Raw genomic sequence first — 57,671 nt, 5'->3', positions numbered from 1 at the left:
ATATTATCAAACGGGATAGAAATTGTGAATAGTGTAAGACACATGGATAATACTTTCTATAGGAAGAAAATAGTAAAATTTATTTCAAAATTAATACGGATAACATTACGCGTCCCGTTGATTCGTAGTTATAAGCAGATTTATCATACATTTATAGCGGGCTTGGATTCTAATGAAAGTGTTGCTCCGACTATTATTCCTAATTGGGATCATACGCCAAGGAGCGGTAGGGGCGGATATGTAATAACTGGCTCTACTCCGACATTATTTAGACTTCATTTGCGAGAAGTGTTTTCTGTCCTGAAAACAAAATCTAAAGATAGACAAATAGTATTTTTAAAATCGTGGAATGAATGGGGGGAAGGTAACTATATAGAACCCGACCTGAAATATGGAGATTGTTATCTTCGTGTATTAAAAGAAGAGATCGATAGCTATTAATAAGGATTCATTAAATGTTACCTTTTTATTTATTATGGCTTATTATCGCTCTCTTTAGTAATAATGAAATTTTTATTTCCCAAAATAAGTATCTGAATAAAAGTTTAAAATTATTAGCCTTTTATGTCATATTTTTTTATTTAATTATTTTTACGGTTTTTAAAGGAAATGTAGGTGCCGACTATAATAGTTATATGCTCTTTTTTAATTTGGGTAAGTTTAAAGACTATAAAGATACTTTATTTTCAATTGAACCGCTGTTCTGGTATTTATCCCGTCTTTTTTTCGTGCTTAATTTACCATTTGAGTGTTTCTGGTTTTTGCTGGCCACAATTACTTTAATCTTAAAGTTTAGATTCTATAAAAATATGTCTCCTTATCTAACTGTATCTTTATTAATTTATTTGTCAGGAATGTTTATTGAGAGAGATTTCGATGGTATTAGACAAGGTCTGAGTATAAGTTTTTGCTATATAGGAATATTGGCATTGTTGCGATCTAATAAAAAGGAGTTCCTCATTTATTGCTTGATCGGGATCTTGTTTCACTATTCATCAGTTGTTTTTCTTATTTCACCGTTCTTTTTGAAGATAAGAATGAGAAAATTCGTGTATTATGTTATTTTAATGCTCGGATTCATATTTGTTTTGATGAGGTTAAATTTTCTCGTATTTGTTGTGAACTTTATTCCTCTAAGTTATTTAAAAGCAAAGGTAAATGTATATATGTCAATCAATGAGTATTCTAAAGCAGTCGGTATTAACATAGGGATACTTGTCAGGATAATGATTTTTACCTTGTTTATTATCAAGGGGAATAGATTTGGAATAGATGATGAAAAATATAATTTATTATTAAATGGTTTATTTTTTTCCATTATTTGTTTTTTGTTCTTTAACAATATGGATATATTGGCTCATAGATTGGCGTATGGTTTTAGAGAATTTCAAATTATAATCATTCCTATGATTTTTAAAAAAATAAAGGCGAAGGAGAAACCTGTTGTATATTCTTTTATTATTGTTTATAGCTTTGTTATGTTTTATCGTATGATAAACACACCGCTTTTGAGAACATACTATCAATATACAAATTTATTGTTTAATTTCTAATAATAAAATCATAATTACCGGAGGAAAGATATAATGAAATTTTTGAAAAGAATATGTTACGGCGTGTACAAAATGCTGAATTCTATAATTATGTGGCTGCCTTTTTATTATATAAGATTGCTCTGGGGAAAAGCGATAATAAAGTGCTTCGGTAAGAATATATATTTATCTCGTAATATAGCTTTTCTTAATCCGCGTAATATTTCTATAGGTAATAATTGTGTGTTGAATAGCGGTATTATTTTAGACGGAAGGGGTGCTGCTTTGCGTATAGGCAATAATGTTGACATTGCTCAAGATGTCAACGTTTGGACACAGGAGCATGATACTATGAGTTGTGATCATCGTTTACATAGTGCGGCAGTGATAATAAATGCGAATGTCTGGATTGCAAGTAGGGCAATTATTTTACCTGGTGTTACGATAGGGGAAGGCGCAGTAATTGCCGCAGGTGCAGTTGTTACTAAAAATGTTGAGCCGTTTTCAATTGTTGCGGGTGTTCCGGCAAAAAAGATAGGCATGAGAAATGATAATCTGAATTATATACTTAATTACAAGCCGTTTTTTGAGTGAAGAAAATATGAAAGTATTGCTTGTAACACGGACATTGAATCAAAAGCAAAACGACGGAGGATCGATTGTTTCAAAACGTAATTATCGGATGTTATGTCAGTGTTGCGGGTATAATAATATAGATACTCTTGAAATAAAAAAGGTAAGCAATTTTATAAAGTTGAGGAATTTGCTTTTTCGTGAAGATTACGGGGTAACGAAACCAATAAAAAAAGCATTTGTTGATATGGTAGAAAATACAAAATATGATTTCGTGTTTTTTAATTCCTCTTTATACGGAGAACTTGTAAAGATTTGCGCAACGAAAAATATTCTTACTATAGTTTTCTATCATAATGTTGAATTTAAATATTACCGGGCGATGTTTCATAATTATAAAAATTTTTTATCATATGTTTTTTCAACGTATATAAAATCTATAGAAAAAAAGAGTACGATATATTCTGATTTTAGAATAGCACTAACCGATCGGGATGCGGCGGGTATTAATGATATTTATAAAAAACCTTGTGATTTAATACTGCCGATTTCTATGCCGATGCGAAACATTTCCGTTGTAAGAAGAAAATCCCTCAATAAAAATTGTGCGTTTATAGGATCTGATTTTTTTGCAAACTGTCAAGGAATTTATTGGTTTATAGAGAAGGTTTTACCTTTTATAGATTGTGAGCTTATTTTGGCAGGTTCGATCTGCAATGCGGTTAGCGCTCAATATCCGGACAGGCAGGGCATTCACTTTGTTGGGTATGTAGATAATTTGGATTCGTTCTATTACGATATTGATTTTATAGTGTCGCCTATTTTTGCAGGTTCGGGAATGAAAACAAAAACAGTTGAAGCTCTTTCCTATGGAAAGTCGGTTGTGGGAACAGAAGAAGCCTTTGTCGGTATTATTGCTGATTTTAATAAAATCGGAGGATTTTGCAATACGGCAGAAGATTTTATATCATGTATAAACGGTAAAAAATTTGAATTATTTAATAAGTATTCATATTCATATTTTAAGCAAAATTTATCGGATGACAACATTTTTGAAAAATTCAATATGTTTTGTAAAGCAAAGAATATATTTGGAAATTAAGGATATCGTATGCCTCAAGTATCAATCATAATGCCCTGTCATAACGGAGAGAAATATCTTTTAGAGTCCATTAATTCCGTACTCGCGCAGACATTTACGGATTGGGAATTGCTCATTATAGATGATAATTCCTCGGACAATTCCATAAAGATTATAGAATCGTTTTGTGCCGAAGATACTAGAATTCGTTTGTTTCATACAGATCGGTCTTCCGGCTTGCCTGCAACGCCGCGTAATGTCGGTATACGGAATGCATCCGGCAGATATATAGCTTTCCTTGATTGCGACGATATGTGGCTTCCGACAAAACTGGAACATCAGCTTCCGTTTTTTGAAAGTGACAACGTTGCTGTCGTCTTTTCCCACTATGAAAAGATAGATGTGAATGGACTGAGAGATAACCGTATTGTAACGGCACCTGGTGTTGTGAGCTATAAAACATTACTTAAAGGAGATTGTATTGGGAATTTGACCGCTGTGTATGATATTCAAAAGGTCGGTAAAATTTATCAAAAAGAAATCCACCATGAAGATTATCTTATGTGGCTTACAATTCTTTTAAATGACTTTAAAGCGATTAATACAAAGACTATGGAAGCCCTGTATCGAGTACAATTGCATTCCATTTCTGGAAATAAATTTATCGCATGTTTATGGCAATGGCATATTTTGCGAAAAGAGTTAAAACTGTCGTTGCCTAAGGCTATTTTTTATTTTATTACGTACATGTATTTCGGTATTAAAAAATATCTAAAATAGACTGAATTTTGAAAATATCAGCTAATGATGCTATGCTTTGGGTGAGAACTTTGTTAGCTGCGATAAAGCGTTACCCTTGGAGATTTTTATATGAAAGGCATTATTCTTGCCGGAGGGGCCGGCACCCGCTTATATCCGCTTACTAGGGCTGTCAGTAAGCAGATTTTACCTGTTTACGACAAGCCGATGATTTATTATCCGTTGAGCTGTATTATGCTTGCGGGCATTCGGGATGTCATGATCATTTCTACTCCTCGCGATATCGGCTGCTTTAAAGAACTTTTCGGCGACGGAAAATGGCTCGGTATGCATTTTGAATATGCGGTTCAGAATAAGCCCAGAGGCCTTGCGGACGCGTTTATTGTCGGCAAGAACTTTATCGGAAATGACGATGTCGCCCTGGCGCTTGGAGACAATATTTTCTACGGTCAGAGCTTTACTTCTACTTTAAAAAGCGCCGCTGAAAAAATCAGCAAGAACAAGGGGGCGGTGATTTTCGGTTATTATGTTGCCGACCCTACCTCCTATGGCGTCGTTGAATTTGACAAAGAAGGGAATGTTCTCGGTATTGAGGAAAAACCCGTCAACCCCAAATCTCACTATGCTGTTCCCGGTCTTTATTTTTATGATAATTCCGTTGTGGATATAGCCGCTAACGTTAAGCCCAGCGCCCGGGGAGAAATTGAGATCACTGCGGTAAATAACGAATATCTGGTGCGTAAGCAGCTCAAGGTTGAACTGCTTGGGCGCGGCATGGCCTGGCTTGATACCGGTACTTACGAGGGACTACAGGAAGCGGGTAACTTTGTCGCCACTATACAAAAACGACAGGGGTTTTATGTTGCTTGTCTTGAAGAAATTGCTTTTAACAATGGATGGATTTCTAAGGAACAGCTTTTGGATATGGCTAAGAGTTATAAAACCGAATACGGCCATTATTTGGAATTTATTGCCGGCATGAAGGAATAAAAAGTGTCATTTGAGTTTAAAAAATGCGGTATAGAAGGGTTATATGAAATTCAGCCTAAAATTTTCGGCGATAGTCGCGGATACTTTTTAGAAACTTATACTGAAAAAGATTTTTTTGAAGCGGGACTTACTATGCAGTTTGTTCAGGACAACCAGTCAAAATCATCCAAATATGTTTTACGCGGTCTTCATTTTCAGACAAAACATCCTCAAGGAAAACTTGTTAGAGCGTTAGAGGGAAGGGTTTATGACGTCGCTGTGGACTTACGTGTCGGGAACGCAACTTTCGGGAAATATTACGGTGTAATTCTTGATGCAGAAAAACAGAATATGTTTTACATCCCGAAAGGTTTTGCGCACGGTTTTTGTGTTCTTACAGATACTGCGACGTTTGCCTATAAGTGTACGGATTTCTATCATCCTGAGGACGAAGGCGGAATTATGTGGAACGATCCGGCAATCGGCATTGACTGGGAGTCAATACTTTCCGGAATTACGGAAAATGTAAATTTAAGCGAAAAAGACAAAAAATACGTTCCGTTCAGCCCGGAAAAGAAATATTTCGACCTTAACGCCGAATGGATTGGAGAATAAGATGTCTGACAGAAAACTTAAGAATATTTTGGTAACCGGCGGCGCCGGTTTTATCGGCTGCAATTTTATTCATTATTTGTTTGGGGTAAGCAATAGCGGCACCGACCTTTTTAACGACGCCGACTTTACAGGGAACATTGTAAATGTAGACTGTCTTACATACGCCGGCAATCTTGAATCATTAAAGGATGTTGAAGAACAGTTTGGCGGCAAGCGCTATTTCTTCGAAAAGATTGATATCTGTGACCGTGCGGAAATTGAGCGCATCTTTAAGCAGTATGACATAGATACTGTAATTCACTTTGCGGCCGAAAGCCATGTAGATCGTTCCATTCTCGGGCCTGAAGCTTTTATAAAAACAAACGTAATCGGAACTTTTACACTCTTGGATTGTGCCAGAAACTTTTGGAAAAAAACGGACGGTACTGTTCGTGACGATGTTCTTTTCCACCACATTTCTACGGATGAAGTTTACGGTTCTCTCGGTGAAACAGGTTACTTTCTGGAAACCACTCCTTATGATCCCCGCTCGCCTTATTCTTCTTCTAAGGCGAGTTCCGACCACATCGTAATGGCTTATTACCACACTTACGGTTTGCCGGTCACTTTGTCTAACTGCACAAACAACTACGGACCTTTCCAGTTTCCGGAAAAGTTTTTACCTTTGATGATTTCCAACATCAAAGACGGCAAGAACCTTCCCGTCTACGGTAAGGGTGACAATATCCGTGACTGGATTTATGTTGAAGACCACAACCGCGGCGTTTGGCAAATCGTGAAAGGAAGCCCTACCGGCGAAAAATGGAACCTCGGCGGTGAAAACGAATGGCAGAACATTAAGCTTTTGAACGAAGTTATCGATTTGACCGGTAAGGAAATCGGTAAAGACGCTGAAGTTGTTCGCAAAACCGTCACGTACGTAAAGGATCGTCCGGGGCATGACAAGCGTTATGCTATCGACTGTGCAAAGGCTAAGACTAAACTCGGCTGGGAACGCAGGATGACTTTTGAACAGGGCCTGCTTGCAACGATCCGCTGGTATTTGAACCACGGCGAATGGATCGATAACATTAAGTCCGGGGCTTATAAAGATTGGATTTTTAAGAATTATACACAACAGGGTAGATAGGTGATTTGGGTAATCGGTTGCAAAGGTATGCTCGGCAGCGAAATCTGCCGGCAGCTAAACGAGAAAAAACTTCAGTATGTTATGAGCGATATTGACGTAGATATCACCGATATCAACGCTTTAAAACAATTCGCAAAAGATTCGGACATCACATGGATTGTTAACTGTGCAGGATATACTGCGGTTGATAAAGCCGAAAGCGATGCGGAGTTAGCCCGTAAACTTAATGAAACGGCTCCTGCAAATATTGCAAAGGTAGCCGATTTATGCGGGGCCAAAGTAATTCACATATCAACCGATTATGTATTCGATGGAGCGGGCAACAGCCCGATAACGGAAGATGCTCCTGTGTCTCCTTTAGGAGTATATGGCATGACTAAGGCCGCAGGTGAAAAATCGATTTTTGATAATACAGATAAGTATTACATCCTTAGAACCGCATGGCTTTACGGTTGGGCAGGGAAGAACTTTGTCTATACGATGATCAAAGCCATGAATACTCATGAGTCCGTAAAAGTCGTTAATGATCAAAAAGGAACTCCAACCTTTGCCGCCGATTTAGCCGGCATAATATTGGAAATTATAAATAGAAAAGAAGTTCCTTATGGAACGTATCATGTTACCGATCTCGGAGAAATTACATGGTGGGACTTTGCGAATGAAATCAAAAAACAGGGAATCAAAACCGGACGAATTAATGAAACAGGTAAAAACTGCGTTGTAAATCCGTGTTCGACGTATGAATATCCGACGCCTGCAAAAAGGCCTGCCTATTCCGTTTTAAGTAAAGATAAGATTCAGAAGACTCTGGAAATTACTCTTCCGGACTGGAAGGAAAGCCTTTCAAACTTCTTAAAATCGGATTTGTTTGATAAAGAGAGAATCAAATAGATAATGTAAAATAACTTGTACTGCGGTTGCAAATTACAAATTTGTCAGATTGAAAATTAATGCTTTTTATGCTAATAATGACGAAAGATGAAAAAATGTTATGTTGACGGTGCTCAGACCCGCTTTAAATTTTCATAACATATTTTCAAGGTAAAATGTTGTTATACAAAAAAATAAAATCATTTACAGGCTTGAGATTCATAATGATTATGAATATTGTGATTGCTCATTTTGAATTTTTGGGAGAATGCAGCGGTTTTGGTGATTTTTATAAAATCTTTATTCATGATGCCACTTTTGCAGTTGATTTCTTCTTTATGATTTCAGGATTTGGAATGATGATTGGAAATCTAAATAAATTTCCAGAAATTTCAAAATGTCCTTTGATTATTGATGTAAAATTTGGAATAAATCACATTAAAAAAATATATCCAGTGTATTTAGCGACAATACTTTCAGGATTGTGTTGGAATATTGCAGTTATTTTTTATAAAAACGAAGCTATTGTAAAGAAAATTTGTTATCAAGTTGTAAAACTGATTGTAAATATTCCTGTTCTTCAATCAGCAACAGGTATGATGGCGTTTACATCCGCTTTTAATGGCGTAGCTTGGTTCTTATCTTGCTTGTTTTGTGTATATCTGGTTTCACCGTTTTTAATGTTTGTTTTAAGAAAAATTGGAAAATTAATTTTTTCAAATATACTTTATGTTATGTTAAATATCCTCATAATAGTTGTTCTTAAGTTTGTTTTTGAAAAAATTGAAAATCATTATTCGATTATTGATATTTTATCATACGCAAGTCCGTATTGGAGAGTTTTTTATGTTTTAATAGGAATGAATCTTGCTTTGATTTATGTAAAATTAAAGGAAAATAAATTTAAATATTTTTCTATTTTTGAAATTATAATTTCAGTGATTGTCGTTTCGTTTTTTTTCACAAGAAACTCAATTTTTATAACGATGAATAGTTATTTAAAAAATATAATCGATTGTTTTCTATGTGCATTATTTGTATTTATCTTTTCTTTTGACAAGGGTTGTGTTTCAAAGATTTTAAAAAAAGAAAAAATGCAGTTACTTGGAAATATTTCAATGTACATATTTTTGATTCATTATCCGATTCGAGTATATTTAGATTCGATTTTAGAACATTTGTTAGGCATGAATTTAATTATTGCGTTTTGTCTAATTTTTATGATTTTGATTTCAACTTTTGTAATTTCATTTCTAATTTATATAAAAAGAGATATGCAAAAAAACGCTTCAATCTGACAACATGGGAAGACCCGGTTGAAGGCTAAGCGACCGTGTGGGAAAATCCGACTTAAAGGCTGACGTATTATCGAATACGGCAAGTATTTAAAAAGTCAGCATATTTTTTCGGCCTTAAACAAAAACCGTGAAGGAGTTTGACAGAATGAAAAACAGAAAAGAAAAAAGGCGTTTTGCCATAAAAGTAAAATTACTTGTTATTTTTTGTTCGCTGGTTGCGGGAGCCATTTTTATGCTCGCTTTTTTGCAAATGACCACCGCAAAAAAAGTTATAACGGAAAACATCAGCACTAATATTGAAGATAGAGCTGTCGTTACCGCTCAATTAATTGAAAGCCGGTTTTCCGCTATGCTTCAGGTTCTTGGAAATCTTGCCATCCGATCTGTTTTGTATGACGAACAAGTTCCTGTGTTAACAAAGATGAAATTTCTTGAAAACGAGTTTTATACGCAGAAAAAGAACGCGGCTTGGCTTTTAGATTTATTTATTGTGGATACGAACGGTATCTCATATACGTTTGATGCAACTCCTATTCCTGTTCCCGACAGAGATTATTATCAAGCGGCAATGAAAGATACGCTGTTTATTTCCAACCCATACATCACCCGCTCTGATGATTCCGGAACGGCGGTCATAACACTTTCTATGCCTCTTAAAAATAACAACCGCATAACCGGTGTGCTTGTTATGGATATAGATGCCGCGGAGCTTTCCACAATGATAAAAGACATTGTTGTGGGGAAAACAGGCGAGGCGTCGATAGTCAGTAAGGACGGTGTTATTGTTGCCGATAGAGATATGGAACTTGTACGCGATCAAGTAAATATAATGGAAATAAGTAAAACAAATGAGTCTTTTAAATCATTGGCGGATTTTATACAGCTTGCTATGGAAGGCGGCGAAAACGGAACAGGTTTTTACCGATATGACAATTCCGATAAAATTGCGGCATTCGCAAAGATTAAAAGTACCGGCTGGATAATAATCATATCCGCACCGTTACACGAATTTATGGATCCTATAAAACATTTACGGATTACCATGTACAGTATAGGAACTGCAATCTTAGCTGTTACCCTTATCATCATATATATTACCGCGCAAAAAATTGTAACGCCTATACAAAATACCGTTAATGCACTAAAAGGAATTGCGCAAGGCGCCGGAGATTTAACAATTCGGCTTCCCGTTACCGGTAATGATGAAATTACCGATATGGCGGTGTATTTTAACGAGACAATGGAAAAAATCGGGACTTCAATTAAAGGCGTCAGCGAAACCAGTCATATTATGTCGGAAATCGGCAGCGAGCTTGCAAGCAACATGAACGAAACGGCGAGTGCAATACATGAAATCAGTGCGAACATTGACGGGATAAAGCAGCAGACAATGACGCAAGCGTCAAGCTTAACCGAAACAGCCGCCACGATGGAAGAGATTATCCGCACGATTAAAAACTTAAACGGCAGCATCGAAACACAGGCGGCGAGCGTTGAGCAGTCTTCGTCTTCAATTGAAGAAATGGTTTCGAACATCGCTTCCATTACGCAGACGCTCGATAAAACCGATGACGCAATTAAAGACCTCGCTTCCGCCACAGCGGACGGTAAAGACACTCTTGTAAGCTCAAATCGTGTAACACAGAAGATTGCAGAAGAATCTGGAAGCCTTATGGAAGCATCAAGCGTGATTCAGCATATTGCAAGTCAGACTAATTTGCTTGCGATGAACGCTGCAATCGAAGCTGCACATGCAGGAGAAGCGGGGAAAGGCTTTGCCGTTGTTGCAGACGAAATCCGTAAGCTTGCCGAAGAATCGAGCGTGCAGGGAAAGGCAATAACCGAAACCTTAAAAATGCTGGGCGCCGAAATCGAAAGCCTCGCCCAATCATCCAAAACGGTTGAAGAAAAATTTAATGCCATCTTTTCTCTTTCGGAACACGTAAAAACGATGAGTGCAAATCTTATGGAAGTTATAAAAGAGCAGGAGAACGGCAGTCGTGAAGTGCTTGCGGCAATTAAAAGCATCAACTCCGTAACAAGTGAAGTAAAAGACGGGTCAGCTGAAATGCTGAAAGGCGGGGAACAGGTTGCGGAGGAAATGCGTAAACTCGACGACTTAACAAGGGTTATTACCGACAGCATGAATGAGATGGCTTCAGGGACAGTACAGATCAGTAATGCTGTGCAGGACGTAAACGAGATAACGCAAAAGAATAAGGTAAGTATTGATAATTTGGCACGAGAAGTAAAAAAGTTTAAGGTATAAGGTGCCGGATTTTTACCGCCTTCTAAAATCCTCGGCTCGCCGCACGGCACGGATGCCGTGTCGGAATTTAGTCGCGTATTTTTGCCCAGCAAAAATACGGTAGTGAGCGGTACACGGATGTAACGCGAACGGCCACTGCTCGAAATCGTTCGTTTAGGTCTGGAGTTGAAAAATGCCTCACGGCATTTTTCTTTTATGCGAGGCGCCCGAAAATCTTCCGCTCGCTCAGATTTTCGGGCTCTTGACAAGCATGGTCAAGTTCATTATCATATTCACACTGTATTACATTCCCCGATTGTGTAATGGTAGCACCGCAGATTCTGGTTCTGCTTGTGGGGGTTCGAATCCTCCTTGGGGAATTTTAAAACTGGCCGGAAGGTCAGTTTTTTTTAGCATCTTAGATGAAAATCATAAGATCGCTTGGTCCCTTCGTCTATCGGTTTAGGACAAAAGATTCTCAATCTTTAAAGACGAGTTCGACTCTCGTAGGGACCGAAAACATACGGAGTTTTCGTTAATCAGCCGTAAAGCAATTCGTGTCGTTTCAATACGAGGATGATACAAAGCTTCATATCTTAAAAGAATATAATGGTCAAAAAGGTTATGCAGTTGGATTTGAAGGATTAATTCAATTCCTAAAAGCATTATTACCTTCGGAAGACGTAATCACAGAAAATGTAAGAAAAACTATATCCGATGATTGATTTGCGTGAAATGCGGCTGATGCCTTAATACATCATGGTTTTACTATTCCCGGCACTGCTCGAAATCGCTCTGATAAGTCGAGAGTTGAAAAACGCTAAATGCGTTTTTCTTTTATGCGAGGCGCCAGCGATTTCTGCGTTTCCCTCGAAATCGCTCTGATAAGTCGAGAGTCGAAAAACGGCCAATCCGTTTTTCTTTTATACTAGGCGCCCGAAAATCTTACGCCCGCTTAGATTTTCGGGCTCTTTACTTTATTAATGTGCGCACTTATACTGTGTTAATGAGGATAATTTATGAAAAATATAACTTTATCAATTGATGAAAATGTTTTACAGGCAGGCCGAGAATACGCTAGGAATCATAATATCTCATTTAATTCTCTTGTACGAAAACTCGTTGAGCAAGCGGTTGTTACAAACAAGGATTACTGGCTTCATGATACTTTCTCTCTTATGGATACATTAAATGTGACATCAGGTGATGAAAAATGGGCAAGGGAAGAATTATATCGTGTCTAAAATATTTATTGATACAAATATACTTGTGTACACACTTGACTTAAAAGATTCAGGTAAGCAGGCTAAAGCTCGGGAAATAATGAAGAAAGTTGTAGATTTACATCAGCCCGTAATATCAACACAGGTACTTAAAGAATTCTATGTAGTCGCAACAACAAAATTGAAGGCAGATCGAATAATTGTCAAAAATATCATACACAATTTTTGTAATATTGAAATTGTTCAAAATGATTTGGAGCTGATAGAACAAGCAATAGATATTAGTGTAATTTTACAATTATCATTTTGGGATTCATTAATAGTAGCTGCGGCCGAGAAAGCAAAATGCAAATTTATTATTTCCGAAGATTTAAATCCGGGGCAGACATATCGAGGAGTAATGGTGATAGATCCGTTTAAGGAAGATGCTTTCTAATCCCCGCTTTGCTCGCCGGCACATCCCCAAAAGAATGATACCTGTCTTGACAAGGCCTTTTAATAATACTAAATTTTTTTAGTAAAAATGAATGTTTTACAGTCAGGAGGTGTTTCGTGGATACAAAAAATATTGACTGGGGAAATCTTGCATTCGGTTATGTAAAGACCGATAAGCGTTTCGTTTCAAATTTTAAAAACGGGAAATGGGATTCGGGAGAACTCGTATCGGACGCTTCCATAGTTATGTCGGAATGCGCCGGAGTGCTTCAGTATGCTCAGACATGTTTTGAGGGTCTTAAAGCCTATACCACTGAAGACGGCAGAGTGGTTACTTTTCGTCCGAACCTTAATGCGGAACGTATGCATAACTCGTGTTTGCGAATGGAAATGCCCGTGTTCCCCGAGAAAGATTTTGTAAAAGCGGTTCTCTCCGTCGTCAAAGCCAATGTCAAATGGGTGCCTCCTTACGGCAGCGGCGCAACCTTGTACATAAGGCCGTTTATGTTCGGAAGCAATGCCGTGATCGGCGTAAAACCCGCCGATGAATATCAGTTTAGAATCTTCGTTACTCCTGTGGGGCCGTATTTTAAAGGCGGAATAAAACCCATATACGTGCGCATTTCCGACCGCGATCGCGCGGCGCCCCACGGCACGGGAGACATTAAGGCGGGTCTTAATTACGCTATGAGTCTTTACAATATCGTAGACGCACATAAAAAAGGATTTGCGGAAAATATCTATCTGGATCCGGCAACCCATACGTGTGTGGAAGAAACCGGCGGAGCAAACATTTTATTTGTGACTAAGGACGGAAAACTTGTTACTCCGAAATCCGACAGTATTCTTCCTTCCATAACAAGACGTTCGCTTATTACGGTCGCAAAAGATTATCTTAATATGGAAGTCGAAGAGCGGAGCGTAAGAAAAGATGAAATTTCAGATTTTGCAGAATGCGGACTGTGCGGTACCGCCGCGGTCATTTCTCCTATAGGAAAGATATTCGATCACGGAAAAGACATTTGCTTTTCCAGCGGCACTGAAAAAATGGGGCCGGTTCTTCAAAAGCTGTACGATACTTTGACAGGCATCCAAATGGGACGGATAAAAGCGCCCGACGGCTGGATATACGAAGTAAAGTAAAAGCGGTTTGCCGGCAATATTCCATTTAAAAACCGCATGCGATATTGAAAAAAGTCATAAGACAGCTATAATGCGTTTATGTCCAAGATAGTAAGCGATGATATACAGGATCTGGCCGTAGAGGCGGGCGCCCTAGTTCTAGAAAACGGGGGAGAAACTTATCGTGCGGAAGAGACTGTAGTCCGCGTAGCAAAATCGCTCGGAGCGAAAAATCCTTATTCGTTTGTAACGCCGACGGTAATATTGTTTTCATGGAAAAATGCTGCCGGAGAGCATTTTATGAACATGAAAAGGATCCGCCGCCGATGTACTAACCTAAAGAAACTCGCGCTTGTAAACGACTTGTCGCGCAGCATTGAATCTCACGGAAAAAATGAAACGCATGAATCGCTCCGCTTGAAATTCGACGGTATTGAAAACGCTTCAAGTTATCCCACGTTAATCCTTATATTGGCGGCTGCAATAAGTTCATCATTTTTTGCATTTATGTTCGGAGGAACTGCAAAAGACGCCGTAGCCGTGTTTTTTACGGGCTTTTTTTTGCGCCTGATGCTTATATTTTTTGAACGTCGGATACCGAACGATTTTCTTTTATCGGTCTTATCGGGAATTTTTATTGCGATCGTAGTAAGAATATTTGCGTATTTTATAAGCGACTTGAATGTAGGAATTTCCATGATTTCAGCCCTCATGATCGTCGTTCCCGGTATTACTCTTGTGACATCCATACGCGACATGATAGCAGGAGACCTTATGGCAGGTTCCGCGCGTTTGGTTGAGGCTATAATCATAGCTTCGGGACTCTCGATCGGCGCGGCGGGCGGTTTACTCATGGCAGGATTGGTATAAAGATGGATATCCGTTTATTGACAGAATTGGTAAAAGCCTTTGCGTTCAGTTTTGTCGCTGTGGCGGGATTTTCTATCGTCTTTAATACGGAAATAAAAGACGTGTGGTGGGGTTCCGTCTTCGGCTCCGTAGGCTGGGTATTATACACGGTTATCGCAAAATACATGGGCTCGGCGGCAGGAGGATATACCGCCGGCGCGTTTACCGTCGCCGTTTTTTCCGAAGTTGCCGCCATGGTTTTAAAAAGGCCTGCAACCATTTTTTTGGTTCCAAGCATTCTTCCGCTGGTGCCCGGCGGCGGAATTTATGACATGATGTTTGCAACCGTGAGCGGAGATCTGGTAAAGGCCGGAGAGGCAGGCTATAAAACTTTAATCGCCGCCGGGGCGATCGCACTGGGAATTGCGGTGGCTTCGTCTGCGGCGCGTATTTTCTCCAAGGCAATACGCTCGCATATTATACGCCGACAGTAGCAGGTGTAAATTTGTTTTCGGCGATGCCTTGAAAGCGCGCCGTGTTGTAGAAGTTGCAGCAGGGGGGCTGCTCCCGAAGCTTGATCATAAAGGCGGCGAATGTATTTCCACTTGGCGGCTACATATCTTCATGGACTTCGCGCCGATGACCTACTTCCACAACGACAATCACAAGTTCCTTGTCCTGTATGCGGCAAATCAACCTGTAATCACCTACTCGATATCGCCAGAATCCGAGCCGGTTTCCAACAAGCATTTTTCCTGTTTCCCGTGGATTTTTCAATTTTTCAAGTTTTTTCACAAATTTCTGTATTTGCGTTTGAATAGAATGATCAAATTTTAAAAATTGTTTTTTTGCTTTTGCTGGAAAAACAATTTTCATAACCCGGCCTCTTTGAACACCTCATCTGCCGGGTAAGACTTAAAACCGCTCTTTTCGTATTCATTCCAAGCTGTAACGGCAGCTTCATAATCCGCCTTATCTTCAAGACACTCTGCTAAAAACAACTCCGCCGCCTTGTTGATAAACCAACTGCGGGAACAACCCCGTTCGGCACAATAGGAATCAATTCGAGTAAACATATCCGGCTGAAAACTGATACTCATACTTTTAACCTTTGCTTTTGTTGTTTTCATAAAAAACCTCTTTATATTATAACAATCTTAATATTTTTGTTATCTGTTGTCAAATTTTAATCAATCCAAAATATATTGCGATGTAAAAATTAACGGTTTGTCAATTTTTATTCAAATAGATACTAAAACTGCGATGTCTTGAAAGCGCGCCGTTAATTCCTTAAAATACCGGTTATGAACATTATTTCATGGAACGTAAATGGTCTTAGAGCCGTAGAAAAAAAAGGCTTTATCCCGTGGCTTTTATCATCCGGCGCCGATGTTGTGTGCATACAGGAGACAAAGGCCGACATATCGCAGCTGTCCCCCGAACTTATCGCACCCGGAGGCGATCCATCGTCCCAAAGTTCCGCCGAAGCCGATTCAGGCCGAAATCCTTCGGAAGAAAATTTTTTAGCCGCCGGTATAGAACCTCGGAAAGAAATCTCATATTATTCTTATTTTTCTTCCGCAAAAAAAGCCGGATATTCTGGAACTGCCGTCTATTCTTTGAAAAAGCCTGACAGAGTCTGCACTCTGGGGATTCCTGAATTTGACGACGAAGGCAGGGTAACGGCCGCGTTTTTCGGCAGGACTGTGATAATAAGCGCTTATTTTCCGAACAGCCAGGCTGAAGGAGCTCGTCTTCCGTATAAACTGCGGTTTTGCGACGCTATTCTTGATTTCTGTGCCGACTTGGTGGCTTCCAAAAACAATGTGGTTTTGTGCGGCGATTATAATATCGCGCATAAACCTATAGATCTGGAAAATCCCAAGGCAAATGAAAACAATCCGGGTTACTTACCCGAAGAGCGCGCATGGATGGATAAATTCACTTCTTCGGGCTATGTAGACACTTTTAGGCGTTTTTGTGCGGAGCCCAAGCAGTATACGTGGTGGAGCTATCGCTTCCGTGCACGAGAAAAGGACATCGGTTGGCGTATCGATTATCAGTGCGTAAATGAAAAATTTTTATCGTCCGTCAAATCGTCATCCATACTGAAAAACGTGATGGGAAGCGATCACTGTCCGATAAACATAGAAATTTCAGAAACGCTCTAGTTACGATCTGTGAGTGCGGCCTGCGACGGGACGCTTTTTCTCCAAGGCTTCGTCTTAGGACGCGATCGATTTCGGCCGGCGTCCTGTCGTCCCGAGATCGATCGAATTGACCGCCCGTATCGTTTTAGATCTTTGCCGCCTTAATGGCTTTTACCGTATAGTTATAACTATGCTCATTTATCACAAAGGATATGTCTTCTCCTGCTTTGTGATCAAGCAAAGCATCGCCGAACGGCGACATATAAGAAATTATTCCGTTGTCGGGGTCGGATTCCCACGGACCTAAGATCGTGTAAGTTTCGTCCTTGCCAGTATCCTTATTTAAAAGAGTTACCTTTGTAGCAAAAGATATTACGGACGTGGTGATCGTAGTGGGATCAAAGATGACGGAACGATTTAGCTCTTCCTGCAATTTTGCCAAAGTTACGGTAAGGTAGTGCTGGTGTTCTTTGGCCGCCTTGTATTCCGCGTTTTCCTTTAAGTCTCCCTGAGAGCGCGCTTCGCTTAAATCTTTTGCGTTCGCGGGAATATCGACGTTTTGAATTTGGTCTACAAGCGCCTGCTTTTCTTCCAGTTTTTTAACGGTAACAAGCATTCCGCTCGGCGCGGAAGTTTTTTCTTCGGCCGTATGGAATTTATATTCCGGATATTTTTCAAGAATCTTATTGCGCAGCGTGGCCTTTATGGAAGACTCAAGGTCGGTTATGTCGTCTATAAGGGTGTACATGCGCGTGATCGTGTCTTCACCGTTTTCAATCATATACTTGAGTAAGGTGTCGTCTTTAAACAAAAGCTGCGTCGCCGTACGGTTTATCTTTTTATTTTCCGTTGTGTTTACGTGATTGTTTATTTCACGGAACGTTTGGGTGATTATGTTGAGCAGTCCTATGAGCTGCTTTTCATACGGTATTCCGGCTTCCTTAAACCACTTTTCATTCTGACATTCTTTAAACAAATATAAGGCCGCTTCCCTGTATTCGCGCGAATTTTCAAAACTCGCCTGAGCCAGTTTTTGTACTTTTTCAGTATGTCCCGAATTTATGAGTGTTTTCAGCATATCCGATGAAAGCACTGCCGGAAACAGTCTGATATACTGATCCGCCCAATCCGGGAGCATTTTTATGGCTGCAAGATAATTCGCCTGCAACGATGTATTTTTAGAATCTTTTAAAAGATCATACATTGCCCGAGGATTTTCAATGTCGTCGTAAATTTCTTTAAAAGTGTATTTTATAGGAAAGGCGAGCGACGGAATCTTAGCATTTATGTCGCGAACCACAAGGTATGAGGCAAGAATCTGCTCGTTCACCTTTGTTACCGTCTTTAAAAAACTTGTAAAATAGCTGAACATATCGGCGAACAGTTCGCTGCCCTTGTCCGTTTCATCGGCGTTAACGAATTTCATGAGAATTTCTATGCGTGCAAAGAATTGTTTTTGAGCCTTGAATTCGTTCGACAGTTTTTCTTCCAAACTGATTTCATGTTCGCGCACCGTGTACATATTTATGTCGTTTGGGTTTACGCCGAACGAAGAATTTGATTCCAAAATTTTTTTAGCGGCGGTATTCCAAGAAGTCCATTCGCCCGGAGTCAAAATGGAATCGACCAGTTCCGCCTTTATGCGCTTAAAGTCGCAGTTGTTGTCAAAACTTTTTATTATGGTCTTTAAAGCCCATTCTTTTTCATCTTTTATTTTTTTTGCCAATTCTTCGCGAGATTTTGTGGCCTTTAATACCCATATGTGGTTTTTGGCAAGCGGAGTAAGCGCGTTTACGGCCATCTTTAAAGACATTTCGTGTATGCCGGATCTTTTGCCGAAGTTGATTGTCAAAATGTCGTTATGTACCTTTCGTATGATACCTACGCCCCATGAACGGTGAAAGACGAAGTTTTTAGCGTCAAAGGCGATATGTTTTTCAAAATCGCTTATGGCCTCGAATACGTTTCTGAAATTCTGCGTAAGGTTGGAAGAACGTATGTAGTCGTCGAGGTGGCTGTGCCCCGCATATTTGCCTTTAAAGCATTCTATTATTTCTTTGCGCGCCCAATTATCTTTAGGATCTATGGAAAGGATGAGCTTGAGTATGTCTATAGCGGTATCCCATTTTTGAGTATCTTTATAATAAGTGTACAGCTCCTGCATCAAAAGAGCGCTTTTATCATCGCTTATGGTTTTGGCAACTTTTCGCTGAACGAGCAGAAAAAAATCAATCTCTTCCGGTATGAGTGAAATCAATTTTGTCCAAACTTCTTTTATTATATTCAGATTTTTTGCGCTTACGTACCGCAAAAGCGCTTTTTTATAATAGGCGATCGCATTTTCACTGTCCGAAAGCTCTTCGTAGTGTTCGGCAAGGGCTTTGGCAAGTTCGGCTTCTTCATAGTCAAGTTTTACAATCCGCTCATAAAGTTCCCAAACCTTTTCGTTGTTTTCCGCCCTGTAACGATCAGCAAGCGTGCGAAGCGCAAATTTATTGTTGGGATCGTCCGCAAGGATGGACTCGCACAAATATTCTACGACGGCTTCTTTGTGGTTTTTTTTGAAGATATCTACGAGAGAGACGAGAGCGGAATTATCCAGAGTACCTTTATCGAGCGCAAGAATCCCTGAAAAATATAAGGCTATGATGCTGTCTTTGGAATGCGTCAAATGTTCGTCGCAAAGGGTTTTTATTTCATCGGCGCAGTTTTCGTTGCGCGCTTTTTCTATGACGGCGGCAAGTTCAATGAGGTTGTTCTTCGTATAATTGCTTATGGCAGCGCGTGTCCATGTTTCTTCTTTAAGCATCTCTTGGACGTTTTTTATCAATTCTTCAGACATATGTTCTCCTTAATACCGTCATCCGGAATTATTTTACAAAAAGCGAATATATCACCGGATCTAATATCTTTATCTTTAACAATACCTGATTGATCTTAGGCTGTTCAGTGTTTGTAAGCACATAATGATCGATCAGCCAAAAATACAGGTTTATAAGCCGCGGCGTAAGCAAGGCTTGATCGCTTGAAGGATCTTTAGATTCATTCTCTTTGGCATAGATATCCTGTTTTAACCTTCCGACTTCCTGAGAACGCAGTTCCCGTTTTATATTGAAAATCCCAAACAAAACTCCGTAAACAGGAACCCATTCCTGCAGTGCGGCGCCCGTAAATCCCTTGTCCGTAACCTTGCGTATCAGGCAGCAAATCAATTCCGAATCTAAAAAACTGAAATCGATCTTTTGCGGATCCACAAAAAAAGCTTCTTTGAACAAAACTTTTGCCTTTTTTTCTTCTCCGCAAAGAGCAAAGCAGTCCGCCAGCTCCGCTATTATCGGCGAAGATCCCGGAAAAAGAGCGTTCGCTTCCAACAGACAATTTTTTGCCGTTTCGTATTCGCCAAATTTTTTATGACAGAGTCCTATCTTGCGGTAAATTTCAGCTTTTTGTCTGGGATCCGCCTCGTTTATCAGTTTATTATAATTTTCAAGCGCCAAAGTAAAAAAACCGCGCCTTGCGGCGTACAGTATGTCGTGCGGAGTTTTTTCTCCTGCAGTTCCGCCTTCGAACGCTTTCCATTCATGGATGATACTTTCGCCTCGTTCAAAAGGATCTTCGACGGATTCTATCTGTCTTAACGAATTTATCATAAAATGGCAGCAGTTGAGCGCAAAAAGGATGTCTTTGTTGTCCAAATCGGACTCTGCTGCGTCTTCAAGAATTTGCTTTGCGTCGTGCGGTTTACCGTTTTCGAGGAATCCGTATGCTTGTGTCAGGTTTTCACTCAATTGAATTCCCATAGGCGTATCTTTTATTATACTAAAAAGAGCTTTTTAGTCAATGAAAATACTAAAAGTGAGTGAATAAAGGGTTAAACTTATACTATGCTTTTGCCGACTGTGTCAAGATGTTTTTCACGATTTTATTTAAAAGGCGCAGGCTCTAAACATGCGCTTCCAACAGATTTACAACCGTTTATTCATCTGATAATATAAAAGTGCAATGAAAAAACCAATTCTAGCTCCTTCTCTGCTTTCCGCAGATCTTTCCGATCTAAAGGGGGCGTTTGAACAGATAGAAAAAAACAAAGCGGGAGCCGTTCACATAGACGTCATGGACGGAAGGTTCGTGCCTCAAATTACTTACGGGCAGCCCGTTATAAAATCGATCAGAGGGCTTTCAAAATTGCCTTTCGATATTCACCTTATGGTTGAACACCCTGAAGACCAAATTGAAAGTTTTGCTGAAGCCGGCGCGGATTGGATCACCTTTCATTATGAAAATAACGTGCATATCAATCGAATGATACAAAGCATCCGTTCTTTAGGAAAAAGAGCGGGAATCGCCATAGTTCCGTCCACGCCGGCAGCCTTGCTTTCGGAAATTCTTCCTGAAATCGACCTTGTACTTGTGATGACCGTAAATCCCGGATTCGGGGGGCAGAAATTTATAGAAGGATGTTTAGGCAAAATCGGACAACTAAAAAGAATACGGCAAGAAAACGGTTATTCTTTTGATATTTCCATCGACGGCGGCGTAAATGCAAAGACCTTGCCTGCCGTTATCGAAGCTGGGGCGGATATAATAGTTTCGGGCTCAGCCTTTTTTTCAGGAGGTCTTAAGTGGTAAATGTAAAAAAATATGTTTCGGCCGCATTGGGCGCCTTTGTTTTGTTTGCGGCGCTCCCGCTCTGCGCTCAAAAAGTTTCGACGGCCGCCGCAAGACAAGCCGTTTCACAGGGGCTTGAAGCCTACCGCGCAAAAGACTGGGAATCTGCGGTCTTCCTTTTGCGAAGGGCGGTTTCTTTGTATGAAAATTCCGATCCCGACACATTGTACATTCTTATTATGGCAGAGATGTACAGCAGAGATTATTCCGGGGCGCTTTCGGATATTGAAACATTTTTAGATGCTCATAAAAATTCTTTATATATTCCTTATGTGAATTATCAGAGGGGACGCGCCTTATATCACCTCGGCGAATATGAGGCTTCCGTCATGGTGCTAAGCGATTTTTGTCATGAAAATCCCGAAAACGAAATGTATTCCTCCGCCTTGTTTTGGCTTGCCGAATCCTTTTACGTTGCCTGCCGCTATGACACGGCGCGCGGCCTCTACGAGCGTATAATTACGGATTTTTCCGAAGATCCGCGGGCTGCCGAAGCGCAATACCGCATCGAAGTGATCGATCAACGCCTTAGAGAAGAAAAGCTCCTTTACCTTCTTAAAAAGACGGGGGAAGAATATCTTGCGGCAAAGGAAAGCTATGAAAAAAATATTAAGGAATATCAGGCTGAAGGGCTTGCGGGATTGCAGCGGCGTTTGAGATCCGAACAGGACAAAAATGCGGCGCTTCTGGCTGAAGTTGAAGACTTGAAGCGAAGAAATAATGAATTGCAAAACGATGTCGATGAGTTGAACACGCTTTCATCGTCATCCAAAGAAAATCCCGGCATTTTGATCTTAAAAGAAAAAGCCGTAGAAATTGAAAATTTAATCAATCCTAAAAACGGGCGGTAATGAAATGAGGATAAAAAAGACCTTTTTATTTTTAAGTTTTTTTGTTTTTCTTTCGTCGTTTGCGCTTGTAAAATCGGTTTCGGAGGATCAAGCATCTTCGACATTCGACGAAGACGCCGTGTCTCCCGAGTCTTCTGTAAAGCTTGAAAAAAAGAGCAAATTCGTTCGTAAGCGTTTTGCCGCCGCGAAGGGATCTGCGGGGGTAGCTCTTCAAAAAAATCTGGGAACGTTCGGGCTGTATGCGGTTTTTCCCGAAGGTTTTGTAAAACCCGTCATCGCTTCCCGTCCGGATTTTTCTTCCAGCGGTTTTTACCTTAAAAGCGGAAACTCGGTCTATCAGCTTAACCGTTTGGGAGGGATTCCTTACCGCCTTGCCGTATCAGGCGGCAGAGCTGAAATAGTTTACACTATTCGAAAAGACCGCGTACAAGCGGAAGTTTCGCTTTCGATGGAGATTGGGGCGAGTTCCAAAGACGCTGAAGCGGATGTTATAAAGTTCACGGTAGAAACGACCAACACGGGATCGGATAAAAGGAATTTTGCCGTACGCGGCGTATTTGATACCGTTTTGGGAGAAATGGCCTACACTAATTTTTCTACGGCAAAAATCCCGCGGATCGATGCCGAAAGGCAGTTTACGACAATGCTTACGGAAAAATGGATTGTCTCAAAAAACGAATCCACGGCCATGCAGATTGTCCTTTCGGGTACGGGCATTACGCCGCCTAAGACTGTTACGCTTGCAAACAGGGACATTGTTTCTTCCGGAGCGTGGGACGGCTCATATTACCGCGAAAACAGAATATTCAACTCGATCATGTCTTATAATAACTCCGCGGTCGACATAGTTTGGAATGATTTTTCGCTTTCTCCGGGACAAAAAAGCGCCGTAACGTTTTATGTGGTTATCGGAGTTGAAGGAAGGGAACCCGCAGGAGCCAAGCTCTTAAATTCTTTGGCGGCAGGTGAAACCGTTTTTTTTGCCGCACCTGCGATTTCTTCTGCGACGGCCGCCATATCTGCGGCGCACTCCGCGCCTGAAAGTCCCGCCGCATCTGCGCCGGCAGAGACTTTAGAAGCAGAAGGTTTGGATCCGGGGACCGGCGGTAAAATTTCAGATTCCGATGAGCCGCAAAAACTCAATACGGAGGCTGTCGATTCATCGCCGATAGAATCGGCGGAATTTAACGCTCTTTCGGATAAGTATCCCAATCTCGACCTTGATTACGTGCAGTCTTTGATCGACAGAATAAACGGTTTGGAAACTTCCGGAAATATTATCGACCCCGACGAGATTGTAAGGCTCAACGACGAGCTGGATGCAATTTTATCGGTTCTGAGGAATAAGTAAAAAATGCGCCGTTCAGCTCTTGATACAGCCTGTACGCTGATAAAGCAGCGACAATTTGCAAAGGCCATAACTCTGCTTGAAGGGCGTTCCGACATATATGAAGAAAATTTCGATTATTACATAACGCTGGGAACAGCCTGCCTCTATGTGGGCGATGCGGGAACCGCTTCAAAGTATTATCGCAGGGCGCGTTCGATAAAACTCACCGACACGCGTCTTTTGCTGGGGCAGGCTGCGATCTATCTGCGCCGCGGCGACACGGACAGAGCATTGAGATACTACCTTGACATTATCGACAGCGATCCCGGAAATAAGATCGCACTGCGCGCAATGGAATTTATACGCACAAAGGGAGATTACGATACGATTTGCCGCTGGGTGGACAGCGGACGCATAGAACAGTTTTATCCTGAAATAGGAGTCGATCCTTTCCGAGTTATGGGGTTTATTATTCCCGTTTTAGTATTTGCGCTCGGAGCCGTATTGGTGTTTAATCTGGCGTATAAGAAACCTGCCGTAAACGGACCTCGCGCAAATCTTAACGCCGTCGCCCTTACGAAGGATGAAGAAAAAAATGCGCAGGAAAGGGATTTGTCAGGGCAGGTTTATCGTTATATTTTGACTGACGCTGAAATTTCAGAATCTTATAAAAAAGCTATGGAGTTCTTTCAGAAAGAAAACGATAATGCGGCGCAGATCGAGCTTAACAAAATAGTCAATTCAAACGCCGCTTTTTCAATAAAACAAAAAGCAAATGTGTTTATGGGCTATCTTAAAGAAGCTACTTTTGATACAATACAGAAAACTCAAAATAACTATACATATAAACAGGTTTCGTCCGACGTGCCGCTCTACCTTGACTGCTGTATTTCGTGGACGGGGCGTATTTCAAACGCAAGGACGATGGGAGACGCTTTTGAGTGCGATCTTTTAGTCGGCTATGAAACCATGAAACGCGTTGATGGGATCGTCCCCGTTTTCTTTGAAAGAGCGCCCGAGCCTCCGATTGACGGAGAAAAACCCGTTAGGATTTTGGCTAAGGTTACGCTGAAAGACGGTTTTTTGAGCTTGGAAGGAAGATCCGTTTATCAAAGCGTAAACGATTCTCTTGAGCTAAGATAGAGGCTGTTTCAAAAGTCGGTTGCATTGATGTGCGATGACACATACGCTTTTTTGACAGCCCCGTTGCGGAAAATTCAATATCCGTGCAATTAATACAGTAAGTTCCTGTGGGAGGGAAGGCAGTAAAATGGCAGAAAACAAAGATATTCCGGCAGCCGGCGAACAGTCCGAAAAAATGAAGGCGCTTGAAGCGGCTAGGCTTCAAATCGAAAAACAATTCGGTCAGGGATCCCTGATGAAGCTGGGAACAAAGGCTAACACGGCCGGCATAGACGTAATACCGTCGGGCTCTATTTTGCTTGACGAAGCGCTTGGTATCGGCGGCTATCCGCGCGGCCGCATTATTGAAATGTTCGGCCCCGAATCTTCAGGTAAGACTACCTTGGCCCTGCATGCGATTGCCGAAGCTCAAAAGCTCGGTGGAATTGCGGCGTTTATCGATGCGGAACACGCTCTTGATCCTCAGTACGCAAAGGCTTTGGGTGTAAACATAGACGAACTGTGGGTTTCCCAACCCGACACGGGCGAACAGGCTCTTGAAATTGCGGAAAGCCTTGTGAGAAGCGGCGCTGTGGACATAATCGTTATCGACTCCGTAGCGGCGCTCACGCCTCAAGCCGAAATCGAAGGCGAAATGGGCGACAGTCACATGGGGCTTCAGGCCCGCCTTATGAGCCAGGCGCTGCGAAAGCTTACGGCCATAATAGGAAAATCCAATTCCATCCTTGTGTTTATAAATCAGATACGCATGAAGATCGGCGTAATGTTCGGAAATCCCGAAACTACTACGGGCGGAAACGCTCTTAAATTTTATTCTTCTGTGAGGCTTGAAATCCGCCGCATAGAATCCATAGAAAGCAAGAGTTCCGAAGAAGCGGTCGGTAATCACGTGCGCGTAAAGGTCGTAAAAAATAAGGTTGCTCCGCCTTTCCGCAAGGTTGAAATCGATATTTATTTCGGCAAGGGAATATCCGCCGTGGCAAGTCTGCTGGACTCCGCCGTAAAACACGGTCTTATAGACAAAAAAGGCGCTTGGTACACGGCAGGCGAAGAAAAAGTCGGACAGGGAAAGGAAAACGCGATTGCATTTTTAGAGCAGAACAAGGAATTTACTCAAAAGATTGAAACACAGCTTAGAGAATCGCTGTTTCCGTTTCAGGTTTTAAAAGCCAAGGAAATGCTCCCTTCGGGAAAGATCGCCGCCGCAAAAGCCTCTGCAAAGATGCGCTCCGCTGCTGATAGCCGTGTAGAACTTACGCCTAAAGGTTCCGCTATAGCAAAGGAGCAGGGAAAAAGCGAAGGAGAAACCCCTCCTTCCGAATTATTTTAATGATCCCGGTCGTATTGGGACTCGGTTCGAACGCGCCTTTTAAAGGTCTGTCTCCCGTAGAGCTTTTGGGGCGTTCCTGCATTTTTTTACGCGGCCTTTTTTTTTCTTTTTCGCAAAGGGACACTCTTTTTTCATCGGTATACCGCACAAAGGCGATGTATGTTACCGATCAAAGCGATTTTTTTAACATGGCGGCGATGGGCTTTTTAAACGATTCTTTTAAGCCCGGGGATCTTTTATCCGAAATTCATAAAATCGAATCCGCTCTCGGACGCGACAGACGGCATGAGGTAAGATTCGGCCCTCGTTCGATGGATATAGACATAGAATTGTTCGGCAAGTTGAATGTCGATGAACCGAATCTTAAAATACCGCATCCGCGCCTCTATGAGAGAGCATTTGTTTTAATTCCGATACTGGAGATTTTACCGAAATCTGCCGATTTTATAGACAGGGAAATTTTTGCCGAAAAACTCAGGCGCTTGCCTGAGCAGGGTGTGGAATTGTACATGCCTTTTGCAAAATTCCTTACAGAATATTTTCCGGAGGCGGCGGATGGATACAAACAGGAATTTAGACTCGGCTGACATAGGTTCTGCGGGCTTACCGAATGACACGGAGACTGCAACTAAGAGCAGGCGGAAATATACCGCGGGAGAATTTGAAGGTCCTCTCGACTTATTGTGGACTCTCATACGTGAAAGCAAGGTCAACATCTATGACATTCCCATCGCACAGATTACGGAACAATATCTTGAATACCTGGATTTTGCCGTTCAAACGGACTTAAGCGATCTGTCGGAATTTTACAGCTGGGCGGCAAAACTTATCTACATAAAAAGCCGCATGCTGCTTCCTATCGAAATAACCGGAGACGACGAGGATATCGAAGATCCCAGGCAGGAACTTGTCGCCAAACTCATCGAATACCAGAAATTTAAAAAACTTTCCGTATTGATGGAAGAAAAAGAAGAAGCCGGTGAGTGGAGCTTTGAAAGAAAGAAATTCCAGTGTGTTTTACCGTTTGAGGAAGAAGAATCCCAGTGGAAAAAGGTTGACACTTGGGATTTACTTCAGCAAATGCAGAAAATTTTTCATGACATGGTAGCAGTGTATTCCAACGAAAAAATAATCAACATGTATGAAGAAGTTTCGATCAATGAAAAGATAACGTTGATATCGGAACTGCTGGACAATAAAGGCGAATTCATGTTTACGGAATTGATCGTGCGCCGCGGAAACGAAATGGACATAATATGCGCTTTTATGGCGATCCTTGAAGCGGTTAAATTTAAAATGGCCAGCATCTATCAAAATAAATTATTCGGTGATATAAAGATATGCCGTTACAAGGTCGCATGACAAGGTTGTGCGTATAAATCATGTTTTTTAGAGGTACGAGTTGGAATTATTAAAGGAATCCGCCTTGGTCGAAGCGGTGTTGTTTTTGGAACATGAACCTCAGACCGAAAAGGCGCTTGCAGCTTCGGCACAGTTGTCGGAAGAAGTCGTTTCCCGTTGTCTTGAAATGCTTAAGGAAAAATATACGGCTGAAAATTCCGGCATAGATCTTGCAAAAATCACGGGCGGCTGGTCTCTTGTTCCCAAAAGATATATTTGGGACGTATTAAAAGAAAAGTACGGCAATAAAAACGAAGGAAAATTATCCAGACCCGCCATAGAAACTCTTTCAATTATCGCCTATTCTCAGCCTGTAACGCGTGCGGAAATAGAAGCTATCCGCGGAGTTTCCGCCGACACAATGATAAGACTCTTGATGGAAAGAAATTTAATAAAGGAAGTGGGAAAAAAAGACATCCCCGGAAAACCCATCCAATACGGCACTACAAAGGAATTTTTAAAATTCTTTCGCTTAAACAGCATTGCGGATTTGCCGCGGCTCGACGATGAGGAGAACGAACGCTTTGAGCTTGCCCGCTGAACATGCCGCTATGAGCGAAAAAAAAGATACTATACGTTTGCAGACTTTTATAGCCCGCTGCGGGGTAGCCAGCCGCAGAAGCGCCGAAAAACTTATAGCCGAAGGGCGCGTGAGCGTTAACGGAAAGGCGGTTAGCGAACTCGGCACAAAGGTTTCGCTTTCTGATTCCGTTTATGTTGACGGAAAGCAAATCGTCCTTGAAGATAAAAAACGTTACGTGCTTTTGAATAAACCCATAGGATACGTGTGTTCTCTTTCCGACGAAAAAGGGCGACCGGTCGCCGCGGATTTATTAAAAGAACATTTTAAAGAAAGGTTGTATAATGTAGGGCGGCTGGATATGTTCAGTTCCGGGTTGCTTATTTTTACGAACGACGGCGATTTTGCGGCAAAACTTTCTCATCCGTCTGCGGAAGTCGAAAAGGAATACGTCGTAGACACAAGCCTTGCCATTCCGAGGTCTTTTTCCGAAGAATTTAAAAAAGGCCTCCGCGTAGACGGAGTTTTTTATCGCTGCGTCGACGCGCGGCAAGTCAACGCCAGACGAATGCAAATAATTCTTACGGAAGGTAAAAACCGGGAAATCCGGCGGGTTTTTGAGTCGATGGAAATAGGAATAAAACAGTTGACCAGAGTAAGAATCGGAAATTTGCTTTTGGAAGGGTTAAAACCCGGAGAATTCAGAGAGTTGAAACCGTCTGAAATAAAAAACTTATTAAGTCTTTGCAGGCGGTAATAAATATTCACGGAGAATAATATGGTCATAGCGATCGACGGTCCTGCCGGAACAGGAAAAAGCACAATAGCAAATCTTATAGCGCAAAAACTCAAGCTTTTATATTTAAATAGCGGCAGTTTTTACCGTGCGCTGACGCTCGCACTGCTTGAAGCGGGTTTCGATCTTTCCGAGAACAAGGACGAAGACGCTATCGCTGATTTTTGTAAAAAGCAAAAAATAGAATATGTAAATTCTCATCTCATCCTAAACGGAGTCGACGTTGAGTCCCGCCTTCATGAAGACCTTGTGACGGCGCATACTTCGCAGGTTTCTTCCGTAATTGCCGTGCGGCACTTGGTGAACGATCTCATGCACAAGATCACCGATTCGCTCAGCATAGTATGCGAGGGTCGGGATATGACGACGGTAGTGTTTCCTGACGCCGAACATAAGTTTTATTTGGACGCCTCTATAGATGTTCAAGCCAAACGGCGCTTCGACCAGGGAGTGAGCAAATTATCTTTGGAAGAAATAAAAGAAGCGATTAAAAAACGCGATGAAAGCGATAAAAATAAGGCTGAAGGCGCTCTTAAGATAGCAAGTGACGCCGTTTACATAGATACCTCAGACTTGACCATAGAACAGGTTTGTGCAATAATCTTAAATAATATTCATAAAAAAGGGTTTGTAATGGAAGAAATGGAAGTGGAAAAAGATGCGGCTCAAACTCCTAAGAGCAGTATCCAGACACAATTTGAAGAATCTCTGAAAACTCTCGGTGTTTTGGAAGACGGACAGCTTGTTGACGGAAATGTTATTCAGGTAACTGCGGATTCGGTCTTTCTTGATATCGGATATAAGTCGGAGGCGAGACTCCCCGTTACGGAGTTTGCAGATGCTCTGCCGAAAGTGGGGGATGTGGTTACGGTCGTCCTTCTTAAAAAGAACGGCAGAAATGGTCCTGAAGTTTCCAAATCAAAGGCGGACGCAAAGCAGATATGGAAAGATATCCGAAAGGCTTTTGACGAAAAAGCGCCGGTTTCGGGAACCGTTTCAAAGGTTGTAAAAGGCGGTTACGAAGTCAGTCTCGGCGGAGATATTCACGCGTTCCTGCCGATAAGTCAGGCGGACAGCCAAAAAGTTGAAAAGCCTGAAAGCTTGATAGGACTTAAATCTCCGTTTTATATAGAGCGGCTTTATTCCGACAATAAGGCGAATGTTGTCGTAAATCGCAGAAAATATCTTGAAGAACAAATAGATAAAAACCGTGAAAAATTCTTTGAAACGGTAAAAATCGGGGACACCGTAAAGGGTGTTGTAAAGAGCTTTACCAGTTTCGGCGCCTTTATCGATCTTGGCGGATTTGACGGTCTTTTGCATATAAATGATATGAGTTGGGGACATGTTACCCGACCTAAGGATTTTGTAAAAAAAGGTCAGGAAGTGGAACTTAAAGTCATACGGCTTGAACCTGAAGAAAAACGCATAAATCTGTCTTTAAAGCATTTCCTTGAAGATCCGTGGGTGCATTTTGAAGAAAAATACCATGTAAATGACGTAGTAAAGGGAAAGGTTACGAAACTTACCGATTTCGGCGCTTTTATAGAGCTGGAAGAAGGTATCGAAGGGCTTGCGCATATAAGCGAATTTTCATGGACAAAAAAGGTCAATAAGCCTTCCGACATGGTTAAAGTCGGCGATGAAATAGAATGCATGATCTTAGGCTACGATATTCAGGCCGGTCGCGTTTCTTTAGGACTGAAACAGGTTACCGAAAACCCGTGGGATTCCATTGCTGAAAAATATCCTGTAGGAACCAAGATAGACGGAAAGGTTGTAAAATTGACAAATGCGGGAGCCTTTGTTTCAATCGAAGACGGAATAGACGGATTCCTTCATGTCGATGACCTTTCATGGACAAAGAAAGTTAAACATCCCGGCAGCGAAATTTCCGTAGGGCAGGATGTCAAGGTCGTAATCATAGAAAACGACCCTGAAAATCATCACATACGCGTAGGACTTAAGCAGCTAGAAAGCAATCCTTGGAAGCAGTTCGCGGCGGATTACAAACCCGGTTCGACTTTTGAAGGAGAGATAACTTCGATCACGGATTTCGGACTGTTTGTCAAAGCTCCGTCCGGTATTGAAGGGCTTGTAAACAAGTCGAATTTGAGCGACGACAAGGAAATTCCCTTTGAAGAGGCCGTTAAAAAATACAACGTAGGCGATAAGATTAACGTATACGTTGTTGACATAAACGTGGATAAGGAAAAAGCCGCTTTTTCCGTAAGGGAATACAAGAAAAAGCAGCAGCGTGACGAGATTTCGCGCTATATGTCTTCATCTTCCGACGATGACGACGGCGCCTATACTCTCGGCGATTTTATGAAAACAAAGAACAACGAATAGCTGAATTATCGCAAGTTTAATTGGTTTATTCGTGTACAAACGCATTGCCCGAATACAGGCAATGCGTTTTTGAATGAGGGACTGTAATATTGTTTGCCGGCGACTATCTTAAGGCATTTGAAGTATTTTGCTTGAATGAAGACACCGGGGAAGGAAAGGTCTCAAAACATACGGACGATACGGCGGTTGCAAACAAGGGCGGGTCGGAACGTTCGTTCGACGCTTTTACGGCTAAGAGCCGTGTAATTTTGGATCTTTACCGTGTAATGGAATCGGTCGCTCTTTCCGATGCGCCGGTATTGCTGACCGGTGAAAACGGAAGCGGAAAAAACTTTTTTGCGCGAAAGCTGCATTTGAAAAGCAAACGCAAAAACGCTCCTTTTGTCCGTGCGGATTGTATAGCTTTTTTGCAGGAAGGAGTTTTTGAGAATCGGATAAAAAATTACGAGCGGATGTTGGCAACGGCGGACGGCGGAACCTTGTTTTTTGACGGAATAGAAAAACTACCGCTCAATCTTCAGACTGTTTTGCTGGATCGCATGGCGCCTTATTCGAAATCTTCAGGGACAGTCTCGGATAAGACGGCCGCTTTTAATGTGAGGATAATTGCGTCTGCGGAATGTGATCTTGAGGCGTCTGTAAAAGACGGGCGGTTTTTGATCGATCTGTATCACCGTCTCAATACGTTTCCTATAAATATTCCGCCGCTCAGGGAACGGAAAGAGGATATAGAACCTTTAGCCGAGTTTTTTTTGAAAAAATTTGGCCGAAAGACGAAAAAGCAGTTTTCGGGATTTTCGTCGTCCGCCGCTAAAGCTCTGCACGACTACTATTGGCCGGGAAATGTCCGTGAGCTTAAAAATACGGTGGAATATGCCTGTATTTTAGGCGAAGAGCCGTTCATTCAAGACTGGGACTTGCAGTTTTCAAAAAGCTTTTCCGGAACGGCGTGCGAACAGACGGCTTCAGAAGAAAAAATTCCGTCTTTGACGGAGGACAGAACTCTTAAAACCGCATTGAACAGGTTTAAAAGAGCCTATATCTGTAAGATTCTTGACGAAACGTCTTGGAACCAGACTAAGGCGGGAAAGATATTGGGAATACAGCGGACTTATATTTCTCGCTTGCTGAACGAATTACACGTCCGTGAAGACAGAGACCGTAAGTAAGACGGATATTTGTCATTAAATTAGATTAATCGGATACGATAAAGAATTTTGTATCCTTTGCAGGAGTCTTGTATGACGCAAGAAAAAATTGAAAAAAAAACATTTTCCGAAGTATTGGGAAATTTTATTCTAAAAAATAGAAAAATCATTTTATGCGTTTTTGCCGTTTCTGTAGCGGCGATTTTAACATACGCCGTTATTGTAACCGTTTCCGGAAAAAATGTTGAAACGGGACTTGAAAAGATAGATAAAATCACTTATTCGTTGACCGATAAATCTTCGGATCTTTCAGAAACTGAGCTTGAGGCGCGCCGCGGCGATGCCCTCAAAGAACTTTCGGGATTCACGGCTAAAGGCGGTATTGTGGGTGCGCGCGCCTCGATGCTTTGCGGTGAAATATATTTTCAAAAAAAAGATTATACGAATGCCCGTACGCAATGGCTTTCTTGCGCTTCAAAAGCAAAAAAATCTTATATAGCGCCCCTTGCGTATTTTAACGCTGCCGTATGCAGTGAAGAGCTCGGCGATTCTGACGGCGCGATAAAATATTATGACGAAGCTTCTAAGTTCGAAGATTTTTTAGAACTTTCTCACGCATTGTTCAGTTTGGGCAGACTTCAGGAGGAAAAACAGGATTTTACTTCCGCCGAAGCGTCGTATAAAAAACTTGTGGATAAAAGCCCGTCGGAATCATGGGCGAAGCTTGCGAAAAACCGCATTATTGCGCTTCAAGCCCAAGGAAAATTACAATAGTGCATCTCGAGAAAACCGTAAAAGCGAGTTTTTCGATACCTATATGCGCCGCGGTTTTTTTATTTTTTCAAGCTTGCGGCTTACAAGAATATTTTGCGCTGGATCCTCCCGTAGCCTATCACACTCCCGCCCATAATACTACAAACTATCTGGAAAGATACTTCAGGTTCGGAACGGCGGCTAACAATAACTCCGGCGGATTTGTTGCCGAAGGAACAGCCGTATATTATAAGATCTACTCAAGTTATTCTGAAATGAATTCCCACATAAGTTCCGTAAACGCTTTGAATACCTTAAGCAACGGCTCTGCGGCTGCGCGCAGGGTTATAGAAACGTATTCGTATAAACCCGTAGGAACTTCCGCCGGTAGCAGAACGCCTTTAATCGCGAATAACGGAGCGCAAACGGTTTACATACGTCTTATGTCTTATGGAACGGATGCAAATTACAGCTCGAAAGTTATCATCGCCGGAGTTGAACAGAGCTGGAAACCCGTTCGATATGATAACAGGCGCACATTTGAGTTCGGCCGGGGAGGAAACGCATATCCGAATCATGAGAATAACGTTGTTCCTGTAATCGGGAACGACGACGTACACGGTTCTACGGCTCCTTCCGACAATGTTTGGTATGTAAACATGTATGCGATCTCCGTAGGCCGCGACGCTTCTTACACGCCGTACTACAGCCTTGTTACGTGGCTGGGCTCCGTAGCTATCGACGCCGGCTCTGAAAATAACTGAAAAATTCCGTATTCGGTTGGCTATAGGATAACGCGGAACGCGATGCCGCGGCGCCTTGCAGCACGCGGGCACGCGCAGATTTGCTACTTGAAGTAAAAAATGAAAAAGGGTATTATTATGCTATAAGAAGCTTTTAATATTATAGATTGAATAAGGAGTCATACAATTATGATCAAAGTAGGCATTAACGGTTTCGGCCGTATCGGACGCATGGTTTTTCGTGCAGCGATCGAAAATTTTAACAAGGATATCCAGATCGTAGGTATTAACGATCTTTTGGATGCCGATTATCTGGCTTATATGTTAAAATACGATTCCGTTCACGGACATTTCAAACACGACGTCAAAGTTAAAGACGGCAATATGATAATTGACGGCGGTTCTCCGATCCGTGTTACTGCGGAAAAAGTCGTAGAAAATCTTAACTGGAAGGCCGTAGGGGCGGAAGTTATCGTTGAGTCCACAGGATTGTGGCTTGACGACGAAACAGCGCGCGGTCACATCAAAGCCGGCGCCAAAAAAGTTGTTATGTCCGCTCCATCAAAGGATTCAACGCCGATGTTCGTTTACGGCGTAAACCACAAAACATATGCCGGACAGGATATTATTTCCAACGCTTCCTGCACGACAAACTGTTTGGCTCCGCTTTCCTACGTTATAAACAAGGAATTCGGAATTAAGAGAGGCCTTATGACGACGATTCATGCCGCCACCGCGACTCAGAAAACGGTCGACAGCCCTTCGAAAAAGGACTGGAGAGGCGGACGCGGAATCCTTGAAAACATGATTCCATCTTCGACAGGCGCTGCAAAAGCCGTAGGAAAGGTTTTACCCGAACTTAACGGCAAGCTCACCGGTATGTCCGTCCGTGTTCCTACTTCCGATGTGTCGTTTGTCGACCTCACCTGTGAGCTGAATAAAGAGACAACCTATGAAGAAATTTGCGCTGCGATGAAAAAATATGCCAAGGGCGAACTCAAGGGCGTTCTCGACTATACCGAAGATTCCGTAGTTTCAACCGACTTTCGCGGAGATTCTCATACGTCGATTTTCGATGCAAAAGCGGGAATCCAGCTGGATAAGACATTCGTAAAGCTCTGCGCATGGTATGACAACGAATGGGGATATTCAAACAAAGTTCTTGAAATGGTAAGAGTCGTCGCAAAAAAATAAAAGGTTTAAATTGAATGTCGCTAAATAAGCGCAAGTAAAAAAGGGCTGCCCGGAAGTTATTAAAAACCTCGCCGCGGCAGCCCTTTTTTATGCCGCATCGATTTTCCGATACGGTTTTATCTTATAAAGTTTAACAGCGTTTTATACGCTATGGCTATGCGGCGAAGTTTTTAAAACCCGTCCGCACAGTAAAACGGTTCCTTAAAATTGCACAGCGATTAAATCTTCAGATTTAGAAGATGGGCAATTTGTGCGCATATTGCGTACCTTCCTTAAAATTATAAGAATTCCGAAACGTGTTTTCCGCTTTCGGCGTCCAAGAACATATTTGCATCCGGATGCAGCCTTAAAATGGAAGCGGGACATTTTTCACTGCATGGGCCTAAGATTGTTGCTTTTACAGCCTTGGCTTTGGCCGACGCCGGAACGGTGCATACTATGTGTTCCGATTTAAAAAGAATAGGAATCGTTAAAGTTACCGCTTGTTTTGGAACGTCGGACAGCTGTTTAAAGCATCCGTCGTGTACTTGCTGATTTCTGCAAGTGTTGTCGAGCTCTACGATCTTTACCGTTTCGCCGTCGTGAAAGTCTGCGACGCCCGGATCGTTAAACGCTATATGTCCGTTTTCACCTATTCCCATAAGGCAAATATCGATCGGAGCCTTTTTAAGCTCCGCGGCATAGGCCTTTATGTTTTTTTCAGGGTTTCCCGACGGGCGTAAGTAGTGCACCTTTGCAAAGGGAACTTTTAGAAATATGTGCGCGTCCAAAAAATTTCCGAACCCCTGCGGTGCGTCCGCCGGAAGTCCTACGTATTCGTCCATATGGAACGCTTCTACCTTAGACCAGTCGATCTTTTTGCTTTTTGCAAGAAAGGCAAGAATTTCGTTTTGGCTTGGGGCCGCCGCAAAGATCGCCCTCACTATACCGCCTTTTTTTTGCTTTATCGCATTTACAAACATCCGCTCGGCGCATTTGCCGGCGGCCGTTCCCATCTCATCCCTTGAAGGGAAAATCGAAACATTAAAATTAGACTGCATGATTTAATCCTCCTTATTTTAAAGGAAATGCCTTTTCCGCCGAAGCGTTTTCAATAAAAAGATACCATTCCGGATGAGTTTTCATTATGGTGGCTGGCACATTGTTTGTGACCGGAGAGGTAAGCGTTTTTAAAATAGCGTCGGCTTTAACCGCATGCGGAACGGAAGACACGATCACCTTGCTTTTCATGATCTGATGTACGGTCATGGAAATAGCCTGATCAGGTACGTCGGCGACTGTCTTAAACCAACCTTCGTGTACTTGCTGGTTTTTGCATTTTTCATCAAGGTTTACTACTATGTAGCTTTCCTTGTTATTAAAATCCGCAGGCGGGTCGTTAAAGGCTATGTGCCCGTTTTCTCCGATTCCTATCACGCCGACGTCTATGGGCGCCTCCGTAAGTCTTTTGGTTATGTAAGCAATGTTTTCTTTTATATTGCCTTCTCCGTTCACAAAGACGGCTTCTTTTAAATTCACTTTGCTCACAAAGCGTTCTTTAAGATATTTACGGAACGAAGCGATATGGGTTTCCGCTAAGGCTACATATTCGTCAAGATGAAACATGGTTACCTTGCTCCAATCCACATCCTCTTTTATAAGGGCGTCGATCGTTTCAAACTGCGATGCTCCTGTCGAAAGGACGATACGGGCGTACCCTTTGCTTTTTATCGCCTTGTTGATCTCAAGCGCTATGCGGTTTGCAGCCGCCTGTCCGAGCTCTTGTGGAGACTGTGAAACACTGATAGTAAACATTTATTTTCCTCCAAAAATAAGGTAAAATTTTATATTTCGGTCGAGGATATACAGATCCCCGATCCCATCTCTCCTACATAAAAGGGAAGATTGCTTTGCATTACGATAGATACCGGAACGGATAATATTTTTGCCTTGGGGTTTTCGTGTTTAAGAACATAGCCGAACAAGGTGCTCATCCCCAAATATCCTCTTTGGTACGCATTTTTGTCGATGACGCCGCTTACTATGCCTTCTTTCAGATTTTGTACGTTTGAAGGACACAGATCGCTCGCAAGCACTTGGAATTTTCTTTGGGGATAGCGGGAAGCCACCTTTGCAAGCGCATGCGAATTTTTTTCACGGACAGTATACATGGCCGTGATCGCAGAATCGCTTTGCACGGCGGAATCGATGAGAGCCGTTTCTTCTTCTTCATCGTACGGGTCATGAATATACACGCATGAAAACGGGAGCTTATTGTCATTTATATACGCTTCAAAACCTTCTACGTTTTCCTGATGCGTCTTTGACGTCTCGTCCCCTAAAGCCACAAGGATTTTACCGGGACTGGAAGTTTTGCACAGATATTCCGCTCCCAGACGACCTATAAGGTAACTTCGCGGAGAGATGCAGCAAAGATATTTCATGTCTTCAAACTTATTGTCGATAAGAATGACCGGCGTCCCCTGCGCAATATGCTTGTTAAGGCAAAGAGAAAGCTCTCTGCCTGTGTTTTCAGGGACTACGAGAAGACCGTCGTATTCTTCTGGATGCTCGTATAACAGGGAATCAAGAATGCGGCATTCCTGTTTTGCGCCTATGAGCCCGGCCGGATATAAAAATTCACTGACTGTGCAGTTTAGCCCTGCAAATTCGCCGGCTGCCATGCGGCAGCCGGCGAGCATAGTATTGTGATAATCGCCGGTTGTGTTGCCTTCGCACATTATCAAGGCAATTTTTATAGTCTTCCGTTTTAGTGCGGACGCCATGTAGTTTACTCGGTACCCCGTCTTTTCGACTGCCTTTAAGATTTTTTTTCGCGTTTCTTCGCTTAAACCTTCTTTGTTATAAATTGCGCGGTGTATTGAAATAAGCGAATAACCTGTGGCCTTCGAAATGTCTTTAAGCGTCACTTTGCCGTCCATAAGCATTTTCCTATGATATGTATCCAAGCGCTCGCGGCAACATAAGCGTTATAGTCGGGAATAGGATTATTATTGCCAGAATAAACGAATACGTAAGATAGAACGGCATAAAACCTTTGATCGCTTTTTCTATGGGCATATTCGCTATAGAGCATCCGGCCCAAAGAGAAGTCCCTACCGGCGGAGTTAAAAGTCCGAGTCCAAGCGTAAGAACCATGATCAGCCCGAAATGATAGGGATTATATCCGTAAGACATCGCCACCGGGTACAGAATGGGCGTAAGAAGTATCAAAAGAATTCCCATGTCCATAAAACAGCCGAGAAAGACCATCATGATCACCATAAGAAGCATTACTACTCCTGGATTGCTTGACACCGACATCAGCGAAGAAGCGACCCGTGTGGGAACCTTAAGATAGGCAAGCACGTAACTGAAAGCGCTGCTCGTAGCGATTATTGCCATGACGGTGCTTAGGGTTCTGAGAGTTTTTTTAAGGCATTGAACGAATTTTTTAAAATTCATTGTACGGTATACGAAAATCGTAATGATTAAAGCGTATACGGCTGCAACTCCGCCTGCTTCCGTCGCCGTAAAAAATCCTGCGAGAATGCCTACTGCTACGATAAGGATCGTGATCAGTCCCAGCGCGGCTTCGCGTATTATTGCAATATTTTCTTTCCACGAATATTTTTGGCTTATAGGATATTTGTTTTTTACTGCGATCACAAAGGAACATACGCAAAGCGCAAGAGTAAGCAGTATGCCCGGAATGTAGCCGCACATAAACATTGTGCTTACGGAAAGACCGCTTCCGGCTGCGACAATATAGTATATCATGTTTTGGCTCGGCGGAATTATAACGCCTTCCACCGAACTTGTACACGTTACTGCAATGGAATAATCCGCGTCGTATCCTTCTTTGATCATTGACGGAATCAAAAAAGAGCCTATCGAAGAAACATCCGCTATCGAAGACCCCGATATGCCGCCGAAAAACATTGAAACAACGCAGTTTACGATTGCGGTTCCGCCTCTCACTCGGCCGATCATAACGTTGCAGAATTTTGTGAGACGGTCGCTTATTCCTCCGTCAGTCATGATCTGCGCCATTATTATAAAAAACGGCACGCACATAAACGTAAAGCTCGTGATTCCCGTAGACATTTTTTGAAACAGATTAAAAAAAGGAATGTCCAAATATATAGCAGTAAACAAAGCCGAAACGCCTAAACAAAAAGATATGGGAAAACGGAATACCATTAGCACGACGAGCGAGCCGAAAAGTATCCACGTAGCTATTGCCTGACTTGCCATCTTAATTTCCTCCCCTTTCTCTGTTCAGCTCGTCGATCGTTTTTACCGCATTTTTGTCGACAACGTATTCGCTTAGAGGCTTAAGACAGGTACTTGCAAAATTGAATGCTGCGTATACTGTCATAAGAATACCGCCGACTACTAACGGAGCGAATAAAAGTCCCTGCGATAATTGCGTTGCCGGTTGTTTTTTCGCTATGTTCAGAGCGGTTATCTTAGCTCCGTATTTGATCATGAGGACGCTGAACCAGACCAAAATTCCGTGCCGTCCAAGATCGAGAAACTTTTTTGCGAACGGCGGTAACTTACCGTATGCGAAGAACAGAGCCGCATGGGAATCCGTGTAAATATCGATGGGAATGCACAGATAGCCGAACCACACTAAAAACATCAGCGTAACTTCTTCAGACCAGCTGAACGGGTTGCCGAAGGAGCGCAGAACTACCTGGACAAAGGTTATGGCAACCTCAATTATAAGAATGTAGCAGCAGAGACTCTGTTCCGCTTCAATCATGCGATCTAATGCGGAACGAATCTTTGACAGTTTGTCTTTTTTTGCTTCCACTGTTGAACCTCGTGATATTAGATTAAGGAAACTGTCCGAAAACCGAAGTTTCCGGACAGCCCCAATTTCTTAATGCTTCAATATTATTAAATGATTATAAATAAATGATTCGGCCGAAATTCGGCCGATTTTGTTTAAGGATTTAGTTTACTGCCCTTATCTTTGCAATCAAATCCTTGTACTGAGGATATTTGTTGTAAATTTCACTCACAGCGTTTTGGAATTCTTTTGCGTCAACGGTAAATACCTTACAACCGGCCTTTTCTACCGCCGCACGGGATTCGTTTTGGAAGTCGTCCATAGCCTTCCTCTGCCAAAGAGCCGCTTCGCGGGAAGCTTCTTTTACAGCTTTCTGCTGGTCTGCGTTAAGTTTTTTCCATGCCGCCGTGCTCATGATAAGCAGCGCCGGAGGAGCCATGTGTCCGTCCAAAGAAAAATACTTTGCAACTTCATAATGTCCCGAAGTGTAATAAGAGACAAAGTCGTTTTCAGCCGCATCGATGACGCCCGTCTGCAAACCTTGGTAGACTTCTCCGTATGCCATCGGAGTTGCCGCTCCGCCGAGAAGTTCGACCATTCTTATGGCGACTTCGTTCTGCTGTACGCGGACTTTCATTCCTTTAAGATCGGATACTGATTTTATGGGTTTTTTAGTTGAATAAAAATTGCGCGAGCCTGATTCCAAAAAGTCAAGGCCTATTATGTTGTTTTTTGAGCGCATGGTATTTAAAATATCCTGCCCGATTTTTCCGTCAAGAACTTTGTATTTTTGCTCTGTGCCGGTGAAAATATAAGGCAGCGTGAATACGCCCACTTCGTTTACCGTAGACGCCAGAGCGGATGTGTTTATGCGTGCGAAGTCGAGAGTTCCGGCCTGTACCTGATCGATTGTTTCATTTTCATTGCCAAGCTGTGCGTCCAAATACACTTCCACTTCCACTGTTCCGCCTGTCTTTGCTTTGACCAGATCGGCAAACATTTTTACACCCTTAGACACAGGGTTGTTCGCCGGTTGATTTTCGGCAAGCTTAAGCTTGATAACCTTAGCAGCCTTTGCTTTTGTGGAACCTGTAGCAAAGACGCCACCTACCGCAGTCAGCGCTATGATTGCAAACGCGACCAATTTTTTCATATGTACCTCCAAATAAGAAAACGTTACCGTTAGCGTTTTACTATATTCTACCTTTGTTTTTATAGTTGTCAAGATGAATTTTTATTTTTTATTTTTCCGGCCGCTTAGTGCCTGAACCGAGCGGCTCGGCAACAAACAATAGAACAGAAGTACGCAGCTGAATAACCAAACGGCAGTGCGCCGGTTAAACAACTGAACGCGCGTTTTGAAAACGAAATGTTTAGGGAAACACAAACCGCATACGGCGCTGTTTGAGGCATTGAGACTTTTGAGACGCGGCAAATTCCTTGACGAACGATAAAAAGCTGGCTATAAGTGATTATACGAGGTAAATATATGTTATTTATAAATGCAAGAGTTATACTTGAGGGCGGAATTTTACAAAACGGTTTCGTTCGCACAAAGGGGGCTGAGATAATTGAAGTCGGGGAATGTAAAAAGAACGCCGACAAATCTTGCTGCAACGGCTCCGTTTCCGGGACAAACGGCGCTTTCGCTCCTAAGGACGGCGAAACCGTCGTAGATTGTTCGGGAGATTTTATTTCTCCGGGCTTTATAGATATTCATTCGCACGGCGGCGGCGGTTTTGACAATATGGACGGAAGTCCTGAAGATATAGAAGGAGCCGCCCTCGCTCATTTAAAATACGGTACTACCACTTATTATCCCACCACTCTTACGAGCAGCGACGAAGCGCTTTTTAAAACCTTTGAGTGTTTTAGGCAAGTGAAGAAAAATAAGAGTAATTTACCGCATCTTCCGGGTCTTCATCTGGAAGGTCCTTTTTTTGATATGGTGCAAAAAGGCGCTCAAGACCCCAGATTCATAAAAAATCCTAAACCCGAAAACTATATGCCCATTCTTGAAAAAGGCGAAGGCATCATAAGCCGCATATCGTTTGCACCCGAGCTTCCCGGAGCCTTGGAAATGGCCGACGTGTTTCATAAAGCGGGAATAATGATGGCGGCCGGACATACGGCCGCTACGTATGATGAAATTTCCAAAGCATACGATCACGGCGTGCGTCATCTTACGCATTTTTATTCGGGTATGTCCGGCATCGAAAGGAAGGGCGGCTTTCGTATTCTCGGAACGATAGAAGCGGGCTATATCATGGACGGCCTTTCCGTAGAATTGATCGCCGACGGTATGCATTTGCCGCCCGATCTTTTAAAAATGATCCTTAAGCTTAAAGATCACGACCACATTTGTATCTGCACGGACAGCATGCGCGGCGCCGGAATGCCCGAAGGTCCTTCCATTTTGGGAGCAAAGGTCGGCGGGCAGGAAGTCATAATCGAAGGGGGAATTGCCAAAATGCCGGACCGCACTTCCTTTGCCGGAAGCGTCTGCACTATGGACAGAACTGTCCGCACGATGGTCTATAAAGCGGGGCTCCCGATGTGGGAGGCCGTCCGCATGGCAAGCCTTTTGCCTGCGCGTTTTATGGGCATTGAAAAAAAGACGGGCTCGATTTCGGCAGGTAAAGAAGCCGATCTTCTGATATTCGACAACGACGTCAATATAAAACAAGTGTTCGTTTCGGGTAAGAAAATGTGAATATACAATCGGAACCGCACGGGTGAAACAAACATCTACATAAAGTGAACAGCGCATTGCTCCTTATTTTAAAAAGAGGTATAGTTGATTGTACGAATAGAAGCGTGCGCAGAGCGCACGAATTGCGGTATTTTAAAAATTGACATTTTCTGCAATGCCGCAATTTATAGGAGGATGTTATGATAAAAACGGTTAGAGATGTAAATTTAAAAGGCAAGCGTATCGTTATGCGCGTTGATTTTAATGTTCCTATGAAAGAAGGAGTCGTTCAGGACGATACGCGCATTATGGCCGCCCTTCCTACCATAAAGTACATACTTGAGCAAAAACCCAGAAGCCTTGTGCTCATGAGCCATCTGGGAGACCCCGCAAAGGACGTAAAAAAAGCCGCCGAAAAAGCCGAAAAGGCGGGAAAAACATTTACCGAAGCCGATAAAGAAAAGTTTATAAACGGCAAAAACCGCATGAAACCTGTGGCCGAATATCTTGAAAAAAAATTAGGCGGCAAAGTGTTTTTTGCCGAAGATTCTCTCGGACAAGGATCCGCAGTAGAAGCTCTTCCCGAAGGAGCCGTTATGATGCTTGAAAACACGCGTTTTCACAGCGAAGAAACTTCAAAAGACGCCGCAGAGCGCGACAAGATGGCAAAAGAACTTGCTTCCTACGGAGAAATCTATGTAAACGACGCCTTCGGCACGGCTCACCGCGATCACGCTTCTACGGCTTCCATCGCAAAATTTATGAAAGTAAAGGTTGCGGGCTTCCTTATGGAAAAAGAAATAAAATATCTCGAGCCGCTTTTAAAAGATCCGCCCAAACCAATGGTAGCGATTATAGGCGGCGCAAAGGTGTCTTCAAAGATCGCTGTGCTTGAAAGCCTGCTTAAAAACGCTTCCGCTCTCGTCATAGGCGGCGGTATGGCGTATACGTTTCTTAAAGTGCAGGGATACAAGGTCGGTAAATCTCTCGTTGAAGACGATTTTGCCGATACGGCAAAAAAACTGCTTTCGGACGCAAAGGATAAGGGCGTAAAAGTTATTCTTCCCGTAGACCACGTGTGCGCCGCAGAGTACAGCGCGGACTCGACTCCGACTGTAGTCGACGATGTAAATATTCCCGATAACCTTATGGCGCTTGACGTAGGCCCCAAGACTATCGCTTTGTACAAAACTACGATTGAAAGCGCGAAATCAATTGTTTGGAACGGTCCCGTCGGCGTATTTGAATTTGAAGCGTTTTCCAAAGGAACGGCAGCCGTTGCGGAACTTGTTGCAAAAGCTACCGGTCGCGGCGTTATGACCGTTGTAGGCGGCGGAGATTCGGTTGCAGCCGTGAACAAATGCGGCCTTGCGGATAAGATGAGCCATGTTTCCACCGGCGGCGGAGCGTCCCTTGAATTCCTTGAAGGAAAAACTCTTCCGGGTATTGCCGCTCTGGAAACGAAGTAATTTTGCTCGGAAAAAGATCGGAGAAAATATGAGAAAACATTATATTGCAGGAAATTGGAAAATGAATCTTAACAAGGCACAGTCCCTTGAACTTGCAAAAGCCCTTGTTAAAGAATTAAAGGGGAAGTCCAACAAGTATATGATTGCGGCTCCCTTTGTATACCTTGACGCGCTCGCGCCCGTCCTTAAAGGGTCTAACATCCTTCTCGGAGCGCAGAATATGGCGGCTACGGATAACGGCGCACATACGGGGGAGGTTTCTGCCGATATGTTAAAAGACATCGGAGTGCAATCCGTGATACTCGGACATTCGGAGCGTCGTCATGAAATAGGCGAAAGCGATTCTCTTATCAACGCCAAAGTTAAAAAGGCTTTGGAAAAAGGACTTGAAGTCGTTCTTTGCATAGGAGAGCTTCTCGAAGAGAGAGAAGCCGGAAACGCAGAAAAGGTGTGCGCCGCTCAGCTTACGGAAGGACTTAAAGGCGTATCTGAGAATCAGCTTAAAAATGTCACTATAGCGTATGAGCCCGTATGGGCGATAGGAACCGGAAAGACCGCTACTCCCGACGACGCACAGGCCATCCATAAGTTTTGCAGAAAGCATATTGAAAAAATGTACGGTAAAGCCGCTTCCGAGGCCGTCGTTATACAGTACGGCGGTTCCATGAAGGCGTCAAACGCTAAAGAACTTCTTGCGATGGAAGATATTGACGGAGGATTGATAGGTGGCGCTTCTCTTGCCGCCGACACCTTTGTTCCCATTTGCATTCTTTAAAAAACGGCATGCGAGAAAATTTTAATTTCCGAGAATGGCGTTTTCGTGCGCTTTTTGCGCACAGTTGATAAGCGACGTTTGCCGCTGTTCGCGCTTGTTTGACAAATTCTACTATTTTAGCTATTATAGCGCTAATATTTAGTTTGGAGTTTTTATATATGGGTGTTATCGGTATTATCCTTCTGGTCGTATTCGTTATTATCTGTATCCTGCTGGTTTTGCTGGTTTTGGTACAGAATGAAGAAGGTATGGGAGGTCTTATAGGAGGCGGAGTTTCCAATGCGTTCGGCTCACACTCAGCAAATATATTGACCAAAACAACTTACGTTTTGGTTACGCTGTTTTTTGTTACAGCCTTCGGTCTTGCTTTGTTGAATAAAAAACCCGCTGTAAAGACCGATCTGTCGGGTGCGGCGCAGTCTGTCGAACAGGCTTCGGGGCAGAGCTCCGAATGGTGGAAGGATACTTCGGATTCTTCAGCACAATAATTTTGAGGATTTGGTATGTTTTCAGATATTTTTCCTCCGGAGAATATTATCGTCGGTTTGGAAAGCGAAGATAAAGACGAAGTTTTTGAAGAAATGCTTGAAGTCATTGTTTCCGCGCAACCGTATATCAATCGTTCCGAAGCCTTGACGGCGTTAAAAGAACGTGAAAATAAAATGACCACGGGGATCATGCCGGGGATCGCGGTTCCTCATGCCATAAGTCCGTCCGTAAACGGCGTTGTCGGCGCCTTGGGGATAAGCTTTACGGGAGTCGACTATGACGCTATGGATAATAAGCCCGTGCATATCGTTTTTATGCTGCTCTTCGCTCCTAAGGAAACGCAACGGCACCTTCAAATAATGAAGCAATTTGCCGATCTTCTTCATCATCAGGAATTATGCAAGGCTCTTATGCAAAAAAAATCTCCGCAGGAAGTATATGACGCGATTCGCTCTTATGAAGAAGCGATGGAGAGCGATTACTAGAAAATCCGGAAATAAAATTTTAACCTTGCGGAGATGAGTATGGAAAAAGATGAAATGAATGCTATCGATCATCTTCTTGGTGTAGAAAAAACAGCTATGCAGCTTGTTTCGGACGCTCAAGGCGAAGCGTCAAAGCGCCTTACGTCGGCTCGCGCTCAAGCTGATGAGGAATATAAAAAAAAGTATTCAATCCTGATCGATAAACTGGAGAAAGATCTTCAGACGAGGATTTCTGAAATCAAGGCCTCTCACAACGAGGCTCTTGACTCTTATAAATCCGGCGTAAGCAAAATTCAAAAGGACGTTTTCGCTTTTAACGCATTGTTGGATTCCGTTTTGTTTGCGGTGTAAGGATAAAAAATGAGTCGTTCTGATGCTGCCGCATATGTAAATGCAAAGGCAAACGGAATGCTACAAAAATCGTTTGTAGGGCCTAAAGCAATAAAGTTATTTTCAGTACATTCTCTGCCTGAATTGTGGGCGCTTCTTTTTACACAAGAAATGCCTTCGGTACCCGGCCAAGTGCTTGCCGAAGAGATCGAAAGAAAGGCTTTGCAGGAATTTATTTTACAATACAAAAAATTGCTGGCTATGTATCCCAAACCCGACGCGGTGTCTTTGTCGCTTTTGCAGTATTACGATTATGAGAATTTAAAAAGCATTGCGACCGCTCTTTCCAAAAATGAAAAAAACATGCCACAAGTGATAGACGTAAGTCCTTATAATATAATAAATTATAAGGAATGGCCCGATTTGGTTAAGATTACGGAAAACACGCCTTTTTATTGGTACGATAGAATTCCTTCCGCTCAGGATATGCAGGCCTTGGACAAAAGGCTTGATTTTCAGTACGTAAAAAATCTTTGGAAGTCCATAGACGAGCTTCCGCGTTCGGAGCGCCCGTTTGTGCGCGATTTTATACTTGAGGACATAATTTTTAAAAATATTATTTGGGCGATGCGTCTTAAAGTCTATTACGATATGAAAAAAGATGATATTATTGCTCAGTTGATATTTGCCGACGATCATAAGAATGAAAAAGATTTGTTCGCCGCTCTAGCGCTCTCTATCCTCGATAAGGATATAAACGCCTATTCGGACTGGAGCGGCTGGAAATATGAAGACGCTCTTAATCCTCATGAAGAGGGGGGCGAGTGGACGTTGGATCCGTGCTGGGTTGAACAGTATTTCCGCAGAATTTTTAATCGAAAGGCGTTAAAAAAAATGCATCAGTATCCGCTGACGGCTATGGTCATGGTATGCTGGTTTAAGATCAAGCAGAATGAATATGAAACTGTCTGCGCCGCATCCGAAGCGCTGCGTATGGGCGTCGATGAGACACAGGTAATGGAATTGGCCGGTATTGCGCCGGCGAAGCAGAGGTAGAGGATGGCAAGAACGACGCAGATGCGGCTTGTTGAGCTGATGGTATTAAAACAGGATATTGCACGCATAATCGAGTTTTTAGGTAAACGCGCCGTTTTTCAATTTGAAAATCAAATTTCCTCTTATGAAAATGTATCCGATGAAAACACGAAGAACGATAAAGAACATGAAATTTTTTCCTCTTTGCAGCAGTGCCGCGCATATCTGAACATTCAAGACAGAAGCGACGTACTGGATTGTTCTCTTCCCGATCGCGACGACTACGATAAAGCTCAAAATTTTTTGTCGGCCGTAGACGAACTTAAAGAAAGGGAAAAAGAAGTGACCGAAAACGCTCGGCACGTAAAAGAAGCTTACAGAGAAGCTCTGGCTTTTTCAAATTTGAAGGCTTCATATTCCGATCTTGAACACCTTTCTTTTCTTACATTGCGCATAGGAAAGATCGATCCTTCGCTGGTTGATGAACTTAAATTCGCCGTCGGAGACAGAGCCGCCATAATACAACTCGGTGACGATAAGTCGCGCATACTCGCGGCGTCGTCCAAAAAGGGACGATTTGCTCTTGACTCGGAATTAAAGCGGCACGGTTTTGTAGAAATGGAAATTCCTAAGGATTTTAAAGGCATTCCTGACGACGTTCTCGAAGGTCTCAAAACCAAGTCCTCCGAGGCTGAAAAACAGCTTGCCGTCGTTTCCGAAGAGAGAAAGAATTTTACGGACACCCATAAGGATATGCTTTTGCATCTTTTGGGCGTCTTTTCGATAGCAAAACAAGTGCGTGAGATGGAAAACAGGCTTGAGGCTACACACATGGTTTATCGCATTACGGGATGGATTCCCGCGTATGCGACTCAGCAGATCATGCATGATCTGGATGTGCTCACTGAAGGCAGGATTGCGATACGGGAATACAAACCTTCGGAAATTCCCGCCGTCATATCCGGACGCCAGCAGGTTCCCGTACAGCTTAAACACGGAAAACTCGTAGGCGCCTTCGGCAGAATGATCTTCAGTTACGGATCTCCCGTTTACGGCTCCGTCGATCCTACGCCCTTCGTCGCGTTGTTTTTTACGCTGCTTTTCGGTATCATGTTCGGCGATCTGGGACAGGGGCTTGTCTTTTTATTGTTCGGGCTGCTTTTAGCTAAAAAGATCGTTAAAGTAGGCGGTTGGAATAAATTTGCTCCCGTCTTTATGGCTATAGGAGTGAGTTCTTCCATAATGGGACTTTTAACCGGAGAATTTTTTTCAAACGAAACTCTTTTGGAACCGTTCGCTCATTACGTTACGGGGCTTTTCGGCACGTCGAGATCTCCAATCCTGCCTATGCGCCCGGCTTCGGATCCGCAATCAATAAAAAACATGTTTATGTTTTTCGGATTTTCCATCGCGGTAGGATTTGTCATCAATACTTGCGGGCTAATTATCAACATAATAAATCAGTTTAACCGGAAACATTGGGGCGGCGCTCTCTTCGGCAAGACGGGACTCTCCGGAGCGCTTTTTTTCTGGTATGTGATAGTCTTTGCGGTAAGGCTTGCGGCTTTCGGACATGTTCCCGAAATCTACGACTGGGTTATCATTGGGCTTACCCTGTTCGGCGCGGCATACGGTGAAATTTTGGAACGCCTCATCGAAGGGCGCCACCCCGTATTTGAAAACGGGTTCGGAGCGGCGGTTATAGCGGGCTTGGTTGAAGTGATTGAAGTTATTTCGAATTATCTTTCAAACACGATAAGTTTTATGCGCGTAGGCGCTTTCGCCCTGTCGCATGCGGTTTTAGGCTATATAATTAACACTATGACGCATCTTGCAGGCGGAGCGGGCGGCATTGCGATCTTAATCTTGGGTAACGCTACGGTAATAGTTTTGGAAGGAATGATCGTAGCCATTCAAGTGATCCGTCTGCAATATTACGAATTCTTTTCGAAATTCTTTAACGAGACGGGAAGAGAATTTAAACCTTTCGGATTTTATTATACATAAAATATGCAAATATACCGCCTTGACGCGGTTTTACATTAAAAACAGATCTTTATAAGGTGTAGGGGTGTTTATAGTATGAATAAGAGATTATTTGTATTTGTTCAGGTTATGTTGTGTGGAGCAGTTCTTTTTGCACAGGGAAGTGCGTCTTCAGCCGTGAGAGGTTCGGTGCTTAAATATTTTGCGGCCGCTCTTGCCGTAGGAATCGCTTGCATAGGAGGCGGAATGGCCGTAGGCAAGATAGGCGCCGCCGCCATGGGCGCGATGAGCGAGAATGCGGAACTTTCAGGTAAGGCGCTGCCGTTCGTAGGGCTTGCGGAAGGTATTTGCCTGTGGGGATTCCTCGTAGCGCTGCTTATCATTATTCAATAATGGAATATTTTATAATCGGTGAAAGGGAGCTAGTCCTTGCGTTTGCTCTTGTAGGCGTTCAAGGAACGGCGGCCGTAAACCGGAACGAAGCGCTCGAAGCGTTTAACAGAGTAACAGGAAGAGGCGGCGTTTTATCTACTCCGATAGAAGGCGGCCGCCCTAAGGTTCTGATTTTGACCGAAAACATTACGGTAATGCTCGAAAGCGAAGTTCTTGAATGGCAAAAAAAAGGCGATTATCCGCTTATAGTCGAGATTCCCGGCATTCAAGGGCATCTGCAGGGCAAAAAAACATTGACTGAGGCAATAAGAGAAGCGATCGGCGTAAAAGTTTAAAGCAGGATCGTTTTATAAGGTAACACAGCATGGAAGAATTACGTTCGACCGAAATTCTTGATAAAGAAATACAGGCCGATGCAAGAAAAAAAGCTGAAAAAATTTTAGCTGATGCGGATCGTGAAGCGCAGCGCATACTCGACGGAGTTGCAACGCGTCTGGAAGGCGCCGCAAAAGAGCAGGGCGACCTGTACGAGCAAAAGATTAAGAAGTTTTTACACGATACCGAAGCGGCTCTCCCTATTGAAAAAGGAAGGTTTCTGGCTTCTTTTATAGAAGATGCGGTCTCTTCTTCAATAGATTCTTATTTGAAAACTATGTCCCAAGAAAAACGCTTCGAGCTTATAAAAATTCTTTTTAATAAGCTAAAAGGTAATATAACGGGAAAAAAGATAAATGCTCTTGTTTATGGTTTTAACGCGGAATATGCAAAAAAATATTTTCTTTCGGTTTTAGGAAGCGATTTGATCTCTTGCAAAGAGACTACCTTTGAAAAGACCGGACAAATGGAAACCGGCGGAATAAGTATACATGAAGGAGTTATTCTTGAGTCGGAAGACAAGTCCGTGCGCTGTCGCCTTACTTTGGAAGAATTGGTTTCCGAAATAGAAGAAACGCAAAGCAAAAAACTTGCGGAAACTTTGTTCGGCGGGAGGTTGCCTGAATGATTGAAGGAAGAATCACTCGCATATCTGGTCCTATAGTATTTGCCGAAGGTCTTGACGGCTGCGGTCTTTACGACGTAGTAAACGTGGGCGAAAAAGAGCTTATAGGCGAGATAATCCGTCAGGACAGGGGAAAGGCCACGCTTCAGGTCTATGAAGATGTGACAGGGCTTCACGTAGGCGAAAAGGTTGTCTGTATAGAGCGTCCTCTTTCGCTGCGACTGGGACCGGGGCTTGTGGGTACTATCTACGACGGTATCCAGAGGCCTCTTAAATCCATGTATGAAGACGGCGGCGCTTTTCTTTTGCCGGGTCAACGGACAAAACCTCTTGACGTTGAAAAGAAGTGGCATTTTGAGCAGGGATCCGTCTCCGACGGAAGCAAAATAACGGCCGGTTCTGCAATTTTTCCCGGAGCCGTCTTGGGCGTCGTGCAGGAAACAAATTCCATAGTTCATACAATTGCGGTTCCTCCGACCGTGCGCGGTCGTACGCTTAAAACATTTGCAGGAAGCGGCGATTATACGATTGAAGACGTCATCGGCACAACGGAATTGGATGAAGAGATAAAACTTTCGCAGTATTGGCCTGTGAGAAAGCCGCGTCCGTATATGCAAAAACTTTCGGTTACGGAGCCGCTTGTTACCGGTCTTCGTGTGATCGACGTATTTTTTCCGCTTTCGAAAGGGGGAACGGCTGCTATCCCCGGCGGTTTCGGTACCGGTAAAACCATGACGCAGCACGCTATAGCAAAGTGGTGCGACGCGGACTTGATCGTATACATAGGGTGCGGAGAGCGCGGCAACGAAATGACCGAAGTTTTAAACGAATTTCCCGAGATAGTGGATCCCAGAACGGGACGCTCCCTTATGGAAAGAACGATTCTCATTGCTAACACTTCGAACATGCCCGTAGCGGCGCGCGAAGTTTCCCTTTATTCGGGTATTACGCTTGCGGAGTATTACCGCGACATGGGTATGGCCGTAGCTATAATGGCCGATTCTACAAGCCGCTGGGCAGAAGCTCTTCGCGAGCTTTCCGGTCGAATGGAAGAAATGCCTGCGGAAGAAGGATTTCCGGCTTATCTTCCAACGCGTCTTGCCGAATTTTATGAAAGAGCGGGAAGGGTAACTTCGCTTTGCGGAAAAGAGGGCTCGGTTTCGGTAATCGGAGCGGTATCGCCTCCCGGCGGAGATTTTTCCGAACCTGTTACGCAGCATACGAAGCGTTTTATACGCTGTTTTTGGGGGCTCGACAGAGAACTTGCAAACGCGCGGCACTATCCTGCGATAAGCTGGATAGATTCATACTCCGAATATGCTGACGAAGTTAAGGACTGGTGGGAAAAGCACGATCCCGAATGGGCGACGGTCAGACTAGAAGCCCTCGATCTGCTTAAAAAAGAGCAGCGTCTGCAGCAGATCGTCCGTCTTATAGGGCCTGACGCCTTGCCCGAAGCCGAGAGACTTCTTCTTGCCGTAGCGGATATGATAAAAAACGGATTTTTACAGCAGAATTCTTTTGATCCTATCGATACTTATTGCATTTCGGAAAAACAGATCGCAATTCTTGTTCTCATGATGGATTTTTACCGCCGTGCGCTTGCCGTCATAAAGGAAGGTGCTCCGCTCGTAAGGGTAAACGCCCTTCCCGTAAAAGAAGAGATTACGCGCATAAAATCGGAAATTCCCAACGACCGGCTCGATAAGATCAAGGAAATAGAGGGACATCTTGATACGCAGATGAGCGAGCTTGAAAAGATCTATCATAAAGTGGGTATTGCATGAAAGGAATAGAATATCGCGGACTAAATTCTATAGACGGACCTATTATGATTGTCCGCCGCACTGAAAATGTTTTTTACGGAGAAACCGTTTACGTACGCGACCGCAGCGGCGAAAAACGCACGGGACGCATTATAGATATTTCAGACGAGGCGGCCGTGGTACAGATCTTCGGTTCGACCACAGGTCTTGATTTAGGCAGAACCACGTTCGAATTTTTGGATCGGCCGCTTGAACTCCGCGTAGGCGAAGGGCTTTTGGGACGAATTTTCAACGGATTGGGAGAACCTATTGACGGCTATCCTAAAATAATTTCAGACGAAAGCGTAAATGTAAACGGCGATCCCATAAACCCGTATGCGCGCATTTACCCCAGAGATTTTATTCAAACCGGAATTTCATCGATAGACGGGATGAATACGCTTATACGCGGACAAAAGCTGCCCATATTCAGCGGAAACGGACTTCCTCACAATAAACTTGCGGCGCAGATCATACGGCAGGCCAGGCTTAAAAACAGCGACAGCCAGTTTGTGATGGTCTTTGCAGGAATGGGCATAAAATACGACGTAGCGCGTTTTTTTATAGACACTTTTGAGGAATCGGGAGTTTTGGCAAAGGTCGTCATGTTTCAGTCTTTGGCGGACGCTCCTTCAATTGAACGCATAATAACGCCAAGGTGCGCTCTTACGGCGGCGGAATATTTGGCATATAAAAAAGGAATGCACGTTCTTGTCGTAATGACCGATATGACAAACTATTGCGAGGCCTTGCGGGAAATATCTACTACGCGCGGAGAAGTTCCCGGACGAAAGGGCTATCCCGGCTATCTGTATTCCGATCTTGCGGAACTTTATGAGCGCGCCGGCCGAATAAAAGATTCCGAAGGTTCTATAACTCAGATCCCTATTCTCACAATGCCTAACGACGACATAAGCCATCCGATCCCCGATCTTACAGGCTATATCACGGAAGGGCAGATAGTCCTTGATCGTGAAATGTCGCAAAAGGGAATGTATCCGCCTGTGGCGGGACTCCCGAGCCTTTCGCGTCTAATGAAAGACGGTATCGGCGATAAGATGACAAGGGAAGACCATGCCGCCGTTTCGGCGCAATTGTTTGCGGCTTACTCAAAGGTAAAGTCCATAAGAAATCTTGCGGCGATCATCGGCGAAGAAGAACTTTCGGAATCGGATAAGTGTTATTTGCATTTCGGCGAAGAACTTGAACAGAAATTCTTTTGCCAGGATGAATATGAAAACCGCACTATAGAACAGACATTGGACATCGGATGGAAGCTCCTTTCCGGTTTGCCGCGTGAGGATCTGTATCGCATAAAGAGCGATATGATCGATAAGTACATGCCTGCAAAAGAAACATAAGCGGGACGGCAAAGCGGCGTAAAATGGCGAAACTTAACATTGCACCTACAAAATCGAATTTGCTTAAGATGAACGAGCAGCTGGCCGTTTCGCAAAGCGGGTACGATTTGCTCGAGCAAAAACGCGAAATTCTCGTCATGGAACTTATGCACATGGTGGAACGCGTAAAACTGCTTGAACGCGATATAGACAAGGTTGTAACGAAAGCTTATCCTGCGTTAAAAAAAATGCTTATAGCCGCAGGCATGGACCGCATGGAACAGCTGTCTCATTCCGTTCAATATGATTTTACGATAAAAGAAAAACCCGTCACTATCGGGGGCATGAAGTTTCATTCAATAGACGTGGAACTGCCGCCTCAACGCTTATTTTATTCGTTTTTGGGAACTCTCGCCGAAAGCGATAAGGTTATGGCGGAGTTTTTTAAACTGCTCACGCTGCTTGCGCAGATGGCTTCGATCAGAACGATAGTGTGGCGCCTTGCGGGAGAAGTCAAAAAGACTCAACGCCGTGTAAATGCGCTCAATAAAATGGTCATTCCGCAGGCTTGGGATACAAAAAAGTATATAGAAAGCGTGCTTGAAGAGCGCGAACGCGAAAGTGTTTTTGTCCTTAAGTCGCTAAAGCGCCGAAAGGCATAAAGGGGATGTTTCAAAAGTTGAATGCTTTTTCACATCCCCGATAAGCCGAAGGCTTTCTGCGGTGACGGGTTTTAAGGATCAGAATTTAAAAGCCACCTTATAGTCGCCGTGTTTGCCGCCTGCATATTCAAAGGCGGATTCCCAGTCTTCCAGTTTAAAAACGGAGCTCACTATACCGTCGGTTTTTAATTTACCGTTTGTGATATTTTCTATGACATAGGGATAACAATACGGGCTTAAATGGGATCCTCTTACGTCCAATTCTTTTCTGTCGCCTATTATTGACCAGTCAAGCGAAGTTTGCTCGGCGAAAACGGAAAATTCTATAAACCTTCCGAGTTTACGGATCATTTTCATGCCCTGTACTACCGATGCCGGAGCTCCCGTAGCTTCAATATAAATATCACATCCGTAACCGTCTGTGAGTTTCATTATTTCGGCGATCACATCAGTTTTTTTAGGATTCCATACCAAATCCGATCCGAGTTCTTTTGCCTTGTTGAGCCTGTCGTCAACCAGATCCAATGTTATTATTTTTTTAGGATTTCGCGATCGAGCATAGGTAACCATACCCAGCCCCAGCGTTCCCGCACCGGATATGACTAAAATATCCTCAGCTTTTATTTCCGCTCTGTCTACGCAGTGTTTTGAACAGGCAAAAGGCTCTATTAAAAGCGCCGCTTCGAGCGGTGTTTTGTCGGGTATTTTGTGAACTATTGTATTTTTAGAAAGCTTCACATACTCGGCCATTCCGCCGTTACAGCTGTTGAAAAAACCTAAAATACGATGGGGCTGGCACATCCAATAATGTCCGTCTTTACAAAAACGGCATTCGCCGCAAGGGACGATCTGCTCAGGAATCACCCTGTCGCCTATTTTAAAATTTTTAACATTTTTTCCTATTTCAACTATGCGGCCTAGAAATTCATGTCCGGGTATGAACGGCGGTTCTACCCATGAAGGTTGAATTTCATCTCCCCAAAACATTGCGGCGCCGTGCTTGCATTTAAGATCTCCGGCGCAAATTCCGCAGCCTTCCGTTTTGATGATGATATCGTCGTCTCCGCATTCGGGAACGGGATAATTTGTTTCAAGCCGGTAATCCGTTTTGCTGTAAGCTACCAATGCTTTCATTGTTTTTGGAATTCCCATAATTTCCTCCTAAAAAACTTTTGCAGACTTCTGCAGCGAAGCTTCCAGCAACCTTCAGCTAAGCTTTAAGCCTGTTGCGATATCTGAAAAGTTTTTTTATGCGCAATTTGCGCTATGTTTATACTTTTAAAATTGCACCTTGTTCGGCAATTTTTATGCGCAGTTTTTCTACGTCGACCTCTTTAGGACTAAGGGCACAGGATGTCGCCATCGACGCTGCGGTACCGCACGCTTGTCCTACCGCCATGCACACGTTCATTATACGCGTTGCTCCGAAGGCAATGGGATCTACGCTGATACAGCGTCCGCTCATCATTAAATTATCAACGTCCTTAGATACCAAGCAAAGATAAGGGATCCCGAAGGGCTCTTCAACCGTTATTCCCGTAGTGTCATCGGACGTGCCGCTGTGAATGTCTATAAAATAGCTGCATAGGGCAATGGAATCTTCGCTTACAATACCGTCCAAACAATCTTTGTGTGATAAGATTTTGTGTCCTAAAATGCGGCGGCTTTCCCTTACGCCGATGGAAGAATTTATGGAAGTCAGATAACAGTTTTTAAATCCCGGCACAAAGTCTCTAAACATATCGATCAAGGGCAAAATTTGTAAATGAGCTTCAAGTTCGCCTCTGCTTAGATCCGCTACGCTGGATCCGTCGAAATTAAGAATCCGTATGGTGTTTACGGCCACTTCTCCCGGAATGGGCTGACGGATAAAAATAACGGTGTCTCTGGCAACCGGGCACTTGCCTTCTTTACGAAGTTTTTTTATTAAATTTTGCATACCGAAAAAAATAAAACTAGGATTGTTCCTAAAAAACTCCGCATTATATCCTTCACGTAAATTATTCATCTTTAGCCCGTAAGGAAGCTCTTCCGGATGTTCTGCAATAAAATCACAAAAGGCTTCAAAGTCCACGCCGCCCAGATTGAACATAAGGGTAGGAGGTTGAAGCACATTGTCTTTTTCCTGCCCCTTGTTAAAGGATGCGCCTGCCGCAAAACCCAAATCTCCGTCTCCCGTAGCGTCTATAAATATATTCGCCTCGATTTCTATGTGTTCCCCTTTTCCTGACAGTGTAACGGATTTTATTTTACCGCCTGAAACCTTAACGTCGGATAATTCACAGTGCATTAAAAGATCTATCCCCGTTTCTTTTGCCATTTCAAAGCAAATTATTCTTGCCAAAAAAGGGTGTATGACAGTGGTTGAAATATGAAACGGACAGTATGTATGACCGTGTGTCCCGTTAAGTTTGGAAAGTCTGTCGACAAATTCCTGCGCAACACCGCCTATCACTTGGCGTTGCTTTCGATCCAAAAATGCAAGAAAGGGTAAGCCCGAACCGAGTTGGCCCCCTAAGTATCCGTTCCTTTCCGCAAGGATTACGCTTGCGCCGTTGCGAGCTGCACTTATTGCCGCGGCAATGCCTCCCGGTCCGCCGCCTATTACAGCTACGTCATATGTTTTAGTCAGTTTCATATTAACGCTCCATTTTTTTATATTTTTGCCTACGGCGCCATGCCGTTAAACGTATTCCATCCTGTTTCTGTATAAATCAAAATATGTTCTGCTAAAGCCGTGCGCGCCTATTTCGGATAAGGCCTTAATTGAGCCGTAAAGCAAGACGCGCGATCCTATTTTTAATACGGGAATACTGTATTGATCTGAAACCGAGCCTATCTTACTGACTTCCAAAAAATGAAAGAATTCGTGCGCCAGTATCAAATCTTGTGCCTGTCTGTTTGAAATACCGTTTTCTTTTGCCCATTTGGCTATACTTTGGGTATACATGACGATCAGATTTTTATTTACAAGGTATTCGCCAAAAAATCTAATATTCCCTACGACCTTATCCGTATCTTCCCATTTTATATCTAATTTATGTGAAGCAATGATCCCCCTAATATCATTTTTAGATTTTTTCAGGATTGTCTTTGCCGTCCGGACGCCTATGTCCCAAGCGGTATCGCAAATTGCAGTACGCTCTTCCGCAGGTATTCTTCGATATAGAATATCCCGTTTTAACTCTTCCCGTGAAGATACGCGGTCGGGGAAAGGAAAGTTTTTCATATTACCCACTTTAAGCCCTTTCATTAGACGTTTTATATGTGCAAAGGAAAAGAATCGTATCGGTAGGATCGGAGCCGCTCAATTCCGTTTGCGCTAAAGCTTCAAGCTGTTTTTTATTC

General features: G+C 43.0%; 59 protein-coding genes and 2 tRNA genes (2 of these 61 running past the window's edge). 47 read left to right on the top strand and 14 right to left on the bottom strand.

Annotation, left to right across the window (positions count from 1 at the left end):
* The 18 genes from HRQ91_RS08670 to HRQ91_RS08585 form a co-directional block, all read left to right on the top strand.
* Positions 1-441: the final stretch of a glycosyltransferase WbsX family protein gene (locus HRQ91_RS08670; RefSeq protein ID WP_210119175.1), read on the top strand. Its footprint begins 654 nt before the window's first position; the window shows 441 of its 1,095 coding nt (coding positions 655-1,095); its start codon lies beyond the left edge, outside the window; the stop codon is at positions 439-441.
* Positions 442-455: 14 nt separating this feature from the next.
* The gene (locus HRQ91_RS08665) at positions 456-1,553 is read left to right on the top strand and encodes an EpsG family protein (RefSeq protein ID WP_210119174.1); all 1,098 of its coding nucleotides are present in this window, start codon (positions 456-458) and stop codon (positions 1,551-1,553) included.
* A gap of 33 nt (positions 1,554-1,586) precedes the next feature.
* Positions 1,587-2,126, top strand: coding sequence for an acyltransferase (locus HRQ91_RS11885; protein ID WP_210119173.1), 540 nt, complete (start codon positions 1,587-1,589; stop codon positions 2,124-2,126).
* A complete protein-coding gene (locus HRQ91_RS08655) occupies positions 2,119-3,207 on the top strand; it encodes a glycosyltransferase (RefSeq protein ID WP_210119172.1) in 1,089 nt (362 codons plus the stop codon). The genes HRQ91_RS11885 and HRQ91_RS08655 overlap by 8 nt, the downstream gene beginning before the upstream one ends.
* Before the next feature lie 9 nt (positions 3,208-3,216).
* Positions 3,217-3,966, top strand: a complete 750-nt coding sequence (locus HRQ91_RS08650; RefSeq protein WP_210119171.1) for a glycosyltransferase family 2 protein — start codon at positions 3,217-3,219, stop codon at positions 3,964-3,966.
* Positions 3,967-4,056: 90 nt separating this feature from the next.
* Positions 4,057-4,935, top strand: a complete 879-nt coding sequence (gene rfbA, locus HRQ91_RS08645; RefSeq protein ID WP_210119170.1) for a glucose-1-phosphate thymidylyltransferase RfbA — start codon at positions 4,057-4,059, stop codon at positions 4,933-4,935.
* A gap of 3 nt (positions 4,936-4,938) precedes the next feature.
* Positions 4,939-5,529, top strand: a complete 591-nt coding sequence (gene rfbC, locus HRQ91_RS08640) for a dTDP-4-dehydrorhamnose 3,5-epimerase (protein ID WP_210119169.1) — start codon at positions 4,939-4,941, stop codon at positions 5,527-5,529.
* Position 5,530: 1 nt separating this feature from the next.
* Positions 5,531-6,658 carry a dTDP-glucose 4,6-dehydratase gene (rfbB, locus tag HRQ91_RS08635; protein ID WP_210119168.1) on the top strand — a complete coding sequence of 376 codons (1,128 nt, stop codon included), beginning with the start codon at positions 5,531-5,533 and terminating at the stop codon, positions 6,656-6,658.
* Positions 6,659-7,549 (top strand): dTDP-4-dehydrorhamnose reductase, encoded by an 891-nt coding sequence (gene rfbD / locus HRQ91_RS08630; protein WP_210119167.1) that lies wholly within the window; start codon positions 6,659-6,661, stop codon positions 7,547-7,549.
* A 155-nt stretch (positions 7,550-7,704) separates the two neighbouring features.
* Positions 7,705-8,826 (top strand): acyltransferase family protein, encoded by a 1,122-nt coding sequence (locus HRQ91_RS08625; protein WP_275946230.1) that lies wholly within the window; start codon positions 7,705-7,707, stop codon positions 8,824-8,826.
* Between the two features lie 145 nt (positions 8,827-8,971).
* Positions 8,972-11,095 carry a methyl-accepting chemotaxis protein gene (locus HRQ91_RS08620; protein WP_210119165.1) on the top strand — a complete coding sequence of 708 codons (2,124 nt, stop codon included), beginning with the start codon at positions 8,972-8,974 and terminating at the stop codon, positions 11,093-11,095.
* 288 nt (positions 11,096-11,383) lie between these two features.
* A tRNA-Gln gene (locus tag HRQ91_RS08615) sits at positions 11,384-11,454 on the top strand.
* A gap of 63 nt (positions 11,455-11,517) precedes the next feature.
* Positions 11,518-11,590 (top strand) — tRNA-Glu (locus tag HRQ91_RS08610).
* 503 nt (positions 11,591-12,093) lie between these two features.
* Positions 12,094-12,318 (top strand): DUF6364 family protein, encoded by a 225-nt coding sequence (locus HRQ91_RS08605; protein ID WP_210119164.1) that lies wholly within the window; start codon positions 12,094-12,096, stop codon positions 12,316-12,318.
* Positions 12,311-12,733, top strand: a complete 423-nt coding sequence (locus tag HRQ91_RS08600; protein ID WP_246473201.1) for a PIN domain-containing protein — start codon at positions 12,311-12,313, stop codon at positions 12,731-12,733. The genes HRQ91_RS08605 and HRQ91_RS08600 overlap by 8 nt, the downstream gene beginning before the upstream one ends.
* Before the next feature lie 116 nt (positions 12,734-12,849).
* Entirely contained in the window at positions 12,850-13,875 is a 1,026-nt protein-coding gene (locus HRQ91_RS08595; RefSeq protein ID WP_210119162.1) for a branched-chain amino acid aminotransferase, read from the top strand.
* A 78-nt stretch (positions 13,876-13,953) separates the two neighbouring features.
* Entirely contained in the window at positions 13,954-14,724 is a 771-nt protein-coding gene (locus tag HRQ91_RS08590) for a threonine/serine exporter family protein (RefSeq protein WP_210119161.1), read from the top strand.
* A gap of 2 nt (positions 14,725-14,726) precedes the next feature.
* Entirely contained in the window at positions 14,727-15,197 is a 471-nt protein-coding gene (locus HRQ91_RS08585; RefSeq protein WP_210119160.1) for a threonine/serine exporter family protein, read from the top strand.
* 118 nt (positions 15,198-15,315) lie between these two features.
* Here HRQ91_RS08585 and HRQ91_RS08580 read toward each other — a convergent pair whose 3' ends face one another.
* On the bottom strand, positions 15,316-15,579 hold the full coding sequence (locus tag HRQ91_RS08580) for a type II toxin-antitoxin system RelE family toxin (RefSeq protein WP_210119159.1): 264 nt from the start codon (positions 15,577-15,579) through the stop codon (positions 15,316-15,318).
* Positions 15,576-15,833 carry a DUF6290 family protein gene (locus tag HRQ91_RS08575; RefSeq protein ID WP_210119158.1) on the bottom strand — a complete coding sequence of 86 codons (258 nt, stop codon included), beginning with the start codon at positions 15,831-15,833 and terminating at the stop codon, positions 15,576-15,578. Before HRQ91_RS08575 ends, HRQ91_RS08580 begins: the two co-directional genes overlap by 4 nt.
* A gap of 174 nt (positions 15,834-16,007) precedes the next feature.
* Here HRQ91_RS08575 and HRQ91_RS08570 point away from each other — a divergent pair, with 174 nt between their 5' ends.
* The gene (locus HRQ91_RS08570) at positions 16,008-16,874 is read left to right on the top strand and encodes an exodeoxyribonuclease III (protein ID WP_210119157.1); all 867 of its coding nucleotides are present in this window, start codon (positions 16,008-16,010) and stop codon (positions 16,872-16,874) included.
* A 124-nt stretch (positions 16,875-16,998) separates the two neighbouring features.
* Here HRQ91_RS08570 and greA read toward each other — a convergent pair whose 3' ends face one another.
* Entirely contained in the window at positions 16,999-19,695 is a 2,697-nt protein-coding gene (greA, locus tag HRQ91_RS08565) for a transcription elongation factor GreA (RefSeq protein ID WP_210119156.1), read from the bottom strand.
* Between the two features lie 28 nt (positions 19,696-19,723).
* Positions 19,724-20,653 (bottom strand): tetratricopeptide repeat protein, encoded by a 930-nt coding sequence (locus HRQ91_RS08560; RefSeq protein ID WP_210119155.1) that lies wholly within the window; start codon positions 20,651-20,653, stop codon positions 19,724-19,726.
* Positions 20,654-20,855: 202 nt separating this feature from the next.
* Here HRQ91_RS08560 and rpe point away from each other — a divergent pair, with 202 nt between their 5' ends.
* From rpe to gap, 14 genes are all read left to right on the top strand, one after another.
* Positions 20,856-21,482: a ribulose-phosphate 3-epimerase gene (rpe, locus tag HRQ91_RS08555; protein WP_210119154.1), complete on the top strand. Its 627-nt coding sequence runs from the start codon at positions 20,856-20,858 to the stop codon at positions 21,480-21,482.
* Positions 21,476-22,372 carry a tetratricopeptide repeat protein gene (locus HRQ91_RS08550; protein ID WP_210119153.1) on the top strand — a complete coding sequence of 299 codons (897 nt, stop codon included), beginning with the start codon at positions 21,476-21,478 and terminating at the stop codon, positions 22,370-22,372. Before rpe ends, HRQ91_RS08550 begins: the two co-directional genes overlap by 7 nt.
* Positions 22,373-22,376: 4 nt before the next feature.
* The gene (locus HRQ91_RS08545; RefSeq protein ID WP_210119152.1) at positions 22,377-23,723 is read left to right on the top strand and encodes a hypothetical protein; all 1,347 of its coding nucleotides are present in this window, start codon (positions 22,377-22,379) and stop codon (positions 23,721-23,723) included.
* 3 nt (positions 23,724-23,726) lie between these two features.
* Positions 23,727-24,845: a tetratricopeptide repeat protein gene (locus HRQ91_RS08540; protein WP_210119151.1), complete on the top strand. Its 1,119-nt coding sequence runs from the start codon at positions 23,727-23,729 to the stop codon at positions 24,843-24,845.
* Positions 24,846-24,972: 127 nt separating this feature from the next.
* Positions 24,973-26,175: a recombinase RecA gene (gene recA / locus HRQ91_RS08535; protein ID WP_210119150.1), complete on the top strand. Its 1,203-nt coding sequence runs from the start codon at positions 24,973-24,975 to the stop codon at positions 26,173-26,175.
* Positions 26,175-26,762 (top strand): 2-amino-4-hydroxy-6-hydroxymethyldihydropteridine diphosphokinase, encoded by a 588-nt coding sequence (gene folK / locus HRQ91_RS08530; RefSeq protein WP_210119149.1) that lies wholly within the window; start codon positions 26,175-26,177, stop codon positions 26,760-26,762. The genes recA and folK overlap by 1 nt, the downstream gene beginning before the upstream one ends.
* A complete protein-coding gene (locus HRQ91_RS08525; RefSeq protein WP_210119148.1) occupies positions 26,731-27,537 on the top strand; it encodes a segregation and condensation protein A in 807 nt (268 codons plus the stop codon). Before folK ends, HRQ91_RS08525 begins: the two co-directional genes overlap by 32 nt.
* Before the next feature lie 40 nt (positions 27,538-27,577).
* Complete coding sequence (gene scpB / locus HRQ91_RS08520) at positions 27,578-28,117, top strand: SMC-Scp complex subunit ScpB (protein WP_210119147.1); 540 nt, start codon at positions 27,578-27,580, stop codon at positions 28,115-28,117.
* A gap of 10 nt (positions 28,118-28,127) precedes the next feature.
* Positions 28,128-28,853: a pseudouridine synthase gene (locus HRQ91_RS08515; RefSeq protein WP_210119146.1), complete on the top strand. Its 726-nt coding sequence runs from the start codon at positions 28,128-28,130 to the stop codon at positions 28,851-28,853.
* A gap of 21 nt (positions 28,854-28,874) precedes the next feature.
* Positions 28,875-31,244, top strand: coding sequence for a 30S ribosomal protein S1 (gene rpsA, locus HRQ91_RS08510; RefSeq protein ID WP_210119145.1), 2,370 nt, complete (start codon positions 28,875-28,877; stop codon positions 31,242-31,244).
* 131 nt (positions 31,245-31,375) lie between these two features.
* The gene (locus tag HRQ91_RS08505) at positions 31,376-32,413 is read left to right on the top strand and encodes a sigma 54-interacting transcriptional regulator (RefSeq protein WP_210119144.1); all 1,038 of its coding nucleotides are present in this window, start codon (positions 31,376-31,378) and stop codon (positions 32,411-32,413) included.
* A 72-nt stretch (positions 32,414-32,485) separates the two neighbouring features.
* Positions 32,486-33,166 (top strand): tetratricopeptide repeat protein, encoded by a 681-nt coding sequence (locus HRQ91_RS08500; protein WP_210119143.1) that lies wholly within the window; start codon positions 32,486-32,488, stop codon positions 33,164-33,166.
* Positions 33,166-33,909, top strand: a complete 744-nt coding sequence (locus tag HRQ91_RS08495) for a hypothetical protein (RefSeq protein ID WP_210119142.1) — start codon at positions 33,166-33,168, stop codon at positions 33,907-33,909. The genes HRQ91_RS08500 and HRQ91_RS08495 overlap by 1 nt, the downstream gene beginning before the upstream one ends.
* A 168-nt stretch (positions 33,910-34,077) precedes the next feature.
* Positions 34,078-35,082: a type I glyceraldehyde-3-phosphate dehydrogenase gene (gap, locus tag HRQ91_RS08490; RefSeq protein WP_210119141.1), complete on the top strand. Its 1,005-nt coding sequence runs from the start codon at positions 34,078-34,080 to the stop codon at positions 35,080-35,082.
* Positions 35,083-35,360: 278 nt separating this feature from the next.
* On the opposite strand, the gene HRQ91_RS08485 is transcribed toward gap, so the two are convergent.
* The 6 genes from HRQ91_RS08485 to HRQ91_RS08460 form a co-directional block, all read right to left on the bottom strand.
* Positions 35,361-36,122: a 6-phosphogluconolactonase gene (locus HRQ91_RS08485; RefSeq protein ID WP_210119140.1), complete on the bottom strand. Its 762-nt coding sequence runs from the start codon at positions 36,120-36,122 to the stop codon at positions 35,361-35,363.
* Between the two features lie 13 nt (positions 36,123-36,135).
* On the bottom strand, positions 36,136-36,876 hold the full coding sequence (locus HRQ91_RS08480; protein ID WP_210119139.1) for a 6-phosphogluconolactonase: 741 nt from the start codon (positions 36,874-36,876) through the stop codon (positions 36,136-36,138).
* A gap of 29 nt (positions 36,877-36,905) precedes the next feature.
* Positions 36,906-38,003, bottom strand: a complete 1,098-nt coding sequence (locus HRQ91_RS08475) for a LacI family DNA-binding transcriptional regulator (RefSeq protein ID WP_210119138.1) — start codon at positions 38,001-38,003, stop codon at positions 36,906-36,908.
* Between the two features lie 10 nt (positions 38,004-38,013).
* On the bottom strand, positions 38,014-39,318 hold the full coding sequence (locus tag HRQ91_RS08470) for a TRAP transporter large permease (RefSeq protein ID WP_210119137.1): 1,305 nt from the start codon (positions 39,316-39,318) through the stop codon (positions 38,014-38,016).
* 1 nt (position 39,319) lies between these two features.
* Positions 39,320-39,883 carry a TRAP transporter small permease gene (locus tag HRQ91_RS08465; protein ID WP_246473200.1) on the bottom strand — a complete coding sequence of 188 codons (564 nt, stop codon included), beginning with the start codon at positions 39,881-39,883 and terminating at the stop codon, positions 39,320-39,322.
* Positions 39,884-40,025: 142 nt separating this feature from the next.
* Positions 40,026-41,015, bottom strand: coding sequence for a TRAP transporter substrate-binding protein (locus HRQ91_RS08460; RefSeq protein ID WP_210119136.1), 990 nt, complete (start codon positions 41,013-41,015; stop codon positions 40,026-40,028).
* A gap of 336 nt (positions 41,016-41,351) precedes the next feature.
* Between HRQ91_RS08460 and nagA the strand changes: the two genes are divergently transcribed.
* From nagA to HRQ91_RS08390, 14 genes are all read left to right on the top strand, one after another.
* Complete coding sequence (gene nagA, locus HRQ91_RS08455; RefSeq protein ID WP_210119135.1) at positions 41,352-42,575, top strand: N-acetylglucosamine-6-phosphate deacetylase; 1,224 nt, start codon at positions 41,352-41,354, stop codon at positions 42,573-42,575.
* A gap of 179 nt (positions 42,576-42,754) precedes the next feature.
* Positions 42,755-44,023 (top strand): phosphoglycerate kinase, encoded by a 1,269-nt coding sequence (locus HRQ91_RS08450; RefSeq protein ID WP_210119134.1) that lies wholly within the window; start codon positions 42,755-42,757, stop codon positions 44,021-44,023.
* A 28-nt stretch (positions 44,024-44,051) separates the two neighbouring features.
* Positions 44,052-44,798, top strand: coding sequence for a triose-phosphate isomerase (gene tpiA, locus HRQ91_RS08445; protein ID WP_210119133.1), 747 nt, complete (start codon positions 44,052-44,054; stop codon positions 44,796-44,798).
* 158 nt (positions 44,799-44,956) lie between these two features.
* Entirely contained in the window at positions 44,957-45,286 is a 330-nt protein-coding gene (secG, locus tag HRQ91_RS08440) for a preprotein translocase subunit SecG (RefSeq protein WP_210119132.1), read from the top strand.
* A gap of 15 nt (positions 45,287-45,301) precedes the next feature.
* Positions 45,302-45,772 carry a PTS sugar transporter subunit IIA gene (locus HRQ91_RS08435; protein WP_210119131.1) on the top strand — a complete coding sequence of 157 codons (471 nt, stop codon included), beginning with the start codon at positions 45,302-45,304 and terminating at the stop codon, positions 45,770-45,772.
* A gap of 39 nt (positions 45,773-45,811) precedes the next feature.
* Entirely contained in the window at positions 45,812-46,123 is a 312-nt protein-coding gene (locus tag HRQ91_RS08430; protein WP_210118146.1) for a V-type proton ATPase subunit G, read from the top strand.
* Positions 46,124-46,132: 9 nt separating this feature from the next.
* Positions 46,133-47,158: a V0D/AC39 family V-type ATPase subunit gene (locus HRQ91_RS08425; RefSeq protein WP_210119130.1), complete on the top strand. Its 1,026-nt coding sequence runs from the start codon at positions 46,133-46,135 to the stop codon at positions 47,156-47,158.
* Positions 47,159-47,161: 3 nt separating this feature from the next.
* Positions 47,162-49,144 carry a V-type ATP synthase subunit I gene (locus HRQ91_RS08420; RefSeq protein WP_210119129.1) on the top strand — a complete coding sequence of 661 codons (1,983 nt, stop codon included), beginning with the start codon at positions 47,162-47,164 and terminating at the stop codon, positions 49,142-49,144.
* A gap of 75 nt (positions 49,145-49,219) precedes the next feature.
* Entirely contained in the window at positions 49,220-49,516 is a 297-nt protein-coding gene (locus HRQ91_RS08415; protein ID WP_210119128.1) for an ATP synthase subunit C, read from the top strand.
* Positions 49,516-49,851 (top strand): V-type ATP synthase subunit F, encoded by a 336-nt coding sequence (locus HRQ91_RS08410; RefSeq protein WP_210119127.1) that lies wholly within the window; start codon positions 49,516-49,518, stop codon positions 49,849-49,851. The genes HRQ91_RS08415 and HRQ91_RS08410 overlap by 1 nt, the downstream gene beginning before the upstream one ends.
* Before the next feature lie 29 nt (positions 49,852-49,880).
* Positions 49,881-50,519 carry a V-type ATP synthase subunit E family protein gene (locus HRQ91_RS08405; RefSeq protein ID WP_210119126.1) on the top strand — a complete coding sequence of 213 codons (639 nt, stop codon included), beginning with the start codon at positions 49,881-49,883 and terminating at the stop codon, positions 50,517-50,519.
* Complete coding sequence (locus HRQ91_RS08400; protein WP_210119125.1) at positions 50,516-52,303, top strand: V-type ATP synthase subunit A; 1,788 nt, start codon at positions 50,516-50,518, stop codon at positions 52,301-52,303. Before HRQ91_RS08405 ends, HRQ91_RS08400 begins: the two co-directional genes overlap by 4 nt.
* Positions 52,300-53,682 (top strand): V-type ATP synthase subunit B, encoded by a 1,383-nt coding sequence (locus HRQ91_RS08395; RefSeq protein ID WP_210119124.1) that lies wholly within the window; start codon positions 52,300-52,302, stop codon positions 53,680-53,682. Before HRQ91_RS08400 ends, HRQ91_RS08395 begins: the two co-directional genes overlap by 4 nt.
* Positions 53,683-53,705: 23 nt before the next feature.
* Positions 53,706-54,323 (top strand): V-type ATP synthase subunit D, encoded by a 618-nt coding sequence (locus HRQ91_RS08390; RefSeq protein ID WP_210119123.1) that lies wholly within the window; start codon positions 53,706-53,708, stop codon positions 54,321-54,323.
* 78 nt (positions 54,324-54,401) lie between these two features.
* Here HRQ91_RS08390 and HRQ91_RS08385 read toward each other — a convergent pair whose 3' ends face one another.
* The 4 genes from HRQ91_RS08385 to HRQ91_RS08370 all read right to left on the bottom strand — a co-directional run.
* Complete coding sequence (locus HRQ91_RS08385; protein WP_246473199.1) at positions 54,402-55,475, bottom strand: alcohol dehydrogenase catalytic domain-containing protein; 1,074 nt, start codon at positions 55,473-55,475, stop codon at positions 54,402-54,404.
* Between the two features lie 118 nt (positions 55,476-55,593).
* Positions 55,594-56,961 carry an FAD-dependent oxidoreductase gene (locus HRQ91_RS08380; RefSeq protein ID WP_210119122.1) on the bottom strand — a complete coding sequence of 456 codons (1,368 nt, stop codon included), beginning with the start codon at positions 56,959-56,961 and terminating at the stop codon, positions 55,594-55,596.
* Between the two features lie 45 nt (positions 56,962-57,006).
* Positions 57,007-57,576, bottom strand: a complete 570-nt coding sequence (locus HRQ91_RS08375) for a hypothetical protein (protein WP_210119121.1) — start codon at positions 57,574-57,576, stop codon at positions 57,007-57,009.
* Positions 57,563-57,671, bottom strand: partial view of a hydantoinase/oxoprolinase family protein gene (locus HRQ91_RS08370; protein ID WP_210119120.1) — the 3' end only. Its footprint extends 2,048 nt past the window's final position; only the last 109 of its 2,157 coding nucleotides appear in the window; its start codon lies beyond the right edge, outside the window; the stop codon is at positions 57,563-57,565. Before HRQ91_RS08370 ends, HRQ91_RS08375 begins: the two co-directional genes overlap by 14 nt.

This window comes from Treponema parvum (assembly GCF_017893965.1).
Classification (GTDB): Bacteria; Spirochaetota; Spirochaetia; order Treponematales; family Treponemataceae; genus Treponema_D; species Treponema_D parvum.
Note: the sequence above shows the minus strand (reverse complement) of the source record. Positions and strands in the feature narration are given on the sequence as shown.

Excerpts from the sequence above, each read along its gene's own strand:
- HRQ91_RS08665 (WP_210119174.1), top strand. The coding sequence starts at position 456 with ATGTTACCTTTTTATTTATTATGGCTTATTATCGCTCTCTTTAGTAAT.
- HRQ91_RS11885 (WP_210119173.1), top strand. The coding sequence starts at position 1,587 with ATGAAATTTTTGAAAAGAATATGTTACGGCGTGTACAAAATGCTGAAT.
- HRQ91_RS08650 (WP_210119171.1), top strand. The coding sequence starts at position 3,217 with ATGCCTCAAGTATCAATCATAATGCCCTGTCATAACGGAGAGAAATAT.
- rfbA (WP_210119170.1), top strand. The coding sequence starts at position 4,057 with ATGAAAGGCATTATTCTTGCCGGAGGGGCCGGCACCCGCTTATATCCG.
- rfbB (WP_210119168.1), top strand. The coding sequence starts at position 5,531 with ATGTCTGACAGAAAACTTAAGAATATTTTGGTAACCGGCGGCGCCGGT.
- HRQ91_RS08625 (WP_275946230.1), top strand. The coding sequence starts at position 7,705 with ATGTTGTTATACAAAAAAATAAAATCATTTACAGGCTTGAGATTCATA.
- HRQ91_RS08620 (WP_210119165.1), top strand. The coding sequence starts at position 8,972 with ATGAAAAACAGAAAAGAAAAAAGGCGTTTTGCCATAAAAGTAAAATTA.
- HRQ91_RS08605 (WP_210119164.1), top strand. The coding sequence starts at position 12,094 with ATGAAAAATATAACTTTATCAATTGATGAAAATGTTTTACAGGCAGGC.
- HRQ91_RS08590 (WP_210119161.1), top strand. The coding sequence starts at position 13,954 with ATGTCCAAGATAGTAAGCGATGATATACAGGATCTGGCCGTAGAGGCG.
- HRQ91_RS08585 (WP_210119160.1), top strand. The coding sequence starts at position 14,727 with ATGGATATCCGTTTATTGACAGAATTGGTAAAAGCCTTTGCGTTCAGT.
- HRQ91_RS08580 (WP_210119159.1), bottom strand. The coding sequence starts at position 15,579 with ATGAAAATTGTTTTTCCAGCAAAAGCAAAAAAACAATTTTTAAAATTT.
- HRQ91_RS08575 (WP_210119158.1), bottom strand. The coding sequence starts at position 15,833 with ATGAAAACAACAAAAGCAAAGGTTAAAAGTATGAGTATCAGTTTTCAG.
- HRQ91_RS08570 (WP_210119157.1), top strand. The coding sequence starts at position 16,008 with ATGAACATTATTTCATGGAACGTAAATGGTCTTAGAGCCGTAGAAAAA.
- greA (WP_210119156.1), bottom strand. The coding sequence starts at position 19,695 with ATGTCTGAAGAATTGATAAAAAACGTCCAAGAGATGCTTAAAGAAGAA.
- HRQ91_RS08560 (WP_210119155.1), bottom strand. The coding sequence starts at position 20,653 with ATGGGAATTCAATTGAGTGAAAACCTGACACAAGCATACGGATTCCTC.
- rpe (WP_210119154.1), top strand. The coding sequence starts at position 20,856 with ATGAAAAAACCAATTCTAGCTCCTTCTCTGCTTTCCGCAGATCTTTCC.
- HRQ91_RS08545 (WP_210119152.1), top strand. The coding sequence starts at position 22,377 with ATGAGGATAAAAAAGACCTTTTTATTTTTAAGTTTTTTTGTTTTTCTT.
- HRQ91_RS08540 (WP_210119151.1), top strand. The coding sequence starts at position 23,727 with ATGCGCCGTTCAGCTCTTGATACAGCCTGTACGCTGATAAAGCAGCGA.
- recA (WP_210119150.1), top strand. The coding sequence starts at position 24,973 with ATGGCAGAAAACAAAGATATTCCGGCAGCCGGCGAACAGTCCGAAAAA.
- folK (WP_210119149.1), top strand. The coding sequence starts at position 26,175 with ATGATCCCGGTCGTATTGGGACTCGGTTCGAACGCGCCTTTTAAAGGT.
- HRQ91_RS08525 (WP_210119148.1), top strand. The coding sequence starts at position 26,731 with ATGGATACAAACAGGAATTTAGACTCGGCTGACATAGGTTCTGCGGGC.
- HRQ91_RS08515 (WP_210119146.1), top strand. The coding sequence starts at position 28,128 with ATGAGCGAAAAAAAAGATACTATACGTTTGCAGACTTTTATAGCCCGC.
- rpsA (WP_210119145.1), top strand. The coding sequence starts at position 28,875 with ATGGTCATAGCGATCGACGGTCCTGCCGGAACAGGAAAAAGCACAATA.
- HRQ91_RS08500 (WP_210119143.1), top strand. The coding sequence starts at position 32,486 with ATGACGCAAGAAAAAATTGAAAAAAAAACATTTTCCGAAGTATTGGGA.
- gap (WP_210119141.1), top strand. The coding sequence starts at position 34,078 with ATGATCAAAGTAGGCATTAACGGTTTCGGCCGTATCGGACGCATGGTT.
- HRQ91_RS08485 (WP_210119140.1), bottom strand. The coding sequence starts at position 36,122 with ATGCAGTCTAATTTTAATGTTTCGATTTTCCCTTCAAGGGATGAGATG.
- HRQ91_RS08480 (WP_210119139.1), bottom strand. The coding sequence starts at position 36,876 with ATGTTTACTATCAGTGTTTCACAGTCTCCACAAGAGCTCGGACAGGCG.
- HRQ91_RS08475 (WP_210119138.1), bottom strand. The coding sequence starts at position 38,003 with ATGGACGGCAAAGTGACGCTTAAAGACATTTCGAAGGCCACAGGTTAT.
- HRQ91_RS08470 (WP_210119137.1), bottom strand. The coding sequence starts at position 39,318 with ATGGCAAGTCAGGCAATAGCTACGTGGATACTTTTCGGCTCGCTCGTC.
- HRQ91_RS08460 (WP_210119136.1), bottom strand. The coding sequence starts at position 41,015 with ATGAAAAAATTGGTCGCGTTTGCAATCATAGCGCTGACTGCGGTAGGT.
- nagA (WP_210119135.1), top strand. The coding sequence starts at position 41,352 with ATGTTATTTATAAATGCAAGAGTTATACTTGAGGGCGGAATTTTACAA.
- HRQ91_RS08450 (WP_210119134.1), top strand. The coding sequence starts at position 42,755 with ATGATAAAAACGGTTAGAGATGTAAATTTAAAAGGCAAGCGTATCGTT.
- tpiA (WP_210119133.1), top strand. The coding sequence starts at position 44,052 with ATGAGAAAACATTATATTGCAGGAAATTGGAAAATGAATCTTAACAAG.
- secG (WP_210119132.1), top strand. The coding sequence starts at position 44,957 with ATGGGTGTTATCGGTATTATCCTTCTGGTCGTATTCGTTATTATCTGT.
- HRQ91_RS08435 (WP_210119131.1), top strand. The coding sequence starts at position 45,302 with ATGTTTTCAGATATTTTTCCTCCGGAGAATATTATCGTCGGTTTGGAA.
- HRQ91_RS08430 (WP_210118146.1), top strand. The coding sequence starts at position 45,812 with ATGGAAAAAGATGAAATGAATGCTATCGATCATCTTCTTGGTGTAGAA.
- HRQ91_RS08425 (WP_210119130.1), top strand. The coding sequence starts at position 46,133 with ATGAGTCGTTCTGATGCTGCCGCATATGTAAATGCAAAGGCAAACGGA.
- HRQ91_RS08420 (WP_210119129.1), top strand. The coding sequence starts at position 47,162 with ATGGCAAGAACGACGCAGATGCGGCTTGTTGAGCTGATGGTATTAAAA.
- HRQ91_RS08415 (WP_210119128.1), top strand. The coding sequence starts at position 49,220 with ATGAATAAGAGATTATTTGTATTTGTTCAGGTTATGTTGTGTGGAGCA.
- HRQ91_RS08410 (WP_210119127.1), top strand. The coding sequence starts at position 49,516 with ATGGAATATTTTATAATCGGTGAAAGGGAGCTAGTCCTTGCGTTTGCT.
- HRQ91_RS08405 (WP_210119126.1), top strand. The coding sequence starts at position 49,881 with ATGGAAGAATTACGTTCGACCGAAATTCTTGATAAAGAAATACAGGCC.
- HRQ91_RS08400 (WP_210119125.1), top strand. The coding sequence starts at position 50,516 with ATGATTGAAGGAAGAATCACTCGCATATCTGGTCCTATAGTATTTGCC.
- HRQ91_RS08395 (WP_210119124.1), top strand. The coding sequence starts at position 52,300 with ATGAAAGGAATAGAATATCGCGGACTAAATTCTATAGACGGACCTATT.
- HRQ91_RS08390 (WP_210119123.1), top strand. The coding sequence starts at position 53,706 with ATGGCGAAACTTAACATTGCACCTACAAAATCGAATTTGCTTAAGATG.
- HRQ91_RS08385 (WP_246473199.1), bottom strand. The coding sequence starts at position 55,475 with ATGGGAATTCCAAAAACAATGAAAGCATTGGTAGCTTACAGCAAAACG.
- HRQ91_RS08380 (WP_210119122.1), bottom strand. The coding sequence starts at position 56,961 with ATGAAACTGACTAAAACATATGACGTAGCTGTAATAGGCGGCGGACCG.
- HRQ91_RS08375 (WP_210119121.1), bottom strand. The coding sequence starts at position 57,576 with ATGAAAGGGCTTAAAGTGGGTAATATGAAAAACTTTCCTTTCCCCGAC.